The 48,089-nt window shown below is 75.9% G+C and carries 34 protein-coding genes and 1 pseudogene; 24 read left to right on the top strand and 11 right to left on the bottom strand.

Features of this window, described 5'->3' with window-relative positions; translation table 11 throughout:
• Window positions 1-559: pseudogene (locus tag ACI796_RS20470) on the bottom strand (UDP-glucose 6-dehydrogenase); the annotation flags it as partial.
• A 187-nt stretch (window positions 560-746) separates the two neighbouring features.
• Here ACI796_RS20470 and ACI796_RS20465 point away from each other — a divergent pair.
• The 13 genes from ACI796_RS20465 (at window position 747) to ACI796_RS20405 (ending at window position 20,248) form a co-directional block, all read left to right on the top strand.
• On the top strand, window positions 747-1,346 hold the full coding sequence (locus tag ACI796_RS20465; protein WP_456943058.1) for an acyltransferase: 600 nt from the start codon (window positions 747-749) through the stop codon (window positions 1,344-1,346).
• Between the two features lie 31 nt (window positions 1,347-1,377).
• Window positions 1,378-2,649, top strand: coding sequence for an MFS transporter (locus ACI796_RS20460; protein WP_456943057.1), 1,272 nt, complete (start codon window positions 1,378-1,380; stop codon window positions 2,647-2,649).
• Window positions 2,642-3,724, top strand: coding sequence for a TolB family protein (locus ACI796_RS20455; protein ID WP_456943056.1), 1,083 nt, complete (start codon window positions 2,642-2,644; stop codon window positions 3,722-3,724). The genes ACI796_RS20460 and ACI796_RS20455 overlap by 8 nt, the downstream gene beginning before the upstream one ends.
• Before the next feature lie 115 nt (window positions 3,725-3,839).
• Window positions 3,840-4,865: a dTDP-glucose 4,6-dehydratase gene (locus tag ACI796_RS20450; protein ID WP_456943055.1), complete on the top strand. Its 1,026-nt coding sequence runs from the start codon at window positions 3,840-3,842 to the stop codon at window positions 4,863-4,865.
• 310 nt (window positions 4,866-5,175) lie between these two features.
• Window positions 5,176-6,696 carry a sugar transferase gene (locus tag ACI796_RS20445; RefSeq protein ID WP_456943054.1) on the top strand — a complete coding sequence of 507 codons (1,521 nt, stop codon included), beginning with the start codon at window positions 5,176-5,178 and terminating at the stop codon, window positions 6,694-6,696.
• Window positions 6,696-12,656, top strand: a complete 5,961-nt coding sequence (locus ACI796_RS20440; protein WP_456943053.1) for a DUF4082 domain-containing protein — start codon at window positions 6,696-6,698, stop codon at window positions 12,654-12,656. The genes ACI796_RS20445 and ACI796_RS20440 overlap by 1 nt, the downstream gene beginning before the upstream one ends.
• A gap of 139 nt (window positions 12,657-12,795) precedes the next feature.
• The gene (locus ACI796_RS20435; protein WP_456943052.1) at window positions 12,796-13,842 is read left to right on the top strand and encodes a Gfo/Idh/MocA family protein; all 1,047 of its coding nucleotides are present in this window, start codon (window positions 12,796-12,798) and stop codon (window positions 13,840-13,842) included.
• A 91-nt stretch (window positions 13,843-13,933) separates the two neighbouring features.
• Window positions 13,934-15,097 carry a DegT/DnrJ/EryC1/StrS family aminotransferase gene (locus ACI796_RS20430; protein ID WP_456943051.1) on the top strand — a complete coding sequence of 388 codons (1,164 nt, stop codon included), beginning with the start codon at window positions 13,934-13,936 and terminating at the stop codon, window positions 15,095-15,097.
• Window positions 15,094-15,801 (top strand): NeuD/PglB/VioB family sugar acetyltransferase, encoded by a 708-nt coding sequence (locus ACI796_RS20425; protein WP_456943050.1) that lies wholly within the window; start codon window positions 15,094-15,096, stop codon window positions 15,799-15,801. Before ACI796_RS20430 ends, ACI796_RS20425 begins: the two co-directional genes overlap by 4 nt.
• On the top strand, window positions 15,798-16,931 hold the full coding sequence (locus ACI796_RS20420; RefSeq protein ID WP_456943049.1) for a DegT/DnrJ/EryC1/StrS family aminotransferase: 1,134 nt from the start codon (window positions 15,798-15,800) through the stop codon (window positions 16,929-16,931). Before ACI796_RS20425 ends, ACI796_RS20420 begins: the two co-directional genes overlap by 4 nt.
• Window positions 16,924-17,523: an acyltransferase gene (locus ACI796_RS20415; protein WP_456943048.1), complete on the top strand. Its 600-nt coding sequence runs from the start codon at window positions 16,924-16,926 to the stop codon at window positions 17,521-17,523. The genes ACI796_RS20420 and ACI796_RS20415 overlap by 8 nt, the downstream gene beginning before the upstream one ends.
• Window positions 17,520-18,761 carry a glycosyltransferase gene (locus tag ACI796_RS20410; protein WP_456943047.1) on the top strand — a complete coding sequence of 414 codons (1,242 nt, stop codon included), beginning with the start codon at window positions 17,520-17,522 and terminating at the stop codon, window positions 18,759-18,761. The genes ACI796_RS20415 and ACI796_RS20410 overlap by 4 nt, the downstream gene beginning before the upstream one ends.
• Window positions 18,758-20,248 carry an oligosaccharide flippase family protein gene (locus tag ACI796_RS20405; protein WP_456943046.1) on the top strand — a complete coding sequence of 497 codons (1,491 nt, stop codon included), beginning with the start codon at window positions 18,758-18,760 and terminating at the stop codon, window positions 20,246-20,248. The genes ACI796_RS20410 and ACI796_RS20405 overlap by 4 nt, the downstream gene beginning before the upstream one ends.
• A 49-nt stretch (window positions 20,249-20,297) precedes the next feature.
• Here ACI796_RS20405 and ACI796_RS20400 read toward each other — a convergent pair whose 3' ends face one another.
• From ACI796_RS20400 to ACI796_RS20360, 9 genes are read right to left on the bottom strand one after another with little or no spacing between them, the layout of a single operon-like run.
• The gene (locus ACI796_RS20400; protein WP_456943045.1) at window positions 20,298-20,558 is read right to left on the bottom strand and encodes an acyl carrier protein; all 261 of its coding nucleotides are present in this window, start codon (window positions 20,556-20,558) and stop codon (window positions 20,298-20,300) included.
• Between the two features lie 36 nt (window positions 20,559-20,594).
• The gene (locus tag ACI796_RS20395; RefSeq protein WP_456943044.1) at window positions 20,595-21,824 is read right to left on the bottom strand and encodes a pyridoxal-dependent decarboxylase, exosortase A system-associated; all 1,230 of its coding nucleotides are present in this window, start codon (window positions 21,822-21,824) and stop codon (window positions 20,595-20,597) included.
• Complete coding sequence (locus ACI796_RS20390; protein ID WP_456943043.1) at window positions 21,821-23,410, bottom strand: acyl-CoA ligase (AMP-forming), exosortase A system-associated; 1,590 nt, start codon at window positions 23,408-23,410, stop codon at window positions 21,821-21,823. The genes ACI796_RS20395 and ACI796_RS20390 overlap by 4 nt, the downstream gene beginning before the upstream one ends.
• 10 nt (window positions 23,411-23,420) lie before the next feature.
• Window positions 23,421-24,275: a hypothetical protein gene (locus ACI796_RS20385; protein ID WP_456943042.1), complete on the bottom strand. Its 855-nt coding sequence runs from the start codon at window positions 24,273-24,275 to the stop codon at window positions 23,421-23,423.
• The gene (locus ACI796_RS20380) at window positions 24,272-25,252 is read right to left on the bottom strand and encodes a glycosyltransferase family 2 protein (RefSeq protein ID WP_456943041.1); all 981 of its coding nucleotides are present in this window, start codon (window positions 25,250-25,252) and stop codon (window positions 24,272-24,274) included. The genes ACI796_RS20385 and ACI796_RS20380 overlap by 4 nt, the downstream gene beginning before the upstream one ends.
• Window positions 25,249-27,288 (bottom strand): O-antigen ligase family protein, encoded by a 2,040-nt coding sequence (locus ACI796_RS20375; protein WP_456943040.1) that lies wholly within the window; start codon window positions 27,286-27,288, stop codon window positions 25,249-25,251. The genes ACI796_RS20380 and ACI796_RS20375 overlap by 4 nt, the downstream gene beginning before the upstream one ends.
• Complete coding sequence (locus ACI796_RS20370) at window positions 27,278-28,042, bottom strand: hypothetical protein (protein ID WP_456943039.1); 765 nt, start codon at window positions 28,040-28,042, stop codon at window positions 27,278-27,280. The genes ACI796_RS20375 and ACI796_RS20370 overlap by 11 nt, the downstream gene beginning before the upstream one ends.
• Before the next feature lie 3 nt (window positions 28,043-28,045).
• Window positions 28,046-29,284, bottom strand: a complete 1,239-nt coding sequence (locus tag ACI796_RS20365; protein WP_456943038.1) for a rhamnosyltransferase WsaF family glycosyltransferase — start codon at window positions 29,282-29,284, stop codon at window positions 28,046-28,048.
• The gene (locus tag ACI796_RS20360) at window positions 29,281-30,342 is read right to left on the bottom strand and encodes a glycosyltransferase family 2 protein (RefSeq protein WP_456943037.1); all 1,062 of its coding nucleotides are present in this window, start codon (window positions 30,340-30,342) and stop codon (window positions 29,281-29,283) included. Before ACI796_RS20360 ends, ACI796_RS20365 begins: the two co-directional genes overlap by 4 nt.
• Window positions 30,343-30,687: 345 nt before the next feature.
• On the opposite strand from ACI796_RS20360, the gene ACI796_RS20355 reads away from it, so the two are divergent.
• Window positions 30,688-31,947, top strand: coding sequence for a hypothetical protein (locus ACI796_RS20355; RefSeq protein ID WP_456943036.1), 1,260 nt, complete (start codon window positions 30,688-30,690; stop codon window positions 31,945-31,947).
• A gap of 7 nt (window positions 31,948-31,954) precedes the next feature.
• Here the strand turns inward: ACI796_RS20355 and ACI796_RS20350 are convergent, their stop codons facing one another.
• Window positions 31,955-32,659: a polysaccharide deacetylase family protein gene (locus ACI796_RS20350; protein ID WP_456943035.1), complete on the bottom strand. Its 705-nt coding sequence runs from the start codon at window positions 32,657-32,659 to the stop codon at window positions 31,955-31,957.
• Between the two features lie 212 nt (window positions 32,660-32,871).
• On the opposite strand from ACI796_RS20350, the gene ACI796_RS20345 reads away from it, so the two are divergent.
• The 10 genes from ACI796_RS20345 (at window position 32,872) to ACI796_RS20300 (ending at window position 47,970) form a co-directional block, all read left to right on the top strand.
• Window positions 32,872-34,404 carry a DUF4082 domain-containing protein gene (locus ACI796_RS20345; RefSeq protein WP_456943034.1) on the top strand — a complete coding sequence of 511 codons (1,533 nt, stop codon included), beginning with the start codon at window positions 32,872-32,874 and terminating at the stop codon, window positions 34,402-34,404.
• Between the two features lie 124 nt (window positions 34,405-34,528).
• Window positions 34,529-35,824: a glycosyltransferase gene (locus ACI796_RS20340; protein WP_456943033.1), complete on the top strand. Its 1,296-nt coding sequence runs from the start codon at window positions 34,529-34,531 to the stop codon at window positions 35,822-35,824.
• A 14-nt stretch (window positions 35,825-35,838) separates the two neighbouring features.
• Entirely contained in the window at window positions 35,839-37,188 is a 1,350-nt protein-coding gene (locus ACI796_RS20335; RefSeq protein WP_456943032.1) for a glycosyltransferase family 4 protein, read from the top strand.
• Window positions 37,189-37,374: 186 nt separating this feature from the next.
• Entirely contained in the window at window positions 37,375-38,079 is a 705-nt protein-coding gene (locus ACI796_RS20330; RefSeq protein ID WP_456943031.1) for a 50S ribosomal protein L25/general stress protein Ctc, read from the top strand.
• Between the two features lie 92 nt (window positions 38,080-38,171).
• The gene (gene pth / locus ACI796_RS20325) at window positions 38,172-38,735 is read left to right on the top strand and encodes an aminoacyl-tRNA hydrolase (protein ID WP_456943030.1); all 564 of its coding nucleotides are present in this window, start codon (window positions 38,172-38,174) and stop codon (window positions 38,733-38,735) included.
• Between the two features lie 170 nt (window positions 38,736-38,905).
• On the top strand, window positions 38,906-40,396 hold the full coding sequence (locus tag ACI796_RS20320; RefSeq protein WP_456943029.1) for a sugar transferase: 1,491 nt from the start codon (window positions 38,906-38,908) through the stop codon (window positions 40,394-40,396).
• Window positions 40,397-40,566: 170 nt separating this feature from the next.
• Window positions 40,567-41,847: a DUF1972 domain-containing protein gene (locus ACI796_RS20315; RefSeq protein WP_456943028.1), complete on the top strand. Its 1,281-nt coding sequence runs from the start codon at window positions 40,567-40,569 to the stop codon at window positions 41,845-41,847.
• Entirely contained in the window at window positions 41,844-42,599 is a 756-nt protein-coding gene (locus ACI796_RS20310; protein WP_456943027.1) for a CDP-alcohol phosphatidyltransferase family protein, read from the top strand. Before ACI796_RS20315 ends, ACI796_RS20310 begins: the two co-directional genes overlap by 4 nt.
• Window positions 42,596-43,273 carry a hypothetical protein gene (locus tag ACI796_RS20305; RefSeq protein WP_456943026.1) on the top strand — a complete coding sequence of 226 codons (678 nt, stop codon included), beginning with the start codon at window positions 42,596-42,598 and terminating at the stop codon, window positions 43,271-43,273. Before ACI796_RS20310 ends, ACI796_RS20305 begins: the two co-directional genes overlap by 4 nt.
• 230 nt (window positions 43,274-43,503) lie before the next feature.
• Entirely contained in the window at window positions 43,504-47,970 is a 4,467-nt protein-coding gene (locus ACI796_RS20300) for a PKD domain-containing protein (protein WP_456943025.1), read from the top strand.
• The last annotated feature ends 119 nt before the right edge of the window (window positions 47,971-48,089 follow it).

The following is a 48,089-nucleotide window of genomic DNA, read 5'->3' as shown; positions in this document are numbered from 1 at the left end:
CGTAGACCTCGTCGAGCAGGGCCTCGGCGATCTGCCCGGCGCCGTCGGCGGGCAGGCCGTAGACCAGCCGGTCCGGCCGCAGGGTGTCGGCCACGGCGAACCCCTCCCGCAGGAACTCCGGGTTCCACGCCAGCAGCACCCCGGGCACCTTCTCACCGAACAGGGCGGCGAGCCCGGCCGCGGTCCCCACCGGGACCGTGGACTTGCCCACCACCAGGTCCCCCGGCTGCACCACCTGCAGCAGCGCCTCCGCGGCGGCCTGCACGAACCGCAGGTCCGCGGCGTACTCGCCGTGCTTCTGCGGGGTGCCGACGCACAGGAAGTGCACCCGGGCACCGGCCGCGTCGGCGACGTCGGTGCTGAACCGCAGCCGCCCGGAGGCCAGCGTGACGCCGAGCAGCTCCTCGAAGCCGGGCTCGTAGAACGGCGCCCGACCCGCACCCAGCGCGGCGACCTTGCGCTCGTCGACGTCGATGCCGACCACCTCGTGACCGAGCTCGGCCATCGAGGCCGCGTGCACGGCCCCGAGGTAGCCGCAGCCGATGACCGACAGACGCACGCCGAACTCCTCGCTGGTGACCTGCAGGAAAGGGGGGGAGCGGGCGAACGGTAGGTCCTCGGGTGGTCCCAGCGCCACCACCTGCCCCACGGCCACCACCACCAGCGGTCACACCAGGGGGTGGTCGTGCGACTGCGGCGCGCATCCGGACCCACAAGAGCCGGATCTGCTGCCATAGTCGCCCGCCATGGAGCTGAGGCACGTGCTGACGCGGCTGGCCGAGGTCCGGGGGCGGCTGCACGGAGCACCGCGGACCCGCGTGCGCCGGCTCGCCCGGCTGACCCGCGAACCGGGCGCGGCCATCGAGGTGGGGGAGTACCTGGACCTGGGGTTCCGGCACGACAAGGGCCGGCCCTACCCGTCGCAGCTGGTCGTCCGCAGCGGCGGCCGCATCCGCGTCGAGGGGACGTTCGTCGTCGGGACCGACTTCCAGATCTGGGTCGACAACGGCGCCGAGCTCACCCTGGGCACCGGCGGCGGGGCCAACTACGGGCTGCAGCTGTTCTGCTCGAACGCCATCACCATCGGCCGGGACTGCTTCATCGGCTTCGGCGTCAGCATGCGCGACAGCGACGACCACTGGATCGCCGGCGGGTCCGGCCCCGGACCGATCGTCATCGGCGACCACGTCTGGATCGCCAGCCGGGCCATGATCATGCCGGGGGTGACCATCGGGGACGGCGCGGTCGTCGCCGGTGGTGCGCTCGTGACCCGGGACGTGCCGCCCCGGACCCTCGTGGGCGGCGTCCCGGCCAAGGTCATCCGCACCGACGTCGACTGGAAGTGACGGCGGGACCGCCCCCGTCCTGAGGGAGAACATGTACGCGAGCGTCCGAGACGTCCCGCGCACCGGGCCGTCCCGCGGCCGGCCCAGGTCCGGGACACGGACCCGGGTCGGCGGGACCGTCGTCGCGCTGGGCACCGTCAGCCTGCTCACCGACGTCTCCTCCGAGATGGTGTCCGCGGTGCTGCCCGTCTACCTGACGCTGGCGCTCGGGCTCACGCCGCTGGCCTTCGGCGTCCTCGACGGGCTCTACCAGGGGGTCTCCGTCCTCGTCCGCGTCGCGGCGGCGTTCGCCGCGGACCGGACCCGCCGTCCGCGGGCCACCGCCCTGGCCGGGTACGGGCTCTCGGCGGTCTGCAAGGTCGGGCTCCTGGTGGTCAGCGGGGCGGCCGCGATCGGTGCCGTGCTCGCCGTCGACCGGACGGGCAAGGGGCTGCGGACCGCGCCGCGGGACGCGCTCATCGCCGCGGCGGCACCGCCGGACCTGCTCGGCCGCGCCTTCGGGGTGCACCGCGCGATGGACACCGTCGGCGCGCTGCTCGGGCCGCTGGTCGCCTTCGCGCTCCTGCTGTACCTGCCCGGCGACTACGACAGCGTCTTCCTCGCCAGCTTCGTCGTCGCGGTGCTCGGCGTGGCGGTCCTGGTCGGGTTCGTCCGCGAGCGCCCGGCCGCCGTGGGCACCCCGCCGCCGGGGTGGCGCAGCCTCGGCCGGCTGCTCACCGGCCGGTCGCTGCGGCGGGTGGTGGTCACCGGCGGGTTCCTGGGCCTGCTGACCGTCAGCGACGGGTTCCTCTACCTCCTGCTGCGCGAGCACGGTGCCGTGAGCGCGCGGTACTTCCCCCTGCTGTTCGTCGGGACCGCGCTCGTGTACCTGGTGCTCGCCGTCCCGATGGGCCGGCTGGCCGACCGCGTGGGCCGGGTGCCCGTCCTCGTCGGCGGGCACGTCGCCCTGCTGGTGGCCTACGCGGCCCTGCTGCTCGGGGTCGGGGCCCGCGCCGGGCTGACCGCCGTCGTCCTCGCCGGCCTCGGCGTCTACTACGCGGCCACCGACGGCGTCGTGTCCGCGCTGGCCGCCGAGCTCAGCCCCCCGGACCTGCGCACGTCGGGCATCGCCGCGGTGCAGACGGCGGTCGCCGGCGGCCGCCTGCTGTCCGCCGTCCTGTTCGGGCTGCTGTGGACCGCGTGGGACCAGCAGACGGCGATGGCGGCGTTCACCGTGGCCCTCGCCCTCGCCGTCCCCGTGGTCTGGCGGCTGCTGCGGGGCGTCGAGCGCGTCCCGGCCGGGGGAGGGGACGCCGGTGCCTGAGCGCAGGACGTCCGCCCCGCCGCGCGGCCGGCCCCCGGCCCCGCCACCGGTGTCCCGGCGCCGCATCGGCGTCGTCGCCGCGGTGGCGGTGCTGTGCATCGGCGCCCTCGTCGCCTACCTCGTCGTGCAGCGGCGAGCCGACGACGCGGCCGCTGCCGCCGCCGCGGCCGACGAGGCGGCGCGGGCCCGGCTGGCCGTCGAGGACGTGCTGGCCGTGCCGCACCTCGTGGTCCGCACCACCGAGCCCGGCCCCTCGTACGGGCAGGTCGCGCTCGTGCCGCTGTCCGACCCGGACGGTCCCCGGGCCGTGCTCGACCTGTCCTGCGAGCGGATCTCCGCGGTCGAGCGCGGGGCCATCTGCCTGCAGGAGGTGCCGGGGCTCGTGACGACGTACCGGGCGGTCCTCCTCGACGGGGACCTCACGGAGGTCGGCACGCAGGACCTCGGCGGCATCCCGAGCCGGGCCCGCATGTCCAGCGGCGGCTCCTACGCGGCGTCGACGGTGTTCGTCACCGGGCACGCGTACACCGACGCGCAGTTCTCGACCGAGACCGTCATCACCGAGATGGCCGGCCGGACGTCGCTGGGCAACCTGGAGACCTGGACGACGCTGCGCGACGGCGTCGCCGTGACGGCGGAGGACCGCAACTTCTGGGGCGTCTCCTTCGTGGGCGACGGCCCGGCCTTCTACGCCACGATGGGGACCGGCGGTGAGCGGTACCTGGTCCGCGGCGACGTGACCACCCGGACCCTGACGGTGGCGGCGGAGAACGGCGCGTGCCCGTCGGTCTCGGCGGACGGGACGACCGTCGTCCTCAAGGAGCAGGACCCCGAGTCGCGCAACGACCACTTCGTCGCCCTCGACCTCGCCTCCGGCGGGCGCACCCCGCTCACCGAGGGGCGGATCGTGGACGACCAGGTCACCTGGCTCGACGACGGGCGGGTCCTCTACTCCGTCGGCAAGGGCGTGGCCTCCTCGGTCGACTTCGACGTGTGGGTGGCCGACGTCGACGGCGGGCAGCCGGTCCTCCTCGTCCCCGACGCGTCCTCCCCCTCCGTGGTGGGTGGGGGCTAGTGCACCCGGCCACCACGACCGAACATCCGTCCCCGGCCGGCCGGCGGGGGACGGGCGGACGACGGCGACCGCCGGCGTGCGCCACCGGACCGAGCACCACCTCCCGAGGAGAGCGATGAGCACACTGGACGGAACGAGGGTCGTCGTGACCGGCGGCGCCGGATTCATCGGCAGCCACCTGGTCGAGGAGCTGCTGCTCCGGCGCGGCGTCGGCCAGGTGCGGGTGCTCGACGACCTGCGCAACGGCACCCTGGACAACCTGGCGCACCTCGCCGACGACCCCCGGCTGGCGGTCGACGTCACCGACATCCGGGACGAGCCGGCCGTCGCCGCGGCGCTCGACGGCGTCGACGTCGTCTTCCACCTGGCCTGCCTGGGCGTGCGGCACAGCCTGCACGACCCCTTCGAGAACCACCGGGTGAACGCGGAGGGGACCCTCCAGCTGCTCGAGCTGGCCCGGGCCGAGGCCGTCGGGCGCTTCGTGCACGTGAGTTCCAGCGAGGTCTTCGGCACCGCGCAGTACGCCCCGATGGACGAGACGCACCCGACCTGGCCCGAGACGGTCTACGGCGCCAGCAAGCTGGCCGGCGAGGCGTACGCGCGGGCGATGTTCCGCACCCACGGGATGCCCACCGTCGTGGCCCGGCCCTTCAACACCTTCGGCCCGCGCAGCCACTTCGAGGGCGACAGCGGCGAGGTCATCCCGCGCACCATCGTCCGGGCGCTGTGCGGGCTGCCGCCCCTGGTGTTCGGGGACGGCGAGCAGACCCGCGACTTCATGCACGTGACCGACACCGCCGCGGGCCTCGCGACCCTCGCCGAGACCGACGCCGCCGTGGGGCGGACGGTGAACCTCGGGACCGGCCGGGAGATCACGATCAACCGGCTGTGCGAGGTCGTCACCGCGGCGGTGGGGGTCCCCGGGCTCACGCCGGAGCACCTCGAGCCCCGCCCCGGGGACGTGCTGCGCCTGGTGGTGGACGCCCGGCTGGTGGAGGAGCTGACCGGCTTCCGTCCCGCGGTGTCGTTCGAGCAGGGCATCACCGAGCTCGTGGAGTGGTTCCGTGCCCGGCCGGAGTCGCCCGAGGAGATGCTCACGCGGATCGAGGACCGCAACTGGGTGGTGCCCGCGACCGCCTGACCGCGCCCCGCGGGCGCGCGGCACCGCGGACCCCGCGGCCGGGGGACCTCCGGCCGCGGGGTCACAGCCGTGTCCGCGACTCACCCTCGCGTCGCTACTCTCCGCATTTAGTTGGCCACTGCCACTCCACTGAACAGCGACTTCCTGCGGCACCGTGCGCAAGAGGGTTGCGCAGAGTCACCACCCTCTGGTTGCTTGACGCGGCCTCCCCCAGCCGGCGCCCCGGGCGCTCGCGGGTGAGGCATGGCACGAGGAGCCACCTGCCCGGTGCGCTCCGGCTGATGGGTCGACGGGGGGCCGGGCGATGCTCATGGGGAACGACGGCTTGCTCGACGACGACCGGGCGCGCCCCGGCCGGCCCGCCCTCGGGCTCTCCCCGGGGCGCCGGGAGGCCGGCGGGTCCCCGGGACGGGGTGACCGCGGCCGCCGCCCGCTGCGCCGGTGGATGAGCTGGTACGTCGTCGCCGCCGTCGTCGCCGACGTGCTCGCCGCGGCCCTCGCCGGGGTGACCGCCCAGGTCGTCCGCTTCGGCACCGACGTCGGGCCCACGATGGCGGCGGCGCTCGTGCTGCTGCCGTTGGGCTGGGCCGCTCTCGTGTTCGTGACCGGCGGCTACGCCGTCGGCGACCTGGGCAACGGCAACGAGGAGTTCCGCAGCGTCTTCCGGGCCGGCGTCGTCCTGCTGGCGGGCATCGCGCTGGTCTCCTACGCCGGGGCGCTCGAGCTGTCCCGGGGCATGGTGGTCATCGCCGTCCCGGCCGCCGTCCTCGCCAGCCTCCTCGGCCGCCACCTGCTGCGCCGCCGCCTGCACGCGCTGCGCGCCCGCGGGCGGTGCCTGCGCACGGTGGTCGCGGTGGGCCGGGAGCGGGCGGTCCTCGACCTGGTCCGCCAGCTGCGCCGGGACCGCAACTGCGGCATGGACGTCGTCGGCGCCTGCGTCCCCGACCCCCAGCGCGCGGAGCTGCTGCGGGCCGAGGGCGTCGCGGTCGCCGGGGACCTGGCGGAGGTGACGGCGGCCGTCCGCAGGCTGGGGGCCGACGCCGTCGCGGTCACCAGCTCCAGCGAGACGGCCGCGGTCTACCTGCGCCGGCTGTCCTGGGAACTGGAGGGCTCGGGCGTGGAGCTGCTCGTGGCCCCGGGCCTCATGGAGATCGCCGGGCCGCGGATGCACATGCGCCCCTTCATCGGCCTGCCCCTGGTGCACGTCGAGGAGCCCGCGTTCACCGGCCCCAAGCGCCTGGTCAAGGCCGCCATGGACCGGTCGGTCGCCGTCCTGCTGCTGCTCACGGTCCTGCCCGTCCTGCTCGCCGTCGCCCTGGCCATCCGGCTGGACGGGCCCGGTCCGGTGCTGTTCCGCCAGCGGCGCATCGGCCTCGACGGCCGGCCGTTCACGATGCTCAAGTTCCGCACGATGGTGACCGACGCCGACGCGCGGCGCTCCGCGCTGGCCGACCGCAACCAGAACGCCGACGGGCTGCTGTTCAAGGTCGCCGACGACCCCCGCGTCACCCGCGTCGGCCGGGTGCTGCGGCGCCTGTCGCTCGACGAGCTGCCCCAGCTGCTCAACGTCGTCGGCGGCCAGATGTCCCTCGTCGGACCCCGGCCGCCCCTCCCCGGTGAGGTCGCCCTGTACGACGACCAGGTCCGCCGCCGGCTGCTGGTCAAGCCGGGTCTCACCGGCCTGTGGCAGGTCTCCGGCCGCAGCGACCTGACCTGGGAGGAGGCCGTGCGGCTGGACCTCCGCTACGTCGAGAACTGGTCGCTGGCCCTCGACGTCCTGATCCTCTGGAAGACGTTCTCCGCGGTGGTGCGTGCGGACGGGGCCTACTGATGGCGAACGGGACGCCGGCCGGCCTCCTCCGGCGGGGGCTGGTCTGCCTGGTGGTCCTGGCCGCCTCCGTGCTGGCGGTCAACCTCTCCGCCACCCCGGCCCGCGCCGCGGACCCGTGCGCCACGCCCGTCGTGAGCCGGGTGGCGTGCGAGAACACCCTGCAGGGGACGACGGACTGGCAGGTCAGCCCCGACACGAGCATCGAGGGCTTCACCACCGACATCAGCACGAACGTCGGCGGCCGGGTGGACTTCAAGGTCCGGACGACCGCCCGCTCGTACTCGATCGACGTCTACCGGCTGGGCTGGTACGGCGGCGACGGCGGGCGCTACGTCACCACGCTGACGCCGAACACCCTGCCGCCCCCGGCGCAGCCGGAGTGCGCCCGCAACGCCGCGACCGGCATGGTCGACTGCGGCAACTGGACCGTGTCGGCCAGCTGGCAGGTGCCCACCGGCGCCGTGTCCGGGGTGTACGTCGCCAACCTGCGGGCGGTCACCGGCGCGGAGAACCAGATCACCTTCGTCGTCCGCGACGACGCCTCCCGGTCCGACGTCGTCCTGCAGACCTCGGACACCACCTGGGCCGCCTACAACAACTGGGGCGGGGCCAGCCTCTACGACGGCAACGGGCCCGGGAGGGCCGGACGCGCCTACGCGGTCAGCTACAACCGGCCGCTGAACCCGAACGTGACCACCGGCCGGCTCATGTACGCCGAGTACCCGATGATCCGGTTCCTCGAGCAGAACGGGTACGACGTCTCCTACGTCGCCGGCGTCGACGCCGACCGGCGCGGCGCCCTGCTCGCCAACCACCGGCTGTTCCTGTCGGTCGGCCACGACGAGTACTGGTCCGGCGCCCAGCGCAGCGCCGTCGAGGCCGCCCGCAACGCGGGCACCAACCTCGCCTTCTTCAGCGGCAACGAGATGTGGTGGAAGGTCCGCTGGGAGCCGTCGATCACCGGCAGCCGCGACGCCCACCGGACGATGGTCTCGTACAAGGAGAGCCTCGACGGCGCCCGCACCGACCCGACGGGGGAGTGGACGGGCACCTGGCGCGACCCGCGCTTCGCCACCGGCGTGACGCCCGAGAACGCGCTCATCGGGCAGCAGTTCAAGGTCAACGGCGAGTACGGCCGGCGCACCGACGCGATCAGCGTCCCCGCCGAGTTCGGCCGGGCACGGCTGTGGCGCAACACCGACGTCGCCCGCCAGCCGGCCGGCGGGACCTACACCTTCGGCCCGGGGACGCTGGGCTACGAGTGGGACGCGGACTTCGACAACGGCCACCGGCCCGCCGGGCTGGCCAAGCTCTCCTCGACGACGGTGGACGTCGTCGAGCCCGACGTCCTGCAGGACGACTACGGGGTGTCCTACGCGCCGGGGAGGGCGTCGCACGCCCTCACGCTGTACCGGTGGGCACCCAGCGGTGCGCTGGTGTTCGGCGCCGGGACCGTGCAGTGGTCGTGGGGGCTCGACGACACCCACGACGGCGGCCACGCGGTGGCCAACACCCCGATGCGGCAGGCCACCGTCAACCTGTTCGCCGACATGGGGGTCCAGCCGGTCACGCCGGCGGGCGACCTGGTGCCGGCGAGCCGCACCACCGACACCGCCCCGCCGGTGGTCACGGTGACCTCCCCGGCCACCGGCGCCGTCGTCGGCACCCCGCTGACCATCGCCGGGACCGCCACCGACGCCGCCGGCGTGGTGAGCGGCGTCGAGGTGTCCGTCGACGGGGGCACCACCTGGCACCCGGCGGAGGGCCGGGCGAACTGGAGCTACACGTACACCCCACCGGCGTCGGGACCGCTGAGCGTGCGCGTCCGCGCGGTCGACGACAGCGCGCGGCTGTCGACGCCGGTCGGCTACGACTCGACCGTCGGGCAGCGGACCTGCCCGTGCAGCCTGTGGTCCACCGCGACGACGCCGTCGGTGCCCGCGGCCGACGACCCGACCCCGGTCGAGGTCGGCGTCCGGTTCCAGCCCACGGTCGACGGCTACGTGACCGGCATCCGCTTCTACAAGGGCCCCGGCAACACCGGCACCCACACCGGCACCCTGTGGTCGGCGGCCGGCCAGCCGCTCGCCACCGGCAGCTTCGGCAGCGAGTCGGCCACCGGGTGGCAGACGCTGGTCCTCCCCACGCCGGAGCCGGTCTTCGCCGGGCAGTCCTACGTGGCCTCGTACTACGCCCCCGCGGGGCGCTACGCGGTCACCGGCGACTACTTCACCACCCGGGGCGTCTCCAACGAGCCCCTGGTCGCGCCGGCGAGCACCGCTGCCGCGCCCAACGGCGTGTACCGCACCGGCTCGCCCGGGTTCCCGCAGGACTCGTGGGCCGGCAGCAACTACTGGGTCGACGTCGTCTTCCAGACCCAGCCGCCCGCGGACGGCTCGGCCCCGACCGCCACGGTCGGGTCGCCGGCGGCCGGGAGCAGCAGCGTGGCCCGCACCGTGACGCCGGAGGCCGTCTTCTCCGAGCCCGTGCAGCCGGCCAGCATCGTCATGACGGTGACCGGTGCCGACGGCGCCGCGGTGCCCGGCTCGGTCTCCTACGACCCCGGCACCCGCCGCGCCCGTTTCACCCCGACCGGGCAGCTGGCCGCCGGGACGGCGCACACCGTCTCGGTGACCGCCGCGCGGGACGTCTCGGGGAACCCGCTCGCGAGCCCGCTGACCTGGACCTTCACCACGATGAGGGCGCCGGCCACACCCGGCGTCTGCCCGTGCAGCGTGTGGGACGACACCGCGGTGCCGGCGGTGCTCTCCGCCGCCGACACCGCCGGGGTCGAGGTCGGCACGCGGATCCGCGTCGCCGTCGACGGGACGATCACCGGCATCCGCTTCTACAAGGGGCCGCAGAACACCGGCACGCACGTCGGGACGCTGTGGTCGGCCACCGGCCAGGAGCTCGCACGCGCGACGTTCGGCCCCGAGACGACCAGCGGGTGGCAGCAGGTCTCCTTCAGCCAGCCGGTGACGGTCACGGCCGGGACGACGCTGGTCGTCTCGTACCACACCGACACCGGCGGCTACTCCATGACCGCGGGCGGCCTGGCGACCGCCGTGACCTCGGGACCGCTCACCGCGCTCGCCGACGGCGACGGCGGGGGCAACGGCGTCTACTCCTACGGGGCGCGCACCTTCCCGACGCAGCGCGGTTCGGCCAACTACTGGGTCGACGCGGTGTTCGTGCCGGCGCAGGACACCACGCCGCCGGCCGTGGAGGGGACGACGCCCGGCGCCGCCGCGACGTCCGTCTCCGTCGACGTCCGCCCGTCGATCACGTTCACGGAGCCGGTCCAGGCCGGCTCGGCCACGATGACCGTCACCCGGGACGGCGGGGGAGCGGTCGCCGGCACCGTCGCCGCGACCGACACCGGCCGCGGGGTGGTCTTCACGCCCACCGCGGCGCTCGCGGCGGGCGCGACCTACACCGTCAGCGTCACCGGGGCGAAGGACCGGGCCGGCAACACCATGTCGGCCCACACCTGGCGGTTCACCACCGCCGGGAACGGCTCCTGCCCCTGCACCGTGTTCGGCGACGCCGTGCCCGCGACGCCGGCGGTGTCCGACACCTCGGCCGTCGAGCTCGGCGTGCGGATCCGCTCCGACGTCGACGGGTGGATCACCGGCGTCCGCTTCTACAAGGGCACGGGCAACACCGGCACGCACACCGGCACCCTGTGGTCCGCGGACGGCCGGGTGCTGGCGTCGGGGTCCTTCTCCGACGAGACGGCGAGCGGCTGGCAGCAGCTGACCTTCCGGACGCCGGTCCCGGTCACGGCCGGGACGACGTACGTCGCCTCGTACCACGCGCCCAACGGCCGCTACGCCGCCGACACCGGGACGTTCACCGACCGCGGCCGCGACAACCCGCCGCTGCACGCGCTGCAGAGCACCGCCGGCGCGCTCAACGGGGTCTACGCCTACGGCGACGGCGGGGTGTTCCCGGAGAACTCGTGGCAGGCCACCAACTACTGGGTCGACGTCGTGTTCGCGACCGCCGCACCGGCCGACACCACGCCGCCGGCGGTCAGCGCCACCTCGCCGGGGCAGGGCTACACCGGCGTCGCGACCGGCTCGCCGATCGAGTTCCGGTTCGACGAGGCGGTGGACGCGGCCTCGGCGGGCGTCGCGGTCACCGCGGGCGGCGCCGCCGTCGCCGGCACCGTCTCCGCGCCCGACGCGACGACGCTGGTCTTCACGCCGGCCGCGCCGCTCCCCGCGGGCGCCGAGGTCCGCGCGGTCCTCAGCGGGGTCCGCGACCGGGCCGGCAACGCCCTGGCGGCGCCGTACACGCTCACCTTCACGACGGCGACGACCAACCCCTCCGCCTGCCCGTGCTCGCTGTTCGGGCTGGGGGAGACGCCCGCGGTCGCGGCCGCGAGCGACACCGCCGCGGTCACGCTGGGGGTGCGCTTCACCAGCGACGTCGACGGCTGGGTCACCGCCCTGCGCTTCTACAAGGGCGCGGGCAACACCGGCACCCACACCGGGTCGCTGTGGGCCGCCGACGGCAGCCCGCTGGCCTCGGCCGTCTTCCGCTCGGAGAGCGCCACCGGGTGGCAGCAGGTGGTCCTCGACCGGCCGGTGCAGGTCTTCGCCGGGCAGGTCTACACCGCCGCCTACTCCACCCAGGTGGGGCGGTACTCCTACACGTACAACGGGTTCGCCACCTCCGGGATCGACCGGGGACCGCTGCACGCCCCGGCCGCGACCAGCGGCTCGCCCAACGGCGTCTACGCCTACGGGAGCGCGCGCTTCCCGAACCAGGGGTCGACCACGAACTACTGGGTCGACGTCGTCTTCGTGACCCAGCTGCCGGCCGGGACGTCCGCGGCGAGCGTGACGCTGGCCGCCGCGGTCGAGGACGCCGCGCCCGCGCCGGACGCGACGGCCACCCGGGTCGCGGACACGGGGACCGCCACGCCGGCGGAGGCCCCGACGAGCCCGGCGCCCGCCTCGACGTCCTCGGCGCCGTCGTCCACGGCCCCGACCACCACGTCCACGGCTCCGTCCACGTCCCCGGCGCCGACGTCCCCGGCGCCGACGACCACGGCGCCGACGACCACGGCGCCGACGACCACGGCTCCGACGACTCCGGCTCCGTCGACTCCGGCTCCGTCGGCCCCGGGGACACCCGCGGCCGACGCCCCCGCGGAGCCGCAGACCGTCTCGGTCTTCACCGCGGACGACACCCCGCCGGCCGAGGCGGTCGACGACGCGACGCCGGCCGAGGTGGGCATGCGGTTCACCTCCTCGACCGACACCTGGGTGACCGCACTGCGCTTCGCCAAGGGCGCCGGGGCCACCGGGACGCACGTCGGCAGCCTCTGGTCCGACACCGGCCAGCGGCTGGCCTCGGTGACCTTCACCGACGAGACCGCGGACGGCTGGCAGGTGGCGGAGCTGGGCAGCCCCGTGCCGCTGGCCGCGGGCCGCGAGTACGTCGTGAGCTACACCGCGCCGGAGGGCCGGTGGTCGGCGACGCCGGAGGGCCTGACCGCGGCACGGTCCTCGGGACCGCTGACCGCGCCGGCCGACGGCGAGCGGCCGAACGGCCTCACCGGCCCGCCGGGCGCCTTCCCGACGCAGTCCGTGGCCGGGGCGAACCCCTGGGTGGACGTCGTGGTCACCACGGCCGCGCCGGAGGGCGGCGACACCGTGGCGCCCGTCGTCACCGCCCGGGGACCGGAGGGCGCCGCCCCGGCCGGCAGCGCCCCGACCGCGCTGTTCTCCGAGGACGTGACCGGCGTCGAGATGGTGCTGACCGGGCCCGACGGCGCGCCGGTGCCGGCCCGCACCGTGTACGACCCGGTCACCCTGGTCGCCCGGCTGGAGCCGGAGGCGGCCCTGACCCCGGGCGCCGGATACACGGTGTCGGTGGTCGCCGCCCGGGACCGCGCCGGCAACGTCCTGGCCTCGCCGGTGACCTGGCTGGTGACGGTCGGGTGAGCGTCCGCGAGCCGGTCGTGTCGCCACACCGGGGGATGCCGCGCGCGAAGCCGGTCACACCGGGCGCGCGAGAGGACACACTGCCCCGGGCGGTGCACGGGACGACGAGGAACCACACCACGCAGCGACGGGGGAGCACGTGAGCGATCGGATCGGCATCGCCGTCATCGGCGCCGGCTACTGGGGGCCCAACCTGGTGCGCAACGCCCAGGCCACCCCGGCGATGCGGCTGGAGTACCTCTGCGACCTCGACGTCGCGCGGGCCCGCCAGGTGCTCGGCGACTACAGCACCGTGCGGGCCACGCCGGACCTCGACGAGGTGCTGTCCGACCCCGCGGTGGACGCCGTGGCGGTCGCGACCCCCGCCGGGACCCACCTGGGCATCGCGATGGCGGCGCTGGCCGCCGGCAAGCACGTCCTGGTCGAGAAGCCGCTGGCGGCCACGTACGCCGACGGCGCGAAGCTCGTGCAGACCGCCGAGGACGCCGGGCTGGTCCTCATGCTCGACCACACCTACTGCTACACCCCGGCGGTCAGCCACCTGCGCGAGCTGCTGCACGGCGGCGAGCTCGGCACCCTCCAGTACCTGGACTCGGTGCGGATCAACCTCGGCCTGGTCCAGGCCGACGTCGACGTCATCTGGGACCTCGCCCCGCACGACCTGTCCATCCTCGACTCGCTGCTGCCCGAGGGCGTCGTCCCGGTCAGCGTCGCCGCGCGGGGGTCGGACCCGCTGGACTGCGGGCAGGTCTGCGTCGCGCACCTGGCGATCGAGCTGTCCAACGGCGCCCTCGCACACGTGCACGTGAACTGGCTGTCGCCCACGAAGATCCGCACGTTCATCGTCGGCGGCTCCCGGCGCACCGTCGTCTGGGACGACCTCAACCCGGCCCAGCGGCTGGCGGTCTACGACCGCAGCGTCGAGACCCGCGACCCGAGCACGCTCGGCGTCGAGGCCCGCAACCAGACGCGGGTCTCCTACCGGATCGGCGACATGGTCGCGCCGGCGCTGCAGGAGCGCGAGGCCCTGCGCGTGATGATGGGCGAGTTCGCCGCCGCGATCACCGAGCGCCGGCCGCCGCTCACCGACGGGCGGGCCGGGCTGCGGGTGCTGCGCCTGCTCGAGGCGGCCAGCCAGAGCCTGCGCGAGCACGGGCGCGCGGTGCCCGTGGAGCCGCCGCGGTGACCCTGCGGCACGACCGGATCCACCTCCCGGCCCCCGCGCGCCCGGCCCCGCCGGCCGCGTCGCAGGGCCGCCCCGACGAGGAGCAGCACGCATGACCGCCCTGACACCGCCCGTGACCGGCCTGCCTCCCATCCCGGTGATGCGGCCCTGGCTCGGGGACGAGGAGGCGGCGGCCGCCGCGGAGGCCGTCGCGTCGGGCTGGGTGGCCCAGGGCCCCCGGGTGCGCGCCTTCGAGGAGGAGTTCGCCCGGCGGGTCCAGGTGGCCGAGGGCGTGGCGGTCAGCAACTGCACCACCGGCCTGCACCTCGCGCTGCACCTGCTCGGGGTGGGGCGCGGCGACGAGGTCGTCGTCCCCTCGTTCTCCTTCATCGCCACCGCCAACGCCGCCCGGTACGTCGGGGCCGACCCGGTGTTCGCCGACGTCGACCCGGTCACCGGCAACCTCACCGCGGAGACGGTCGAGGCGGTCCTCACCCCGCGCACCCGCGCGGTGGTCGTCGTCCACCAAGCCGGCGTCCCGGCCGACACGGAGGCGGTCCACCGGCTGTTCGACCCGCTCGGCATCCCGGTCGTCGAGGACGCCGCCTGCGCGATCGGCAGCACCCTCTACGGCCGGCCGGTCGGCGCCGACGTGGACCTGGGCGCCTTCTCCTTCCACCCCCGCAAGGTGGTGACGACGGGCGAGGGCGGCATGCTCGTGACGCGGCGCCCGGAGTGGGCGGCACGCGCCCGCCGGCTGCGCGAGCACGGGATGAGCGTGAGCGCCGCCGAGCGGCACGCCGGCGGGATCGTCGCGCCCGAGCAGTACCTCGAGCCGGGCTTCAACTTCCGCATGACCGACGTCCAGGCGGCGATCGGGCTGGTGCAGCTGACCCGCCTCCCGGCGATGGTGGCCCGCCGGCGGGAGCTGGCCGCCCGGTACCAGGCGCTGCTGGCCGACGTCCCGGGCCTGCGCACCGTCACCGACCCGCCCTGGGGCCGGACCAACTACCAGTCGTTCTGGATCGTGCTGCCCGAGGGCGCACCGACCACGCGCGACGCCCTGCTCGAGACCCTGTCCCGCGCCGGGATCACCTGCCGGCGCGGGATCATGGCCGCCCACCTCGAGCCCGCCTACGCGGACCGGCCGCGGGTGAGCCTCCCGGTCACCGAGCACCTGACCGCGCAGAGCCTGATCCTGCCGCTGTTCCACCAGATGACCGAGGTCGACCAGGACCGCGTGGTCGCGGTGCTGCGCGACGTGCTGCTGCGGTGAGCGGCGCTCCGCGGCCGCTGGTGGTGCTCGGCTCCGGGGGCTTCGCCCGGGAGACCGTCCAGCTGCTGCTCGCGCACCCGGCCAGCGGCCCCGGCGGGGAGAGCTACACCCCCACCTGCGTGCTCGACGACGACCCGCGCCGGCACGGCACCGCCGTCGGCGGGGTGCCGGTCACCGGGCCGACCGACGACGCCGCCGCCCACGTCGCGCGCGGTGCCGCGGTGGTCGCCTGCGTCGGCAACCCCGGCGCCCCGGACTCCCGGCGCCGGCTGGTGGCGCGGCTCGGCCTCCCCGACGAGGCGTGGGCCACGGTCGTCCACCCGCTGGCCAGCGTCTCCCTCGACAGCGTCGTCGGCCCGGGCAGCGTCCTGCACGCCGGCGTCGTGCTCACCGCCGCCGTCCGGCTCGGCCGGCACGCCGTGGTCATGCCGCACGTCGTCCTGACCCACGAGGACGAGGTCGGCGACGCGGTCACCTTCGGCGCCGGGGTCCGGCTGGCCGGCGGGGTCACCGTCGGGGAGGCCGCCTACCTCGGTTCCGGGGCGCTCGTCCGCGAGGGACGGCGCATCGGCGCCGGCGCGGTCGTCGGCATGGGTGCCGTCGTGGTCCGCGACGTCCCACCCGGTGAGGTCTGGGCCGGCAACCCCGCCCGCCCGCTCCCCAGCTCTGCTGTCCACCCCCACCTCGAGGAGGCTGTCCCGTGACCACCGTCGCCCCGGCAGCGGCCGTGCCGCTCGTCGACCTCGGCATCCAGCGCGACCGGATCGCCGGGGAGGTCGCCGAGGGCTTCGCCCGCGTCCTGGCCGCCACCGCCTTCATCGGCGGTCCCGACGTCGCCGCGTTCGAGGAGGAGTTCGCCTCGTACACCGGTCGCGCGCACTGCGTCGGCGTCGGCAACGGCACCGACGCGCTGGAGTTCGCGCTCCGCGCCGTCGGCGTCGGCGAGGGCGACGCCGTCGCGCTGCCGGCCAACACCTTCGTCGCCACCGCCGAGGCGGTGCTGCGCGCGGGTGCGCGGCCGGTGCCGGTCGACGTCGACGACGAGCACCTGCTCCTCGACCCGGACGCGCTCGAGCAGGTCGCCGCCCGCTGCCGCGCCGTGGTGCCGGTGCACCTGTTCGGGCAGATGGCCCCGATGGCCCGGGTGCGGGAGGTCGCCGAGCGCCACGGCCTGCTCGTGGTCGAGGACGCCGCGCAGTCGCAGGGCGCCACCCACCAGGGGGTGCCGATGGGCGGGTGGGGCCACGCCGCGGGCACCAGCTTCTACCCGGGCAAGAACCTCGGGGCGTTCGGCGACGCCGGCGCGGTGACCACCGACGACCCCGAGGTGGCCCGTGCCGTGCGGCTGCTGGCCAACCACGGCAGCGAGGTCAAGTACCAGCACCCGGTTCTGGGCTTCAACTCCCGCCTGGACACCCTGCAGGCCGTCGTCCTGCGCGCCAAGCTGCGCCGGCTGACCGAGTGGAACGCCGAGCGGGTGGAGGCGGCCGAGCGCTACGCCGAGCTGCTGTCCGACGTCCCGGGCGTGCGGGTGCCCCGGGTCGCCCCGGGCAACGAGCACGTCTGGCACCTCTACGTGGTGCGGGTGGCCGACCGCGACGCCGTCCTCGCCGAGCTCAACGCGGCCGGCGTCGGGGCCGGGATCCACTACCCGGTGCCGGTGGCCCGCACCGGCGCCCTCGCCGGCGCCGGGGTCCGTCCCGAGGACTTCCCGGTCACCGAGCGGGCGGCCGGCGAGATCCTCTCCCTGCCGCTGTACCCGGGCATCACCGCCGACCAGCAGCTGCGCGTCGCCGAGACCCTGGCGGCCGCGGTCGCCGCGCGCCGTGGCTGACCGGGAGCCCCCGGCCGGGGTGCGGGTGCACCCGCTGGGCCTGTGCGAGAGCGACGACGTCGGGCCGGGCACCCGGGTGTGGGCGTGGGCGCACGTGCTGCCCGGCGCCCGCGTCGGCGCCGACTGCAACATCTGCGACCACGCATTCGTGGAGGGCGGCGCGCGGCTCGGCGACCGGGTCACCGTGAAGAACGCGGTGCTCGTCTTCGACGGCGTCGAGGTGGGCGACGACGTCTTCCTCGGCCCGAACGTCGTGTTCACCAACGACCTGCGGCCGCGGGCGCACGTCAAGAAGGGCCCGGAGGCGCTGCTGCCCACGATCGTGGAGGACGGCGTCACCCTCGGCGCCGGCACCGTCGTCGTCTGCGGGACCCGGATCGGCCGGCACGCCTTCGCCGCCGCCGGGTCGGTGGTCACGCGGGACGTGCCGGCGCACGCCTTCGTCGCCGGCAACCCGGCCCGCCGGCGCGGGTGGGTCTGCTCCTGCGGCGAGCGGCTGCCCGAGGACCTGACCTGCACCGCCTGCGGGCGCCCCCACGTCCTCGCCGCGGGGGAGCTCCGTGAGGTCGTCGCGACGGGAGCGGCGGGATGAGGCTGCTCGTGCACCCGCACCTCATGGAGATCGGCGGCAGCCAGCTCACCGCCGTCGAGCTGGCCGCCCGGGCGCAGGCCGACGGCCACGAGGTGCTGGTGTTCGCCCCCGACGGCGTGCTCGTCGACCGGGTGCGGGAGCTGGGCCTGGAGTACCACCGCGCCCCGGTCGAGAACTCCTGGCCGTCGGTGCGGACGATGAACGAGCTGTGCCGCCTGGTGCGGGACCGGCGCATCGACCTGGTGCACGGCTACGAGTGGGGGCCGGCCCTGGACCTCGCCTACGGCCCGCACCTGCGGCTGGGCGTGCCGATGGTGGTCACCGTCCTGTCGATGTACGTCTCCCGCGTGCTGCCACGGCACTTCCCGCTGGTCGTCGGCACCCGCGAGCTCGCCGACGAGGCGCGCACGCGGCACCGGGAGGTGCACCTCATCGAGCCGCCGATCGACACCGACCTCAACGCCCCCGGCCCCGACCGGGCGGGCGCCCGCCGGCGGTTCGGCGTCGCCGACGACGAGGTGCTGCTGGCCGTCGTCTGCCGGATGAGCGCGGACCTGGACAAGGCGGCCGGCGTCCTGGAGGCGATCACGGCCGTCGGCCGGTTGTCCCGGCGCCGGCGCGTGCGGCTGCTCGTCGTCGGCGAGGGCCCGGCCGCGGGCGACGTCGAGAGCCGCGCCGCGGAGGTCAACGCCGCCGCGGCCGACGCCGGTGCCGACCGGCCGCCGGTGGTCGTGGCCGGCGGGCTGGTCGACCCGCGGCCGGCCTACGACGCCGCGGACGTGGTGCTCGGCATGGGCAGCTCCGCGATGAAGGGGATGGCCTTCGGCAAGCCGCTGGTGGTGCAGGGCAGCAACGGGTACTGGCGGCTGCTCACCCCGGAGACCGTGCCGGAGTTCCTCGAGCAGGGCTGGTACGGCCACGGGCAGGGCGACGGCGCGGCGCTGCTCGAGCGGGTCCTCGACGACCTGCTCGACGACCCCGCACAGCTGGTGCCGCTCGGCGCCCTGGGACGCCGACTGGTCACCGACCGGTTCTCCCTGACCGCCGCCGCGGCCCGCCAGGAGGAGGTCTACCGCGGCGCCCTCGCGCGGCGGCTCACCCGCGCCGAGGTCGCGCGGCGGCTGGCCCGGCCCGCGGTGCGGCTGGCGAAGTTCCAGGCGGTGGAGGCCTCGCCGCGCCTGCAGGGCTGGGCCGACCGCCGAGAGGCGGTGCGCGTGGCGGCAGGAGCGGGCCGGTGACCACCGCCCCGGCCGACGGCGCCCCCGCCCTCGAGGGCCAGGTCCGCCGCGGCGTGGCGTGGGGGACGCTCAACAGCCTCGTGCTGCGCGCCGGGAACCTGCTCATCGGCATCGTCGTCGCGCGGCTGCTGTCCCCGGAGGCCTTCGGTGTCTTCGCGGTGGCGCTGACCGTGCAGACGGTGCTGGTCACCCTCGCCGACCTCGGCATGGCCCCCGACCTGGTGCGCGCCGAGGACCCCGACCGCCGCGCCCCCACGGTCGCCACGATCAGCCTGGCCAGCTCGGTCCTGCTCGCCGGGCTCATGGCGGCCACGGCGGTGCCGGTGGCCACCGCGCTGGGCAGCGCCGCGGCCGCGCCGGTGATCGTCGTGCTGGCCTGCACGCTGGTCATCAGCGGCGCCGGCGTGGTGCCCGGCGCCCGGCTGGTGCGCGAGTTCCAGCAGTCGAAGGCGTTCGTCTGCGACCTGTCCAACTTCGGCGTCAGCACCGTCGTCACGATCGGCCTGATCCTCATGGGCATGGGCCCGATGGCCCTGGCCTGGTCGCGGCTGGCCGGCCAGTTCGTGGGCACGACGCTGCAGTTCGTCCTCACCCGCACCCGGTTCCGGCTGGGCTTCGACCGCGACGTCGCCGGGAGCGCGCTGCGCTTCGGTGCCCCGCTGGCGGCGGCGAACCTGCTGTCCTGGGCGCTGCTCAGCGTCGACAACGTGGTGGTGGCGCGGACGTCGGGCGAGGTCGCGCTCGGCTTCTACGTGCTGGCGTTCAACGTCTCGTCCTGGCCGATGACCGTGATCGGGCAGGCCATCCGGACGGTGACCCTGCCCGCGTTCGCCCGGCGGCAGGACGACGACGGGGCGGCGCTCGGGCGTGCCGTCGGGCTCTCCGCCGCGGTCGCGGGCCTGGCGGGCGCGATGCTCGTCGTCCTCGCGGTGCCGGTGGTCGTGTCCCTCTACGGCGCGCGCTGGACGCCGTCCGCGGACGCGCTCGCCGGGCTGGCCGCCTTCGGTGCGCTGCGGGTGGTCCTCGACGTCCTGGCCACCTTCCTGGTCGCCCGCGGCGCCGCCCGCCCGGTCCTGCTGGTCCAGGTGTGGTGGATCGTGACGCTGGTGCCGGCCATGGTGCTCGGCGTGCGGTGGGGCGGGCTCGCCGGCGCCGGCTGGGCGCACGTCGTGGTCGGCGTGCTGCTGGTGGCGCCGGTCTACCTGGTCGCCGTCCGCGCGGCCGGCGGGCGGGTGTCGACGGTACTGGGCAACGTCTGGCCGCCGCTGCTGGCCGCCGTGCCCGCCGGGGCCGTGGCCTGGCTGGTGAGCGGCCAGTTCTCGTCGTCGTGGCTGGCGCTGGCCGCCGGCGGCCTCTGCGGGACCGCCGTCTACGCGCTGCTGGTCTTCCGGTGGGTGCGCCGGCACGCCGCGCGCTCCACCGCGGACGACGGCGCGCCGGTCCCGGACGCCGCGGCCGTCGCCGGGGAGTCGCCGGCGCGGGCCTGACCGACGACGGCCGGGCCCGGGGGAGCACCCCGGGCCCGGCCGGTCCGGGTCAGGAACGCCGGGCGGCGACGAACTCGGTCAGGCTGCCCAGGGTCTCGAAGACGTCGCCGGTCAGCTCGGTGTCGTCGACCTCGAGGCCGAACCGGTCCTCCAGTGCCGCGACCAGCTCGACGACGGCCATGGAGTCCAGCTCCGGCAGGCTGCCGAACAGCTCGGTGTCGGCGGTCAGCGAGCCGGCGCGGTCCTCGATGCCCAGGGTCTGGACCAGGACCTCGCGGACCTCGGCGAGGTCGGTGGACGTGTCGTTCATCGGTCTCCTTCTCGTGGGACGAACCCGGGGGACGGGCTAGACGAGCACCTCGGCCGCCGCGGGGTGGCCGAGGAAGGCGGTGGGGCTGGCGGTGAGGCCGTAGGCGCCGGCCTGGAAGACGACGACGAGGTCACCGACGCCGGTGCGCTCCGGGATCGACACGTCGTCGCCGAGCAGGTCCAGCGGCGTGCACAGGCAGCCGACGACGGTGGCCGTGCCGAGCGCCTCGTCGTCCATCCGGTTGCCGACGGCCAGCGGGTAGTTGCGCCGGATCACCTGGCCGAAGTTCCCGGAGGCGGCCAGCTGGTGGTGCATCCCGCCGTCGACGACGTGGTACCGCTTCCCGCGGGACTCCTTGGTGTCGACCACGCGGGTCACGTACACGCCGCACTCGCCGACGATGAACCGGCCGAGCTCCACGACGGTGCGCGCCTCCGGCAGGTGCTCGCGGACCGGGCCGTCGAGCAGCTCGTGCAGGTTGGCGCCGATCGCGGCGAGGTCCAGCGCCCGGTCCTTGGGGAAGTACGGGATGCCGAAGCCGCCGCCCAGGTTGAGGTACCGGACCGGGGTCGGCACCGACTCGGCCAGGCGGAGGACGAGCTCGACGGTCCGGCGCTGGGTCTCGCACAGGATGTCGGCGTTGAGGTTCTGCGACCCCCCGAAGACGTGGAAGCCCAGCAGGTCGACGTCGCGGTCGGCGAGCTCCTTGACCAGCAACGGCACCATCTCGGCGTCGACGCCGAACTGCTGCGGGCCCCCGCCCATCCGCATGCCCGAGCCCTTGACCGCGAAGTCGGGGTTGACCCGGATCGCGGCCCGCGGCCGGATGCCCAGCCGCTCCCCGGCGGCCAGCAGCCGCTGCGCCTCGCCGGCCGACTCCATCTCCACGGTGACCCCGGCGGCCACCGCCTGGGCCAGCTCGGCGTCGGTCTTGCCCGGCCCCGCGAAGCTCACGTGCGACGGGGGGACCGGCGTGTCGAGCGCGGTGCGCATCTCCAGGGCCGAGGCCACGTCGAGGGAGTCGACGAGCCCGGCCAGGTGCTGCACCACGGCCGGCATCGGGTTGGCCTTCACCGCGTAGCTCAGCTGCAGCGCGGGCGGGAGGGTCGCGCGCAGCAGCGCCACCCGCTCGGTCAGCAGCCGGCGGTCGTAGGCGAAGAACGGGGTGCTGCCGACCCGCTCGGCCAGCCGGCTGACCGGGATGCCGCCGACCGCCAGCTCGCCGTCGACCGTGCCGAAGGACCGGATGGTGTCCAGGCCGCTCACGCCGTGACCTCCTCGCGCAGCAGGGCGCGGTCGAACTTGCCGTTGGGGGAGCGGGGCAGCTCGTCGCGGACGACGATCCGGCGCGGGACCATGTACAGCGGCAGCTCGCGCTTGAGGGCGCTCATCAGCCCCTGCCCCTCGTCCTGCATGCCGGGGACGAGGCTGACCACGAGGACCACCGCCTGGCCCAGCGTCGCGTCGTCCACGCCGAGGGCCACCGCGTCGCGGACGAGGCCGGTGCCGTACGCGACCTCCTCGATCTCCGTGGGGCTCACCCGGTAGCCCGACGTCTTGATCATCTCGTCCTTGCGGCCGACGAAGTAGAGGAAGCCCTCCTCGTCGCGGACCACGGCGTCGCCGGAGAAGACGGCGAGCTCGGGCGCGGCCAGCCCGGGCGCCCCGCCCGGCAGCGGGCGGAAGCGGGCGGCGGTGCGCTCGGGGTCGTTCCAGTAGCCGAGCGCCACGAGCGCGCCGCGGTGCACCAGCTCGCCCTCCTCGCCGGGGGCGCACTCGGTCCCGTCGGGCCGCAGCACGAGGATCTCCGCGTTGGGGATGGCCTTGCCGATCGAGTCGGGACGCCGGTCCACCTCGGCGGGGTCGAGGTAGGTGGAGCGGAACGCCTCGGTCAGCCCGTACATGAGGAAGGGCCGCGCCGCGGGGAACAGCGCCCGCAGCCGGTCGAGGGTGGCCCGCGGCATGCGGCCGCCGGTGTTGGCGAAGTAGCGCAGCCGCCGCCCCGCCTCCTCCGGCCACTCCTGCGCGGCGATCTGGATCCACAGCGGCGGCACGCAGGTCAGCCCGGTGACCCCGTGCCGGACGCAGGCCCGGACGACGTCCTGCGGCATCAGGTAGTTGAGCAGCACGACGTGGGCGCCGACGCGGAATGCGGTCGTCAGCTGGCTGAAACCGGCGTCGAAGCTCAGCGGCAGCGCGGACAGGACGACGTCGTCGGCGGTGTTGCCGAGGTACTCGCTGACGCTCGCGGCCCCGACGAGCAGGTTGCGGTGGCTGAGCACCACGCCCTTGGGCCGCCCGGTGCTCCCGGACGTGTAGAGGACGGCGGCCACGTCGACGTCGACGGTCGGCCCCTCGGGGACGGCCGCCGGCGCGTCCGCCAGCAGCTCGTCCCAGGTGCCGACGGCGTGCGGCAGCCCATCGGCGTCCGCGGTGCCGCCCACGAGGACGACGTGCTCCAGGTCGCCGGTGGCGGCCAGCTCCCCGCGCAGCTGCTCGTAGCGCTGCGGCGTCGTGACCAGCACGCGGGCGCCGCTGTCGGCGAGGATGTGCCCCACCTGCCGGGCCCGCAGGAGCGGGTTGACCGGGACCAGCGCGCCCGCGGCCACCGAGGTGCCGAACAGGGCGGCCACGGTCTCCGGGCGCTTGTCGAGGTAGACCGCCACCCGGTCGCCCCGCCGGACGCCCAGCCGGCGCAGCCCGGCCCCGGCCGTCTCGACCAGGGACCACAGGGCCGCGTAGTCCAGGGTCGTGTCCCCGGCGCTGAGGGCCGGCGAGGACCCGTGCGACCGGGCCGAGTCCCGGACCAGGTGGTGCAGCCGGGTGGGCGTCGGTGCGGTGCTGGTGCTCATCGTGCCCTCCTCACCAGGGGACGCAGGTCAGTTCGCTGTACAGGTAGTCGATGCGCTCGGGGTCCGAGCGCAGGCCGCGGGTCATCTTGCGGCGGTTGGTGCCGACCCGGACCGACGGGAACGGCCGGGTGCCCACCATCCGGAGCTCGGCCAGCAGGACCAGCACCCGGTGGCGGACCAGCAGGTGCCGGGCGAACACCCGGATCCCGGACCGGAACAGGTCGAGGTCCCCGACGTACAGCAGGGAGGCGAACAGGGGCAGCCCCTTGCGCCGGTCGCGCCGGAACACGACGTAGCAGTGCCGGTCGCCGCGCGAGAGGACGACGTGGTGGGCGGCGGCCGCCTCGGTGTGGTGCTTGTAGAGCTCGAGGTCGGTCCCGCTGAGGACCTCGGCCACCGCGGCGCCGGTGCGCACCTGCCACCGCCCCGGGACGCTCGGGTGGGGCAGGCAGGGGACCAGGGCGGTGGCGGTGTCCAGGTGGGTGAACCCCAGCCGCTCGTTGAGCGGCACGACGTTGCCGCTGGGGGACAGGTCGAGGAAGGCGTAGCCGTCCTGGGCGAGGATCGCCTTGAGCAGGCGGATGCCCTGGAAGCGGTACCTCTCCTCCACGCACCACGCCCCGAGGTTGCAGATGCGCTCGGTCGAGCCGTCCAGCGTGCGCTCGGAGTAGAAGGCGAGGTGGGCGCCCACGACCTCGCCGTCGGCGTCGAGGAAGAACCCGTGGTTGGGCGACTCGACGGGCCAGGTCGGCAGCGCCACGCGCGCCCACTGCCCGGGACTGAGCGAGGAGTTCATCGACCGGTGCAGGAACTCCCCCACCCGGGGCAGGTCGGCCGCCTGGATGGGGCGCACCGTGACCGTCATCGGACCTCCAGCGTGTCGGACGGGGCCGGGCGAGCGCCGGCACGGCGGGGACGGGGGACGACGCTGTGCGGGCCCGGGGGCCGGCGCAGGCCGCGCAGGTCCAGCAGGGCGCGCACCGCGGCCCGGTTGGGCGGCCGGCGCAGCGGCAGGCGGGAGGCCTCGCGCAGCAGCAGCGCCGCCCAGAAGGCGGCGGCCGGCACCCGGCCGTGGCGGCGGCGGTGGAGCCGCACCCGGTTGGTCACCACCAGCGGCCAGAGGGCGGCGGAGGTGCTCGAGCCGCCCTCGAGGTGGACCGCGTGCGCCTCGGGGGTGAAGCGGGTGACGAAGCCCCGGTCCCGGGCGCGCAGGGCGAACTCGGTCTCCTCCGAGTAGAGGAAGAAGGACTCGTCCCACGGACCGGTGGCGCGGAGGCAGTCGCTGCTGATCAGCAGGGTGGAGCCCTCGGCCCAGTCGGTGACGCCGGGGCGGCGGTAGGGGGCCTCGGCGGTGACCGACTCGCCGAGCCGGCCGATCCGCCCCGCCCGCGTCGCGCCCAGCACGGCGTCGGCGAGGACCCGGTGCACCGCGGGCTCGCGGCGCAGCGAGTCGATGCGCCGTCCGTCGCCGTCGACGAGCAGCGGGACCGCGATGCCGGTGCCCGGCTGCCGGAGCGCGCGGACCAGCGCCGGCACGCAGCCCGGCTGCAGCCGGACGTCGGGATTGAGCACCAGCACGCAGGTGTGCGGCGGGGCAGCGGCGATCCCGGCGTTGATCCCGGCCGCGTAGCCACCGTTGCGGCCGGTGGCGACGACGGTGGCGTCGGGCCGGAGGCGGGAGGCGACGGCGACGCTGTCGTCGCTGGAGGCGTTGTCCACGACGACGAGGTGCCAGGGCAGGTCCCCGAGCCCGGCCGGCAGCGAGGCGACCAGGTCGGCCAGCAGCGGGGCGCTGTTGTAGGTCACCACGACGACCGCCACGGACTCCCGGTTCCCGCTCACGCGCCGGCCCCCACCGGCTCGGGCGTCCGGTGCCGGCCCGCGGCGGGTGCCGGTGCCGGCCGCGGCCGGCTCCCGACCGGGACCGCGGCCACGACGAGGCCGGCGAGCAGCGCCAGCAGTGCGACGCCGGCGGCCCCGGCGGCGGGGTGCACCGGCACCAGGGTCACCACCGGGCGCTGGACGTCGACGACGGTGACCGTGCCCGCGGAGGCGGGGTCCCGCCCCGGCTGCAGCCGGCGCAGCTCGTCGTCGACCTCCTGGACCAGCAGGTCCACGGTGTGCGTGGCCTCCTCCGGGGTGGCCGCCACCATGCCGACCCGCATGACGTCGCCGAAGCCGAGCACGTCGGTGTGCGGGCCCAGGCTGCCGGTGCCGATCGCGACGGTGTACTCGCCGGCCCCCGCCGCGGCCAGCCGGGTGCGGACCTGCGTGCTGTCGAGGCCGAACCGCAGCAGGTCGGTGACGCCGTCGGTGTCCACCCGCGCGTAGTAGATGTTCTGGCCCGGCTCCGGGGGCACGGCGATCGCCAGGGACGCCTCCGCGCTCCACGCCGGCTGGGCCGCGCGGACGGCGAGCAGGCCGACGGCACCCACGACCGCGGCCACGCCCAGCGCGACGAGCGTCTGCCACCGCCCGCGGGCCGGCCGCGGCGCGGGCGCCGGCCGGCCCAGGCGCCAGGTGGCGCCGACGGCACCGACGACCACGCTGAACACCCCCATGCACATCGGGAAGCTGAACCCGTCGAAGGTCGCGAACAGCAGCAGCGCCGCCACCAGCGCGGCGCCCAGGCTCAGCGGCAGCAGGTGGTCGGCCGCCGGCGGCCGGTGCGAGCCGCCGGCCTCTGCCGCACGGCGCAGGGCGACGGCGTGGGTGAGCGACAGCACCGCCGGTCCGGCGATGAGCAGGACGAGGGCGACCAGGCCGACGACGCCGGCCTCGATGAGCGTGCCCAGGTACTGGTTGTCGAGGATCCGGTAGATGCTCGGCAGGAAGGTGAACAGCCCCCGGCCGGAGACGGGCGACTCCGAGACGAAGTCGGCGACCGCGCCGTAGTCGGCGGTCCGGCCGGCGATGCTGATGTCCTGCTCGCCCGCGGTGAACAGGCTGCTGATCGTGCCGAGGAGCCCGGGGACCAGCGCCCGGACCACCACGCCGAGCGCGGCCACCGCGACCAGCAGCCACACGCGCTGCGGTCCGCGGGTCATGAGGAAGGCGAAGGCCAGCGCCACGCCGAGCCCGAGCATCCCCGAGCGGGCGACGGTGAGCGGCAGCGCGCCCGCGATCAGCAGCACCGGCAGCCAGGCCGTGACCGACCGCCCGCGGCGCAGCGCCTGGGCGAAGGCGAGCGGCAGCAGCATCGACATGACCGCGGCGTACTCGATCGAGTGCAGGGCGGTGCCGCTGACCCGGTTGAACCCCGACCGCTCGTAGAGCCCGCCGAGGTCGGTGTTCTGGGTCAGCCCCGGCACGTGCAGCACCGGGACGACGTCGATGCCGGTGAGGAACTGCAGCCCGCCGAGCAGGCCCAGCCCGGCGCCGAGCCAGACGAGCACGCGCAGGAACCGCTCGAGCCGCTCCCGCGTCCGCAGCCCGTCCATCACGGTGAGCGCGATCCCGATCCACGACGCGACCGCGATCAGCCCGCGCCACAGCGCGGTGAACTCCAGCTCGACCATCGGCCGCAGGCCCGCGGCGACGACCGAACCCGCGATCGACGCCGCGAACAGCAGGAGCAGCCAGTGCACGGGGGTGGGGCGCTCGGCGGCGGCCCCGGTGAGGCGGCGCAGCACCCACAGGCCCAGGGCGACGACGCCGACGATCGCCGCGGGCGTCCCCGGGGCGCCCAGCGGCCCGACGATGTAGACCGACGGGATCCCGACCAGGAGCACCGCGTAGAGGACGAGCACGGCCAGCGAGTCCGCCCTGCCGCCGGCCTCGGGGCCGGAGGCGGTCGTCCGGGAGGCGGCCGGGACCGCCGCGGACGCCCCGCGGGCGGTCAGCGTGCCGGTGCCGCCCCCCGGACGGTCACCGGCCATCGACCGACGAGATGCGTGCGAGACCCCTCGCCCGGGTCTCCCCGGTGTCGGGGACCGGCGGCAGCTGGCCCCGGTCCCCGCTGACACGCCGGGTGGGTCCGGTGTTCAGGCCCGTCCCCCCGTCGTGTGCCGCGGAGGCCGGGGCGAGTCGAGCCTCGCGGAGCCGGCGCCTCCGCTCCAGCACGCCGACGACGAGGAACAGCAGCAGCACCGCGGCGCCGGTGGCGGCGATCGCGTTGCGCAGGGGACCGGCGGAGCTGGGCACCGCCTGCGGGTCCTGGGTGAACGAGTGCAGGGTGACCCACGTGTTCTCGGGGGCCTCGCTCTCCCGCTGCAGGGCCTCCAGCTCGGCGCCCAGCTCGTCACCGAGGGCGGCCAGCACCCGGTCGACCGCCTGCGCGTCGGGCCCGGTGACGCTGGTCTGCACCACCGGGGCGCCGACCGCGGCGTCGAGGACCGCGGTGTAGGTCACGCCGGGCTCGGCGGCGGTCAGCTGCTCCACCGTCTCGCTGTCGCTGACCTTCGCGGCCAGCACGGAGGCGGTGATGGTGACGCCGTTGCCGAGGAAGAGCAGCGGGTTGCTCTCACCCGACTCGGTCTGCACCGGCGTGAGCAGCAGGTAGCTCGCCGTCCGGGTGTAGTCGGGCTCGCCGCGCTGGTACACGAAGGCGCCGGCGCCGAGCGCCAGCAGCAGGCCCGGGACGATCACCCACTTCCAGCGCACCACCATCCGGAAGAACTCGCCGATGCTCACGCCCTACCTCCCCGTTTCCCGGGTGAGCTGTCGCTCACCCGCACACACCTGCTCGATGACGTCGACGACCGTCCGCTCGGAGCGGTCCCAGGACAGCCCCGCCACGCTCGCGGCGACGTCCTGCGTCGACAGCGCCGCACGCCGGTCCACGGCCCGGCACAGCCCGTCCGCGATCCCGTCCGGCGTGGGGCGGGCCCACTCCACGAACGGGTTGTCGAGATCCGCGCGGGACCCGCGCCAGTCGTTCACCACCGGCAGAACGCCGGCCGCCAGCAGCTCGACGGCGATCAGCGAGATGTTGGTGAACGACAGCGCCAGCCCGGCCGCACACCGCTGGTAGAGCTCGTTGAGCTGCGCGGGCGTCCGGTGCGCGTGCACGTCGGCGGGGAACGGCAGCCGCCGGACCCGGGCGCCGAAGGTGTGGATCGGCACCTCCGGGCGCAGGCGGTGGAACCGCTCCAGGGCCAGGACCGCCAGCTCGTACCCGCGGCGGGGGGTGGTCGGCCGGCAGTAGAGGACCACGCCGTCGCGCGGGCCGTCGTCGCGGGCGCCGTACACCGCGGTGTCGCAGCCGAACTCGGCCACGGTGGGGGAGATGCCGAAGCGCTCGCGGAGCTCGTCGGCGACCATGTGGCCGACCGTGACCACCTGGAACCCGAAGCGGTAGGTGTCCTCGGCCAGCTCGTAGAGCGAGCCGCGCGGGTAGAAGTAGGGCTCGAAGTCCTGCACGAGGTAGAAGCGGTGCCCGGTGCCGCGACCGTGGCGGGCCAGGACGTGCGCGGTGTCCCAGGAGCTGGCGACGTACGCGTCCATGGCCGGCAGGCCGTCGGCCACGGAGCGGACCTCGGCGCGGACCCGCGGCCAGCGCGCGCGGATCATCGCCTCGTGCCGCTCCACCGGGCCGCCGCCGACGTCGTAGAGGTAGAGGACGCAGCGGTGCCCGGCCCGCTCCAGCGCCTCGACGAAGCGCAGCAGGGTGGTGTGCCCGCCCGAGGTCGGCCCCGGCGGGGTGATCACCCAGCCGACCTCCAGGGCGGTGCCGCGCGGGCGGACCGGGCCCGGCGGCGGGAGGACCACCCGCGCCGAGTCGACGACGTCGTCCGGGTGCATGCCGAGGTCGGCGCCGAGGGCGAGCCGCCGGGTGGCCGTGCGCACGGCACGCTCGGTGAGGCCCGCGGGGCCCTCGGCGCGCAGGGCCCGGACGGCCTTGCCGGCGAGGACCACGCCGTCCCGTGGGTTCACAGGCCCGTCCCTCGCCAGCGGCGGGCGTGCACCTCGCGCCGGGCCCGGTACACGAGCGCGGGCAGCAACAGGCCGGGCAGGTACCGCGCCCGCGCCGTCCCCGCGGCGACCGACCGCCGCAGCCGCGGCCCGTGCGGCAGCCGGTCGAGGTCCTCGACCTGACCGGCGGCGAAGGCCAGGTAGGCGTCGGTCACCGCGTCACCGGCCCAGCCGCGGACGTAGGCCTGGCACACCCGCGCCACCGCCTCGTCGGCGAGCGCGGTCCGCGCCAGCGCGAGCAGCCGGCGGTCCTCGCCGGGGTCGCCGAGGCCGTCCTCGAACAGCGTCGTGTACGCCTCGGCCCGCTCGTGCAGGTCCGTGACGACGTCGACGGCGCGCGCCGACCGGCTCGCCCCGTGCTCGCGGTGCCAGGCCTGGTCGGGGCCGCGGAGGTGGCCCACGTCGGCGGCCCGGGCGAGCCGCATCCACATCTCCATGTCGTGCGTGTGCGCCAGCTCGCGCTGGCCGCCGACCTCGCGGACGACGTCCATGCGCATGAGGACCTCGGGCGAGGTGATGCAGTTGACGCCCAGCCGGCAGCGCAGCTCCAGCCACCGCGGACCGGACCAGACGGTCCAGCCGCGCACCCGCGTGCGCGGGCGGGGCAGCGTCTCGCCCGAGAAGTGCAGCGGGGCGCCGTAGACCATGCCGACCTCGGGCCGGCTCTCGGCGAGCGCGGTGGCGCGGGCGAGCGAGCCGGGGGTGAGCGCGTCGTCGGCATCGAGCCGGACGAGGTACTCGCCGCCGGCCACGGCCAGCCCGTCGTTGAAGGTGGCGACCGGCCCGGCGTTGGAGCGGTGCGCGACCACCGTGACCCGCGGGTCCGCGGCGGCCAGCCGCCGCGCGACGGCGAGCGAGTCGTCCCGCGAGCAGTCGTCGACGACGACCACCTCGACCTCGACGCCCTCCTGGCTCAGCGCGCTGCCCACCGAGGTGGGCAGGTAGCGCGCGTAGTCGAAGCAGGGGACGACGACGCTGACCCTCGGTCGCCGGACGGGCGCCGCCGGGGGGTTGCGCACGCGTGCGAGCACCAGTCCGGGCGGGGGGACCGACCGGCCGGGGGCACGCCTGACCCCGGCCGTCACGACCTGGTCCCCGTGGCACACATGGGCGCGGAGTGTGCCAGTTGGGAGGGCGCAACAGGGGAGTTCCGGTGACGGGTGAAGCCGGAACCCCCACAACGAGTGGTTCTCCGCGGTTCCGGGACCATCTCCGGCTGCCGAGGGGGGAGGCGCGCGGCCGGACCGGGACCGCCGGTGCGGACGTGGTGCTCCGTGACGCTCCTGTGACCTGAGTGGAGTCCTGTGGCGCCCGGACCGATTTCTCCTGGTACTCGGCCGGTCACTCGGCGCTACGTTCCCGCGGTGCCGAGAGCCCGCTCCCCCCGGAGCCGTCCCGCCCGCCGTGCCGGCAGCCGCCGCCTGGTCGCCCTCGTGCTCGTCTGCGCCGCGCTGCTGACCGGCGCCTCGCTGCTGCAGGTGGCCAGGTCGTCGGTGCCCGTCACCGAGACCACGGAGGCGGGCTCGTGGTCGTCCTCCTGGTCGGCGTGGTGGCAGCGGCTCGTCTCCCGCGACCAGCACGGCGCCAGCCGGGGCCAGCGGACCGAGGCGTCCCGCTCCTCGACCGCCCCCTCCCGGCCGCCGGCGACGTCCCCGGGCGGGACGACCACCCCGTCCGCCCCGGCGCCGGTGCCGACGACCCCGGCGCCGACGACCCCGGTGCCCACGACGACGGTCCCGACGACCCCGGCCCCCACCGGCAGCGCGTCCCCGTCCACCCCGGCCACGCCGCCGCGGACGACGACGCCGCAGCCGGCGCCCTCGACGGCGACCGGCCCCGTCCCGAACCCCGCCAACACCGGCGTCCCGGCCGGGTGGACGCCGGCCACCACGCGCACGACCGACCTGCACGTCACCACCCCCGGCGCCGTCGTCCAGGACGTCCGCCTGGTCGGCGCCGACCTGGTCATCGACGCCGACGACGTGACCGTCCGCCGGGTCGAGGTCCAGGGCGGCTCGATCACCAACGTGGCCGGCTCGCGGTGCCGCAACGGCCTGCTGCTCGAGGACGTGTCCGTGGTCCGGGCGCCGGGACAGGTGACCGGCGGGGACGCCCCCGCCGTCGGCGCCGGTGGCTACACCGCCCGCCGCGTCGAGATCGACGGACTCCCCGAGGGCTTCCGGGTGGCCGGCCGGAGCCTGGGCTGCGGCGCGGTCACCATCGAGGACTCCTTCGCCCGCATCACGTCCCCGGACCGCTGCGGCGACTGGCACGGCGACGCGCTGCAGGGCTACGACGGCCCGGCGCTCACCGTCCGGAACGTCACGCTGCACATGGTGGAGGCCGACGGCTGCTACGGCACCGCGCCGTTCTTCTACCCGGCCGGTCAGGGCAACACCTCGGTCGACGTCGACGGGCTGCTCGTCGCCGGCGGCGGCTACTCCTTCCGGCTGGGCATGCCGGGGTCGGTCCGCGGGCTGCGGATCGCCGACGGCGGCTACGGCTACGGGCCGGTCGCGGTGAGCTGCGCGGGCCTGACCGCCTGGGAGGCGCGGGTCGTGCCGATCGGTGCGGACTACCAGCCGACCGGCGCCGGCCGCAGCCAGTCCTGCACCGGCAGCTGACGCCCGGTCAGGGGGTCGACGTCGCCTGACCGCGGCGCCGGCCCTTGACCACCCGGGCCGCCAGGTCGCGGGCCCGCCGCCGGGGCTGCTGCGCCTCGGCGGCCAGCCGCGGCAGCCAGTCCCGGTCGACGCCCGGGCGCACGCTGGTCCGGGCCACCCGCCACCGGCGCAGGTCGGCCAGGCCGCCGTCGCTGGTGTAGACGCGCTCGTAGCCGGCCCGCCGCAGGTGCGCCAGCACCACCCGGTCGTAGCGGCCGAACGGGATGGCCGCCTCCGTGATCGGGTGGCCGGAGGCGTCGGCGAGCACCTCGGCGGAGCGGCGGAACTCCTCGTCGACCTCGTCCGGGCGCAGCCGGCGCCAGTCGCGGTGGCACCAGCCGTGCGTGCCGACCGGCATCCCGGCGGCGACGAGCTCGCGGACGCCGTCCACCCCGACCCGGCCGGGGCGCTCCAGCCAGCCCGCGCACGGGAAGAAGGCGGCGGTCAGTCCCCGCTCCACCAGCCGCGGCAGGGCGATGGTCACGTCGGACAGGAAGCCGTCGTCGACGGTGAGGACCACCGGCAGCCCGGCGGTGTCCAGCGAGTCGAGCAGCGTCTCGAACTCGTCGGTGGACACCCAGTAGTCCCGCTCCTCGGGGGTCACGTCGGGGGGCTCGGGCCCGATGCCGTGCACGTTGACGACCAGCAACGGGCCCTGCTCGACCGCGGTCATGAGGCCGGGGCGCTCCTGTCTCCGGATGGCGTCCGTGGATGCCCGGTGACTGTAGGTGAACGACGCCGTCCGGAGCACGAGAACGCCCGGCCCGTCACCGCTTCGGGGATAAGGTGCGCCACCCGCGTCGCGGGGACGGCCCGGCCGCGGGCGGGTCCCTGCCGCCGGACGACGCGACGAGCAGGGGGGCCGCCGTGCACGAGCGCACGACCGTGAGACCGCCGGAGCTGCGCCTCGTCCCGCCCGGTCCACCGGACCCGGGGCCGGGGCCGCGCCGCCGGTGGCTCGTCGTCGTCGGCGCCACCGCCGCCGTCCTGCTCGCGCTGGTGCTCGCGGTCGCGTGGACGGGCGACGACCCGGGCGGCACGGTGACCCCGGTCCGCCCGGCCACCCTCTTCCCGGACGGTCAGGGACCCGACTCCGACGTCGGGCACACCGACGGGCGCCCCGTCGAGCTCGGCATCCGCTTCACCGCGACGGTCGACGGCACGCTGACCGGCCTGCGCTTCTACCGCGCCGCGGGTGACGGCGCGGCGCACGCGGCCACCGTCTGGTCCTCGACGGGAGCGGTCCTCGGCGAGGCGACGTTCCCCTCCCGCGACACCCCCGGCTGGCAGGAGACCCCGCTGGACCGGCCGGTCCCGCTGACCGCCGGCGGCGTCTACGTGGCCAGCTACCACGCCGACGGCGGGTACGTGGCGTCGCTGGGCTGGTTCCGCCAGCCCCTCCCGGACCCCGGCCCGGTCGCCGTGGTGGCCGACGGCGGCGCCGGCGTCTTCCGCTACAGCGACGTGCCCGTGCTGCCCGACGGGACCTACGACGCGGCCAACTACTGGATCGACGTGCTGTTCGTCCCGGCCGGGCAGGCGACCGGCCCCGCCCCGGCCGACCCGGGCAGCCCGACGTCCGCGCCGGCGCCGGCCCCCACCGGCCCCGGCGCCTCCGGCCGCGCGGCGCCCGGCGAGGTCGGCTTCCGGGGGGACCGCGGCGACCTGACCGTCGTCGACGGCCCCGACAGCGCACCGCCGGGCACCTCGTGGCAGGACGGGACGCTCGTCGTGCTCGGGGACGAGGTGACGCTGGACCACGTCTGGGTCCGCGGCAGCGTCGTGCTCCCGGGACCGGGCGTCCTCACGATCACCGACAGTGTGGTCGAGGCCAACGGGGCGGCCTGGTCGGTGGTCCTCGCCGAGGACGCCGCCGGCGAGCTGCGGATCAGCGACTCGACGATCGTCTGGCCGGAGGACGTGCCGTCGCCGGCCGGCGACTGGGGCAACGGCGCGGTGCACGGCAACGCGCAGATGGTGCTGCTGCGCAACGACATCTCCGGGACGCCCGACGGCATCCAGCAGGGCACCGGCAGCAGCCGGTTCGAGGAGAACGTCGTCCACGACCTGCGCAGCCTGCCCGGCAGCCACAACGACGGCATCCAGCTCTACGGCGGCGACGACGTCGTCGTCCGGGGCAACCACATCGTCCTCGACGGGCCGGCCGAGAACCAGAACGCCGCGGTCTTCCTCAGCGACGACGGCGGCGGCTTCACCGCACCGGTCGTGGCCGACAACTACCTGGTGGGCGGCGGGTTCGTGCTGCGCCTGGAGGCCGGGTGCGTCGGTGCCGACGTGACCGGCAACGACTTCGGACCGCTGGACGGCTACGGCGAGGTCGACGTCGCGCCCGGGGCGTCGGTGGACGCCTGGGAGGACAACGTCACGGCCGACGGCTCGGTGCTGCCCCGACCCTGACCGCCGCCGTCGGCCGGACCACCCGGTGGGGTGGTCTGCGAGAAGGCGCGCGCGGAGGGGGCCCGCGAGGGGGCCCCCGTCGCTAGCCTGCGCCGCATGCTCGCCACCAACGGGGCCCACTGAGGTGCGGCGGCCCGCTGACCAGGAGAAAGACCCGGTACTCGTCTTCGCCGGCCTCGACTGGTGGTACCACAACCGCGCGCACGCGGACTTCCAGCTGGCGTTCCGGCTGGCCGAGGAGCGCCGCGTGCTGCTCGTCAACGGCATCGGCATGCGGGTGCCCTGGCCGGGGCGGACCTCCGGGGTGGCCGGCCGGCTGGGCCGCAAGCTGCGGAGCGTCCTCCGCGGGGTGCGGCAGCCGCTGGCCGACGTCCCCGGTTTCCACGTGTACTCGCCGCTGAGCGTGCCGGCCTACGGCTCGCGGCTGGGGCGGGCGCTGAACACCCGGCTGGTGCGCTGGCAGGTCCGCGCGGTCCTGTGGTGGCTGCGCATGCCCGCCCCCTCGGTGCTCCTCAGCCCGCCGACCGCCTGGTCCGTGGTCCGCGGCCTGCCGAGGCGGAGGGTCCTGGTCAACCGGTCGGACAAGCTCTCGGCCTGGTCGGAGGTCGACACGGGGCACATCCGCGCCCTCGAGGAGGAGTCGCTGCGGGAGGCCGACGCCGTCCTGTACGTGGCCCACTCCCTCATGGCCGAGGACGCGCCGCTGGCGGGGGAGCGGGCGGTGTTCCTCGACCACGGCGTGGACGCCGCCTGGTTCGACGACGCCGGCGGGGAGCCGCCGCCCGAGCTGCAGCGGGTGCCGGGTCCGCGGGTCGGCTTCGTCGGCACGATGCGCGACCACACCGTCGACCTGGAGCTGCTGCGGCGGGTGGCCGTCGAGCTGCCCGACGTCTCCCTCGTCGTCGTCGGCCCCGTGTTCATGGACCTCGACGGGCTCGACGAGCTGCCCAACGTCCACCTCGTCGGCGCGCGGCCGCACGCGGAGGTGCCGCGCTGGTGCGCCGGCCTGGACGTCGCCCTGATGCCGTGGCTGGACAACGAGTGGATCCGGGCCTGCAACCCGATCAAGATGAAGGAGTACCTGGCCCTCGGGCTGCGGACGGTCACCACCGACTTCCCCGAGGCCCGGCGCTACGCGGACGTCCTCGACATCGCCCGGTCCGCCGACGAGTTCGTGGACCTGGTGCGCGCCGCGGTGGCCGACCCCCGGCCCGGGGACGCCGCGCAGCGGCGCGCCGCCGTGGCGGGCGACACCTGGGACGCGCGGACGGCCGAGCTCGCCCGGCTGCTCGCCCCGGAGGCCCCGCCCGGGTCCTCGTCCGGCCCGTCGTCCGGCCCGTCGTCCGGCTCCTCGTCCGGGGCCTCGTCCCGCCGCCTGCCCCCGTCCCGACCGGTGCCCGCCGGCGACCTCGCCTCGTGAGCCCGAGGAGGGCCATGCGTACCGTGACGTCCCCGCGATCCCCGCGCGTGCTGGTGATCGTGCAGAACCTGCCCGTCCCGCTGGACCGGCGGGTGTGGCTGGAGTGCCAGGCCCTCGCCTCCGCCGGCGTCACCGTGTCGGTGATCTGCCCCAAGGGACCCGGCGACCCCGGCTACGAGCTGCTCGACGGCGTCCACCTGTTCAAGTACCGCCCCGCCCCGGCGACCCGCGGCCTGCTCTCCTACCTGTGGGAGTTCGTGTACGCCTGGGTGCGCACGGCGCTGCTGTCGGTCCGGGTCCGCCGCCGGGTGGGCTTCGACGCCATCCAGGCGTGCAACCCGCCGGACACCTACTGGCTGCTGGCCCGGCTGTGGCGGCGTGCCGGGGTGCGGTTCCTCTACGACCAGCACGACCTCAACCCCGAGGTCTTCCGGTCCCGGTTCGGGGAGCCGCGCGGCCTCGTGGCCCGGCTGCAGTACCGGACGCTGCTGTGGCTCGAGCGCAGCACCTACCGCACCGCCGACCACGTGGTCTCCACCAACGAGTCCTACCGGTCGATCGCCGTGCAGCGCGGGGGGCGGGACCCGCAGCGGGTGACGGTGGTGCGGTCGGGGCCCGACACGTCGGTGATGCGGCCGCGCGACCCGGAGCCGGAGCTGCGCCGCGGCCGCCGCCACCTGCTCGTCTACCTGGGGATCATGGGCCCCCAGGACGGGGTCGACGTCGCGCTGCGGGCGCTCGACGTCCTGGTGCACCGGCACGGCCGGTCCGACGTCCACCTGGCGCTGCTGGGTTTCGGCGACTCGCTCGACGACCTGGTCGCCCTCAGCGCGGAGCTGGACCTCACCGAGCACGTGACCTTCACCGGCCGGGCCGACGCCGCCACGATCGCCCGCTACCTGTCGACGGCGGCGCTCGGCGTGTGCCCCGACCCGCTCAACCCGCTCAACGACGTCTCCACCATGAACAAGGTCATGGAGTACATGGCCTTCGCGGTGCCGTCGGTGGGCTTCGACCTCCGGGAGTCGCGGGTGTCGGCCGGCGACACCGGCGTCTACGTGGACCCGGCCGCCGGGCCCGAGGGACTCGCGTCGGCGATCGCCGACCTGCTCGACGACGAGGAGCGCCGGGTGGCGCTGTCGCTGGCCGCCCGCGACCGGGCGGTGCGCGAGCTCGACTGGCGGGCGCAGGCCGAGCGCTACCTCACCGCCTGGACGGCGCTGCTCGGCCCGCTGCCCCGGGTCCCGGCCCCGCGCCGGGCGGACGGGCCGGCGCCGGACCGGGTCGAGGCCCTGGTCCGGGCGCGCGGGGACGAGCCGGTCCCGCCGGCCGCGGTCGGCACGGCGCGGACGACCGCCCCGTAGTGCCGCCCGGGTGCGCGGCACCCCCGGTCCGCGCACCCGGTCCGGGCGTGCCACGTACACTGGCCGGAGCCCGGCGAGGGAGGCGGTCCGTCCGCGCTCCGTGATCGACGTGCGTGTGCTCCTGCGAGGTGTGCCGCGCCCGGCCGCCGGCACCAGGCCCATCCGCTGTCTGAGGAGCACACCACCGTGGCTGACTTCCGCCTCGTCGCCGAGGCCCGCACCGAGTTCGGCAAGGGCAGCGCCCGCCGGACCCGCCGCGCGGGCCGCATCCCGGCCGTCCTGTACGGGCACGGCCAGGACGTCGTCCACCTGTCGCTGCCGGCCCTCGAGTTCGCCGCGGTGCTGCGCAACGGCGGCACCAACGCCCTGATCACCGTCGTCCTCGACGGCCAGGAGCAGCTCGCGCTCACCAAGTCGGTGCAGCGCGACCCGCTGACCCGCCAGCACGAGCACGTCGACCTGCTGGTCGTCCGCCGGGGCGAGCGCGTCACCGTCGACGTCCCCGTCGTCGTCGTGGGCGACGCCGCCGCCGAGACCCTGGTCAGCGTCGAGCTGAACACCGTCTCCGTGGAGGCGCCCGCGACCGCGATCCCCGAGACGATCGAGGTCGACGTCACCGGTCACGAGGCCGGCAACGGCGTCACCGCCGGCGAGCTGTCGCTGCCCGGCGGCGCCACCGTGCTCACCGACCCCGAGGCGCTGGTCGTCAACGTCATGGCCGCCCCGACCGCCGAGCAGCTCGACGCCGAGCTCGCCGAGGCCGAGGCCGAGGCCGGCATCGAGCGCGAGGAGTCCGCGCCGGCCGAGGAGGCCGCCGGCGAGGGCGACGTCGTCCCCGAGCCGCTCGAGCAGGGCAGCGGCGAGTCGATCGAGTCGACCGAGAACAGCTGAGGTCCCCGCTGACCGAGAGCACGACCCGCAGGGGCGCCGGCACCGCCGGCGCCCCTGCGGCGTCCGCACCCTCCGAGGGGCCGTTCCTCGTCGTGGGGCTGGGCAACCCCGGCCCCTCCTACTCCGGCAACCGGCACAACGTCGGCGCGATGGTGCTCGACGAGCTCGCCGCCCGCGCCGGCGTGCGGCTCACCGCCGGCAAGGGCGCCCGCGCCCGCGCGCTGGCCGGTGAGGGGCGCCTGGCCGGCCGCCGCGTCGTCCTGGCCCGGCCGACCACGTACATGAACGAGTCCGGCGGGCCGGTGCGCGGCCTGCTCGACTACCACAAGCTGCCGGCCACGGACCTCGTCGTCGTCCACGACGAGCTCGACGTCCCCTTCGCCGCGGTGCGCCTCAAGCGCGGCGGCGGCGAGGGCGGGCACAACGGGCTGCGCTCGATCAGCCGCGCGACGGGCACGAGGGACTACCTCCGCGTGCGGGTCGGCATCGGCCGGCCACCGGGCCGCCAGGACCCCGCCGACTTCGTGCTGCGCGACTTCTCCGCCACCGAGCGCAAGGAGCTCGACCTGCTGGTCGCCGAGGCGGCCGACGCCGCCGAGGAGCTGCTCACGCGGGGCCTCGAGGCGGCGCAGAACGTGGTCCACCCGCGCACCTGATCCTCCCCTTCGGGTGAACAGTCACTCTCCGCATTGACCCCTCCATGACGCTCTGTGAGTGTCGATGGCGCGGAGGGGGAGTCCCGCGCTGGTTCGCTCCGGTGAGTTGACACGCACCGTGACGGGCGACCCCCTCGCACACGCAGAGTGACGCGGGGCGAGGGGGAGACGTGCTGCTGGACCGCCACGGTGCAGGACCGGGGACCGCCGCGCAGGCCCGGCTCACCCCCGGCCCGGTCGCCGCGCGGCTGCGGACGGTGCCCCGCCCGCCGTCGCGCCGCTGGGAGGGCCGCTACTCCGCCGTCCTGCACGCCCTCGACCTCACCGCCGCGGTCGCCGCGACCGGGGCCGTGGTCCTCGCCTCGCCGGCACCGGTGCGCGCCGCCCTGGTGCTGCCGGCGCTCGCCCTGGTGCTCGTCTGGCCGGTGCTGCTCGTCGGCACCGGCGCGCACGACGAGCGCGTCTTCGGCACCGGCAGCGACGAGTTCCGCCGCGTCGGCCGGGCCGGGTTCCTCCTGCTGACCCTGAGCAGCTTCACCTCCTACGCCGCGCACCTGGACCTCAGCCGCGGCCTCGTCGTCCTCGCCGTCCCCGGCCTGACCGTGCTGACCCTCGCCGGCCGGTACGCCGCCCGGTGCCGGCTGCGCCGGCTGCGGGCCCGGGGCTCGTGCACCAAGCGGGTGGTGGTCGTCGGCCGCGGCGGCGCGGTGACCGAGCTGGCGGCCCGCCTGCGCGGCGGGGTCTTCGCCGGGCTGGAGGTCGTGGCCGCCTGCGTGACGCCGGAGAGCCGGACGCGGGTCGCCGAGGTGCTCGGCGTCCCGGTCACGGGGCTCGACGACGTCGCCGCCGCGGTGGCCCGGCACGGGGCCGACACCGTCGCGGTGACCTCCGCCAGCGAGACCGCGGCGGAGTACCTCCGCCGGCTGTCCTGGGAGCTCGAGGGCACCGGCACCGAGCTGCTGGTCGCGCCGGGCCTCATCGAGGTCGCCGGCCCGCGGCTGCACATCCGCCCGTTCGAGGGCCTGCCGCTGCTGTCGATCGAGCAGCCCCGCTTCGAGGGCTGGGGCCGGGTGGTCAAGGGCGGCGTCGACCGCGCCGTCGCCGCGCTCGCCGTGCTGCTGCTGGCGCCGGTGCTGCTGGCGCTGGCCCTCGCCGTCCGGCTGGACAGCCCGGGTCCGGTCCTCTACCGCCAGGAGCGCGTGGGCGTGAACGGCCGGCGGTTCACCATCCTCAAGTTCCGCAGCATGGCCGTCGACGCCGACCGCCGGCTGGCCGAGCTGCTCGACCGCAACGAGGGCGACGGGCTGCTGTTCAAGATGCGCCACGACCCTCGCGTGACCCGGGTCGGCCGCTGGCTGCGCCGCTTCTCCCTCGACGAGCTGCCGCAGCTGTTCAACGTCCTCGGCGGGTCCATGTCGCTGGTCGGCCCGCGCCCGCCCCTGCCGACGGAGGTCGAGCGCTACGACACCTCGGTCAGCCGCCGGCTGCTGGTCAAGCCGGGCCTCACCGGCCTGTGGCAGATCTCCGGCCGCAGCGACCTGTCGTGGGAGGAGGCCGTGCGCCTGGACCTCCGCTACGTGGAGAACTGGTCGCTGGCGCTGGACGCGCTGATCCTCGTCAAGACGGTGCGCGCCGTGGTCAGCAGCTCCGGCGCCTACTGAGCCGCCGCCGTCCGCCGCGGTCTCACCCCCGCCTCACCCCCGTGCCACCCCGCGGGGGGACGAGCGCAGCTCCTCCCCGTTCCTAGCGTCGGAGCGGACCTCCCGCCCGAGGTCCCCGGCCCACCCGCTCGCGCACCCGCGCGGCGCCACACCCTCCCGGAGGACGACCGATGGCCCGCACGAGCATCGCCATGGTGGGGACCCGCGGTGTCCCGGCCCGCTACGGCGGCTTCGAGACGGCGGTGGAGGAGGTGGGTCGCCGGCTCGTCGAGCGCGGGCACCGGGTGGTCGTCTACTGCCGCACGGCCCCCGGGGCGGAGGAGCCCCCGCCGGCCGGGCACCTCGGCATGGAGCTGGTGCACCTGCCCGCCGCCCGACGCCGGTCGCTGGAGACCCTGAGCCACACCGCCCTGTCGGTGCGGCACCTGCTGGCGCACCGCACCGACGCGGCGATCCTCTTCAACGCGGCCAACGCGCCGCTGCTGCCGGCGCTGCGGGCCGCCCGCATCACGGTCGCCACGCACGTCGACGGCCTGGAGTGGAAGCGCGCGAAGTGGGGTCCGGTCGGCCGGCGCTACTACCGCGTCGCCGAGGCCCTGGCCGTCCGGTGGTCCGACGTCCTCATCGCCGACGCCGAGGGCATCGCCGAGTACTACCGCGAGGCCTTCGCCGCCCCGACCACGCTGCTCACCTACGGCGCCCCGCTGATCGCCCCGGGTTCGCACCGGCTCGCCGAGGCCGGCCTCGAGCCCGGCGGCTACCACCTGGTCGTCGCCCGCTTCGAGCCGGAGAACCACGTCGACCTGATCGTCGAGGGCTACACCTCCAGCGAGGCGGGCAAGCCGCTGGTCGTCGTCGGCTCGGCGCCCTACGCCGACGAGTACACCCGCCGGGTGCACGCGCTCGCCGACGAGCGGGTGCGCTTCCTCGGCGGGGTGTGGGACCAGGAGCTGCTCGACCAGCTCTACGCCAACTGCGCGACCTACCTGCACGGCCACTCCGTCGGCGGCACCAACCCGTCGCTGCTGCGCGCGATCGGCGCGGGGGCGGCGGTCACCGCCTTCGACGTGTCCTTCAACCGCGAGGTCGTCCGGGACTCGGGCCGCTTCTTCCGCACGCCGCAGGACGTGGCGCGGGAGCTGGCCGCCGTCGAGGCCGACCCGGAGGGCACCCGGCGGGCCGGCCGCCGCGCCCGCATCCTCGCCGCCCGCTACGACTGGGACGAGGTCGCCGCCGGCTACGAGGAGCTGGCCCTGCGGCTGGCCGCGCGCGACGTGCCCCGGCGGCGGCCCAGCGGCCGCCGGCGTCCGACGGCGGCCGACCTGCCGTTGACGCCGGCCGTGCCCACCGGCGAGCCGGCGCCGCCGGCCGAGGTCGTACCCGACAACGTCGTCCCCCTGCCGACCCCGGCGCCGGGCGGCTGGCGCTCCCTCCCGGCGGGCCAGCAGTGACCGCCGCGACCGCGGCGGGTCCCGCCGCCGGCGAGACGCTCGCCGGGACCGTCCGCCGGCTGGCCGGCGCGCAGAAGGGCGCCCAGGGCGCCCCCGCCTACTCGCGGTTCGTCAACCGGCCGCTGGGCCGGGTGCTGGCCGCGCTCGCCTTCCACGCCGGGCTCACGCCCAACGCGGTGACCGCCGTGAGCGCGGGGTGGACGACGGCCGGCATCGTGCTGCTCGCGGTGGCGCCGCCGGCGTGGGCCACCGGCGCCGCGGTCGCCGCGTGCCTGGTGCTCGGCTACGCCCTCGACTCGGCCGACGGCCAGCTCGCCCGCCTCCGCGGCGGCGGGTCGCCGGCGGGGGAGTGGCTCGACCACGTGGTCGACAGCGCCAAGATCGCCAGCCTCCACCTCGCCGTGCTGCTCTGCCTGACCCGTGTCGACGGCCTCGCCCGTGGCTGGTTGCTGGTCCCGCTGGGCTTCTCGGTCGTGGCGGTCGTGCACTTCTCCGCGACCCTGCTCAACGAGGCGCTGCGGGCCCGGCACGGCGTCCGCACCCGGGCGGCCGCCACCGACACCCGGCCGAGCGTGCTGCGCTCGCTGCTCGTCGCGCCCACCGACTACGGCGTCCTCTGCCTGGTCTTCGTCCTGCTCGGTGCGCCGGCGGTCTTCCTCGGCGCGTACGGGCTGCTGGCCCTCGGCACGGCCGGCTACGTCGTCCTGGCGCTGGGGCGCTGGTACCGCGAGATGGGAGCCCTGCCCCGATGAGTCCCCGAGACGAGGCGACCCCGGCGCCGTCCTCCCGCCGCCGCCTGCTGCTGGCCGGTGTGGCCGTCCTCCTGTGCGCGGCGCTCGCCGTCCTCGCGGTCGTGGCCGGACGCGGCGGCGGGGACGGCGACACCGCCGCGGCCGCGACGACCGCTGCGCCGGGGACGACGGCGACCGTCTACCCGACCGAGGTGGTCCTCCCGACCGGCACCGTGCCCCCGGCACCACCCACGCCGGAGCCGACCGGTCCCACCGAGGACGCGACGGCGCTGCCGCCGAGCCTGCCGCCCGTGGTGGTGGGTGAGCAGGCCGCCGTGGGCGACGGCGTCACGGCCGAGGTCCAGGACCTCGAGGCGGTCGAGGGCAGCGCCGAGGGTCCCGGTCAGGTCGCCGGTCCCGCGGTGCGGGTGACCGTGCGGATCACCAACGGCACCGACGCGCCCGTCTCGCTGGACGCCGTCGCCGTGGACCTGACCACCGGCCCGGACGCCACTCCTGCGTCCCCGCTCGAGGACGCGTCGTACGCACCCTTCACCGGGACCGTCGAGCCGGGCGGCGACGCCGTCGGCGTCTACGTCTTCACCGTGCCCGGAGACGCCCGTGACGCGGTGACGGTCTCCGTCGGCTACCAGGCCGGCGCTCCCTACCTGGTGTTCACCGGCTCCGCCGACTGAGCCCGCCCCGACCGGCGCCCGCCGACCCCTCCCCGGGGCCGGCGGGCGCCGTCGTACGTCCGGGACCCCGCCGCCGGTGACGGAGCGTTACCCGCGCGGGTGACCAGGGGCCACCTGTGGGTGGCCGGACACCTGATCAGGTGATCGCACACTCCCGGTACCCGTGTCACCGTCACTCTCGGTGAAGGGCGGCTGATGACGGCCCGCCCGGGTACATGGGGGAGACGAGCGTGTCTGCACGTGTGTGGTCGTTGCCTGCTGCGTCCTTCCGGGCGGTGGCGGGACTGCTGAGCCTGCTGCTGGTCGCCGGGGTCCTGGGCCTCGCGGTCCCGGCCACCGCCCGGGCGGACGCGACGCCGTTGGACCCCGGCACGCCGGCGACCGTCACGGCCGACGTGCTCCCCACCGTCCAGGTCAACGGGGTGGTCTGGGCGCAGGTCGTCGTCGGCAACACCGTCTACGTGGCCGGGAAGTTCACGCGGGCCCGTCCCGCCGGCGCAGCTCCAGGGCAGCAGGAGACGGTCCGGAACAACCTGCTCGCCTTCGACATCCGCACGGGCCAGCTGGTCACGTCGTTCACGCCGGACCTGAACGGCCAGGCCCTGGCGATCGCCGCCTCACCTGACGGCAGCCGCGTCTTCGTCGGGGGCGACTTCACCGTCGCCAACGGCCAGCCCCGCAACCGCGTCGCGGCCTACGACACCGCCACCGGTGCGCTCGTCGCCGACTGGCGCCCGAGCGTCAGCGGGCAGGTGCGGGCGATCGCCACCCTCGGCACCTCGGTCTACCTCGGCGGCGCGTTCACCGCGGTGGGGACGACCAGCCGCACGCGGCTGGCTGCGGTGTCCTCGGTCAACGGCGCCCTGCTGCCGTGGGCCCCGGTGCCCGGCATCGGCTCCACGGCGGGCAACGTGCTGCCGATCTGGCAGGACGAGGCGACCCTCACCCCCAAGCGGGACGCCCAGGGCAACGTCGTCCTGGACACGGCCGCCAACTCGCGGACGAGCAACGACGTCCAGGCGCTGGTCGTCGCGGGCGGCAAGGTCATCGCCGCGGGCCGCTTCGACAGCCTCAACGGCGTCAAGGCCACGGGGGTCGGTGCCCTCGACCCGGTCAGCGGGGCGACCCGTCCCTTCGCGGTCAACCAGCTGATCACCAACCAGGGCGCCAACTCCGCCATCTGGAGCCTGTCGACCGACGGACGGGCCGTGTACGGCACCGGCTACGACTACTACGGCCCCGGCAACATGGAGAGCGCCTTCGCCGCCTCGGCGACCGACGGTGCACTGCTCTGGGCCAGCACCTGCCGCGGGGACACGTACACCAGCTGGCCGCTCGGCGGGGTCGTCTACACCGGCTCGCACGTGCACCTCTGCGGCAACATCGGCGAGTGGGCGGAGTTCGAGCCCCGGCAGCACCGGTACGCGGCGGCCTTCAGCGCCACCGCCGCCGGGACCAACGGCCCCTTCACGTTCGTCAACGCCAACTTCGCCGGCACGCCGGCGCCCGCCCTGCTGACCTGGTGGCCCACCCTGGCGCCGGGCACCGCCAGCGGCCAGGAGCAGTCCGCCTGGTCGATCACCGGCAACGACCAGTACCTCGTCTACGGCGGCGAGTTCCCGAGCGTCAACGGCGTGCCGCAGCAGGGCCTGGTGCGCTTCGCGCTGCCAGGGACGGCGCCGAGCACCGTCGCGCCGAGTTCGGGCACCCTCACGCCCACCCTCACCTCGCCCGCCCCCGGCACCGCCCGGGTCGTCTGGCGTGAAGCCAACGACCCCGACAACGAGCACCTCACCTACTCCGTCTACCGGGACGACGTCCCCACGCCGGTGTACCAGGTGACCAGCGGACAGGACTGGTGGAACCGGGAGACGCTGGCCTTCACCGACCGCGGCCTGACCGCGGGTGCGCACACCTACCGGGTCGTCGTGGCCGATCCGCAGGGCAACCGCAACAGCGGGTCCTGGGCGTCGGTCACCGTGTCCGCCGGCACCACCCCGGCGCGCGGCTACGTCGAGATGGTCCGGGCCGACGGTGCCCAGTCGCTGTGGTCGCTCGGGAACACCGGCTTCGCCCTGGACCAGGTCGGCGGCTACGACCTGGCGGTGAACGGCGGCGTCACGCGTGGCCAGGCCGGCGCACTGGCCGGAGACGGTGACACGGCCGCGGCGCTCAACGGGGCCGGTGGGCTGGCCGCCACGACCGTCCAGGCGCCGGCCCCGCAGGTCTTCTCGCTCGAGGCGTGGGTCAACACCCGGACCACGGCCGGCGGCATCGTCGTCGAGTTCGGCAACCGCAACACCGGGATCGCCCCCGCCCACGACCGCCTCGTCTACTTCGACCGTGCGGGCCGGCTGAACTTCGGCGTCTGGCAGAACGCCTACAAGGTCATCAGCAGCCCCCGGGCGTACAACGACGGTCGCTGGCACCACGTGGTCGCGACCTTCCGGGCCGGGTCGATGGTCCTGTACGTCGACGGGGCGCAGGTCGCCGCCCGCACCGACGTGCTCATGGGCGAGCCGAGTCACGGCTGGTGGCGGATCGGCGGTGGCTACAGCTGGGAGTTCGCGGGCGACTCCTGGTACAACGGCCGGGTCGACGAGGTGGCCGTCTACCAGTCGGTGCTCCCCGCGGACCGGGTCGCCCAGCACTTCGCCGCCGGGAGCACCGGCAACACCCCCAACCTGCCCCCGACGGCGATGTTCTCCGGCACGACCACCGACCTCACCGTCGCGCTCGACGCATCGGCCGCGGCCGACCCCGACGGCACGGTGACGTCGTGGGCCTGGGACCTCGGGGACGGCACGACGGCCGAGGGCCGCACGCTGACCCACACCTACGCGGCCCCCGGCACCCAGGTGGTCCGGCTGACGGTCACGGACGACGACGGCGCGACGGCGACCAGCAGCCAGGTGGTCACCGCCTCCGCACCGCCCACCGGCATCGGGTCGATCGCGGCGGACGCCTTCGACCGCGAGGTCGCCACCGGCTGGGGGACCGCCCAGGTCGGCGGCGCCTGGACGGTGACCGGGGCGGCCGGCAGCTCGGCGGTCACGGGCGGCAGCGGGCGGCTGACGGCCGCGCCCGGCAGGGACGCCTCGGCCCGGCTCGCCGCGGTCTCGCGGACGGACGTCGCCGCGCAGGCCGACCTCGTGCTCCCCGCCGTCCCCACCGGTGGCGGGGCGTACGCGAGCCTGGCGCTGCGGCGGTCCGGCAGCAGCGACTACCGGCTCAAGCTCTGGTACCGCAGCACCGGCCAGCTCACCGCGATGCTGGTCGCAGTCGTCAACGGCGCCGAGCGGACCCTCGGCCAGTACGCGGTGCCGGGCTCCGTGGCCGCCGGTGAGGAGCTGACCGTGCGCGTGGAGGTCCAGGGGACCGGGACGACGCAGCTGCGGGCCAAGGTGTGGCGCAGCGCGACCGCCGAGCCCGCCGCCTGGGCGGTCACCGCGACCGATGCGACGGCTGCCCTGCAGCGGCCCGGCGCCGTGCTCCTCTACCTCTACGCCTCGGGCAGCGCCACGGCGCCGGTCACGATGCGGGTCGACGACCTCCGCGCGGAGCCGGCCGGCACGGTCACGGTGGCCAACCGGGCGCCCACGGCCGCCTTCACCGCGACCCCCGACGGTCTGTCGGTGGCCGTCGACGGCTCGGCCTCGGTCGACGCCGACGGCGCGGTCGCCGGTCACACCTGGGACTTCGGCGACGGGACGTCGGCCACCGGCCGCACCGCGACGCACGCCTACGGCGCTGCGGGGACCTACACGGTCCGGCTGACCGTCGTCGACGACCTCGGCACGACCGGTACGACCACCCGCCAGGTCACGGTCGCGACGCCGACCCCGACGCCGACCCCGACCCCGACGCCGACCCCGACCCCGACGCCGACGCCGACCCCGACGCCGACCCCGACCCCGACGCCGACCCCGACCCCGACGCCGACGCCGACCCCGACGCCGACCCCGACCCCGACGCCGACCCCGACCCCGACGCCGACCCCGACGCCGACCCCGACGCCGACCCCGACGCCGACCCCGACGCCCGGGTCCCCGGCCCTCGCGACCGACTCCTTCGAGCGGCAGGTCACCGACGGCTGGGGGACCGCGGACAGCGGGGGACCGTGGACCGTCGCCGGGATGGCCGGCAACGGCTCGGTCACCGGCGGCGCGGGACAGCTGCGCGGTGCGGCCGGTCAGGGGACCGTGGCCTCCCTGGACGCGGTCTCCCGCACCGACGTGGCGGTCCAGGCGGAACTGACGCTGCCGCAGGCACCCACCGGGGGCGGGACCTACGTCAGCCTGGGCACCCAGCGCGTCGGCCTGACCGATTACCGGGTCAAGCTGCGCTTCACCGCGACCGGTGCCGTGGACCTCTCGCTCGTCCGCATGGTGCGCAACGTGGAGACGGTGCTCGGCACGGCCCGGCTGGCCGGCACCTACGCGCCCGGGACCTCGCTGACGGTCCGCTTCGAGACCGCCGGGACGGGGACGACGACCCTGCGGGTGAAGCAGTGGGTCACCGGGACGGCCGAGCCGGCCGCCTGGTTGCTCGAGCGCACCGACACCACCGCCGCGCTTCAGCGTTCTGGCGTCGTGTTCCTCGAGGAGTACGTGTCCGGCAGCGCCACCGCGCCGTCGGCGGTCCGGGTCGACGACGTCTGGGTCGGGCCGGCCGGCACGGCCCCGGCCACGGCGTGAGCGCCCCGGCGGGGGGGGGGGGGGGGGGGGGGGGGGGGGGGGGGGGGGGGGGGGGGGGGGGGGGGGGGGGGGGGGGGGGGGGGGGGGGGGGGGGGGCGGGCGGGGGGGGGTGGGGGGGG

It is taken from the genome of Geodermatophilus sp. SYSU D00525, from assembly GCF_054050475.1.
This window is presented reverse-complemented; position numbering and strand designations above follow the sequence as displayed.

Excerpts from the sequence above, each read along its gene's own strand:
- ACI796_RS20465 (WP_456943058.1), top strand. The coding sequence starts at position 747 with ATGGAGCTGAGGCACGTGCTGACGCGGCTGGCCGAGGTCCGGGGGCGG.
- ACI796_RS20460 (WP_456943057.1), top strand. The coding sequence starts at position 1,378 with ATGTACGCGAGCGTCCGAGACGTCCCGCGCACCGGGCCGTCCCGCGGC.
- ACI796_RS20450 (WP_456943055.1), top strand. The coding sequence starts at position 3,840 with ATGAGCACACTGGACGGAACGAGGGTCGTCGTGACCGGCGGCGCCGGA.
- ACI796_RS20445 (WP_456943054.1), top strand. The coding sequence starts at position 5,176 with ATGGGGAACGACGGCTTGCTCGACGACGACCGGGCGCGCCCCGGCCGG.
- ACI796_RS20440 (WP_456943053.1), top strand. The coding sequence starts at position 6,696 with ATGGCGAACGGGACGCCGGCCGGCCTCCTCCGGCGGGGGCTGGTCTGC.
- ACI796_RS20430 (WP_456943051.1), top strand. The coding sequence starts at position 13,934 with ATGACCGCCCTGACACCGCCCGTGACCGGCCTGCCTCCCATCCCGGTG.
- ACI796_RS20410 (WP_456943047.1), top strand. The coding sequence starts at position 17,520 with ATGAGGCTGCTCGTGCACCCGCACCTCATGGAGATCGGCGGCAGCCAG.
- ACI796_RS20400 (WP_456943045.1), bottom strand. The coding sequence starts at position 20,558 with ATGAACGACACGTCCACCGACCTCGCCGAGGTCCGCGAGGTCCTGGTC.
- ACI796_RS20390 (WP_456943043.1), bottom strand. The coding sequence starts at position 23,410 with ATGAGCACCAGCACCGCACCGACGCCCACCCGGCTGCACCACCTGGTC.
- ACI796_RS20385 (WP_456943042.1), bottom strand. The coding sequence starts at position 24,275 with ATGACGGTCACGGTGCGCCCCATCCAGGCGGCCGACCTGCCCCGGGTG.
- ACI796_RS20375 (WP_456943040.1), bottom strand. The coding sequence starts at position 27,288 with ATGGCCGGTGACCGTCCGGGGGGCGGCACCGGCACGCTGACCGCCCGC.
- ACI796_RS20350 (WP_456943035.1), bottom strand. The coding sequence starts at position 32,659 with ATGACCGCGGTCGAGCAGGGCCCGTTGCTGGTCGTCAACGTGCACGGC.
- ACI796_RS20335 (WP_456943032.1), top strand. The coding sequence starts at position 35,839 with ATGCGTACCGTGACGTCCCCGCGATCCCCGCGCGTGCTGGTGATCGTG.
- ACI796_RS20315 (WP_456943028.1), top strand. The coding sequence starts at position 40,567 with ATGGCCCGCACGAGCATCGCCATGGTGGGGACCCGCGGTGTCCCGGCC.
- ACI796_RS20305 (WP_456943026.1), top strand. The coding sequence starts at position 42,596 with ATGAGTCCCCGAGACGAGGCGACCCCGGCGCCGTCCTCCCGCCGCCGC.